This window comes from uncultured Pseudoxanthomonas sp. (genome assembly GCF_947498795.1).
In the GTDB taxonomy this organism is placed as follows: Bacteria; Pseudomonadota; Gammaproteobacteria; order Xanthomonadales; family Xanthomonadaceae; genus Pseudoxanthomonas_A.
In genome coordinates this window covers 1-57,671 of the sequence record NZ_CANMLQ010000004.1, presented here as the reverse complement: position 1 = coordinate 57,671, position 57,671 = coordinate 1, and the positions used below count along the sequence as shown (strand labels likewise).

Here is a 57,671-nt window from a genome sequence, read left to right as displayed (position 1 = left end):
CGCCTTCGATACGTGCCTCGGGCCGGCGTTCGCGCGCGCGCTGCAGGATGCCGGCGGCGGCTTCGCGCACCGCGTGTGCGTTCGGCAGGTTGAGGCGCACGCCATCCACGTCCGACTTGTGCGGGATATCGGGCGAGAGGATCTTCACCGCCACCGTCCTGCCCTCGGCGAGCAGCGGGGCAGCGATGCGCGCGGCATCCTCGGCGTCGGTCGCGCGCCACAGCGGCGCCATCGGAATGCCGTAGGCGGCGAGCAGTTGCGTGGTGGCCAGCGGATCCAGCCAGGTCTGGCCGGCGTCCAGCGCGCTGTCCACCAGCGCGCGCGCCATCGCCACGTCGGGACTGAAGTCTTCCGGCAGGCTGGGCGGCGTCTCCATCAACGCGGCCTGCACCTCGCGGTGGCGCACCAGGTGCATGAAGCCGGCGACCGCATCGGACTCGTTCGGATAGCGCGGTATCTGGGCGGCGTCGAGGACGGCTTCGGCCTGGGGATCGTTACCCAGCCAGACGGTGAACACCGGCTTGCGCAGGCCGTGCGGAGGACGTTGCGACAGCACGCGCGTGACGGCATGCGCCGCTTCCGATGACGACGACAGCACGGTCGGCACGTTGACCGCCAACAACGCGTCGTTGTCGGGATCGGCGAGCAGCGCTTCGATGGTCGCGGCATAGCGGTCCGCGTCGATGTCGGTCAGCAGGTCGACCGGATTGGTACGCGACCAGCCCACCGGCAAGAGACGGTCCAGTGCATCGCGGGTGGCATCCGACAGTGTCGCCAGCGTGCCGCCCTGTTCGTACAGGTGGTCCACCGACAGCGCGCCGACCCCGCCGCCGTTGGTCAGGATCGCCAGTCGGCGGCCGTGGAACGGGCGGACCTGGCCCAGCGTGCGCGCAGCGGCGAACAGTTCGTGCAGCGAGCGCACGCGCAGCAGGCCGGCACGACGGAACGCTGCACCGTACACGGCGTTGGGACGCGCGAGATTCTGCGTATGCGTGCTGCCGGAAGGCGTCACCTGGGCGCGGCCGCCGTGGCCGGACTTCACCACGACCACGGGCTTGGTGCGCGCGGCCGCACGCGCGGCGGACATGAACTTGCGCGCGTCGCGGATCGCTTCGACGTACAGCAGGATCGCGCGCGTGCGGTGGTCGGTGGCGAAGTAGTCCAGCAGGTCGGCGAAGTCGACATCCAGCGCATCGCCCAGCGACACGACAGCGGAGAAGCCGACTGGTTGGCTCATGCTCCATTCCACCAGGCCGCCGGAAATCGCACCGGACTGCGAAATCAGCGCGAGGTCGCCGGCCTTCGGGAAACGACTCGCCAGGCTGGCATTGAGGCGCGCATGTGGCGCGATCACGCCCAGGCAATTCGGGCCCAGCACGCGCAAGCCCTTCTCGCGCGTCAGCGCTTCCAGTTGCGCCGCCGGCGAACCGGGGCCGCTGCCCATCGCCGCCGTGAGCACCACAACCGCGGCGGCGCCTTTCTCCGCAGCCTCGGCGGCCAGCTGCGGCACTGTCGCTGCGGGCGTGGCGATCACGACCAGGTCGGGCGTCCATGGCAGATCGCGCAGGTGGCGCACCGTCGCCACGCCGTCCATCGGCGACGGATGCTTGTTGACCAGGCCGATGGGACCGGCGAAGCCGGCGTTGAGCAGGTTCTCCACCACCGCGCGGCCTACCGAGCGCGGACGCGACTGGCTGCCGACCACGGCGACGGCGCGTGGGCGGAAGATCGAGTCGAGTCGGTAGGTGCTCATGGTGGGAAGGCGGTCTCCACGTGGCGGCTAGGGTAACGCGCCGCCTGTTGCAGGGGCATGCGCGCCGTCACGCGAGCTTGAGCGTGTCCGGGTAAGGCGGAGTATCCGGATAGTCGCCCGCCGCGAGGTGCGACTGAAGGTCGCGCCACCAGCCGGGCTGGAACAGCGCGCCGTGCGCGGCCTTCAGTGCCTTTGCCTGCGGCTCGGGCAGGCCGAGGAACTGCGGGAACCGCTCCGGGAACACATCGCCGGCGTCCACATGGAACCACGGCGCATCGGCCATCTGTTCTTCGTAGCTCTCCGCCTGCGGCCAGTCGCGGAATTGGCAGTCGGTGACCAGGCGAAGTTCGTCGTAGTCGTAGAAGACGACGCGTCCGTGCCGGGACACGCCGAAGTTCTTCAGCAGCATGTCGCCGGGGAAGATGTTGTTGCGCGCCATGTCCTTGATGGCCTGCCCGTAGTCGAGCGCGGCGGCGCGCGCGGCCTCGGGCTTCTGCTCGCGCAGGTACAGGTTCAGCGGACGCAGGCGGCGTTGCACGTAGCACAGGTGGACAACGAGATCATCGCCATCCTCGCTGATGCTCTGGCCGCAGCTCTCGCGCAATTCCTGCAGCAAGGCCGGCACGAACCGAGCACGCGGAAAGCGCAGGAAGCGGAATGCCTGCGTGTCCAGCAGCCGGCCGACGCGGTCCAGGTGGAAGACCAGGTCGTACTTGTCTTCCACGTCCTGCCGGCTCATCGCCTTCGGATAGGCGAACCGGTCGCGGATCACCTTGAACACCAGCGGGTAGCTGGGCAGAGTGAACACCGCCATCACCATGCCGGGCGTGCCTTCGGCATGCACCAGCCGTTCGTCCGGATGCGCGGCGAAATGGTGGAAGAACGTGCGGTAGCGTTCGGTCTTGCCCTGCTTGGCGCGGCCGAGCACGGTGTAGATCTCGTCGATCGGCTTGCCCGGCAACAACGAGCGCAGGAACACGACCGCGTCGCCGACCGTCGACAGGTCGGCGTGGAAATAACTACGCGAGGTGCCGAACAGGTGCGCCACGTCGGCGCGATGGGTCAGCACGGCTTCCGCCCTCAGCTGGCCGCCGTCGTTCACCAGCGCGATCACGCAGGGCGAGAACCGGTGTTCGCCGAACACGCGGCCGACCAGATAGGCGCGCCGCTCGCGGTAGAACACCGTGTCCAGCAGTTCGATGCCGCGCACCGGCTGCGCCCCCCAGTGCGCCAGGTCGTCCTGCAGCCGCACCGCGATCGCCGCCGCGCAGCGGGTGCGGTGCGCATACGGCACGTCGAAGCCGTAGTCCGCCAGCACGCGCGCGAAGGTGTCGGTCGGACGCTGCTCGGAGACCGCGTAACTGTGGCGGGCGACGGGGTGGGTGATCGCGTCGGTGGGTTCCACATCGAGCGCGACGAACTCCAGCGCCGGGTCCACGCCGCGGATGCGCAGGAAGCGGCGGCTCAGCGTGTTGTAGAAGGTCTTGTAGAGCTCGCGGTCGATCTGCCCGCTGACCAACTTCTCGAACGCCGTACGTGCGGCGATCCACAGCGTCCGGTCATGGGCCTGTCCCAGCAGTACCGCCTGCAACCGCAGTGCGCACTCGGCGATGCACTGGTCGTACAGTTCGATGCGTTCGACCGCATCGGCGCGGGCGCCCGCCCAGTCCATCGTCTCGAACCGCCCCTTCGCACGCTGCGTGATCTCCGCGAAGCGCGCGTGGTAATCCGCGAAGGCATCGTGGATCAGGCGGGCGATGGCATCGGCGGGGACCATGCGCGCGATGTTAGCCGGCACGCGCTGGAGTCATCGCTCCACTGCGATGCCGGCCTGCTCCAGCAGCCAGCTGCGCACCTTGCGGAAACCGGGATGAGCCAGGCTGCGTTCCGGATACACCAGGTAGTGGGCGAAGTCGGCCTGCAGCCGTTTCTTCGTCAGCGTCACCAGCCGCCCGGCTTTCACCAGCGGCTCGGCCAGCGTCCAGCGCGCCAGTGCCACGCCCACGCCTTGCGCCGCCGCCTGGTGCAGTGTCTCGGTGTCGTCGAACTGCGCGACATAGCGCGCCGGCGGCTGCCCGCCGAAATGCTCGAACCAGTCTTTCCATCGATTGGCCGGATCGCCCAGCAAAGGCAACTTCGCCATCTGGTCCGGTGCCGGCCGGCCGTGCTGTTTGAGCAAGGCGGGGCTGGCGACCGGGGTGATCCATTCGTGGAAGAGGAACTCCGCGTGCACGTTCGGCCAGCGTCCACCGCCGAGTCGCAGCGCCAGGTCCACCGGCTCGCGCTCGAAATCCACCACGTGCGTGCTCGATTGCAGATTGAGGCCGAGCTCCGGATGCTGGGCCAGGAACGCTGGCAGGCGCGGCACCAGCCAGGCCGTGGCCATCGAAGGGATCAGGCTCAGCGTCACCGTGTGGTCGTTGCGCAACGTGGCGCGCCGCAGCGCATGCTCGATGGTGTCCAGCGGCCCGGAGATGGCATCGAAGAGGCGTTGGCCTTCCGGCGTCATCTCCACGCCGCGAGGCCCGCGCGCCAGCAGCTTGTGGCCCAGCCGCTGCTCCAGCAGCCGCATGCGGTGGCTCAACGCGCTGACGGTGAGGTGCATGGCCTCGGCGGCGCGGGTGAGGTTGCGCAGGCGCGCGGCCGTGACGAAGGCGTCCACCTGGTCCAGCGGCAGTCGGCTCATCTTGAATCCACCTCAAGGCTGGCTTGCGGAGCTTTCGCTTTTTCGGGGCCGATCATGCGCCTACCTTGTGAGTCCTTCAAGCCGGATACCGGCGCCACGGAGCAGTCCCATGCAAACCGACACCAGGAAGCAGTGGTGGCAGCAGTTGGGTGGAATGAGCCAGGGCATGCTGTTCCTGCAGGGTCATATCGCCCACACCGACAGCCCGCCGCCCGAACCCGCCCACCGGCACCATGTCCATGATGAAGCGGGCCAGGTGCGCCATCGCCAAGCGGTGCAGCGGCTCAGCGCGCGCCGCCTGCGTGCGATGACCTCGTTGTCGTTGTTCCGCTGAGCGCCCGCCAGCGTGGGAGCGACGTCAGTCGCGATGGGCCACCGCGGCGGTTCATCGCGACTGACGTCGCTCCCACGAATTATGGCGGACCGGGTGGGAGCCCTTCACGTAGATCGAAGCTTCGCGCGCGGACGTCTGGCGAGCCTGCGTCCGCATGAAACACAACGCCCGGCACAGGGCCGGGCGTTGGATACGGCGGAGAAAGCGATAGACCTCAGGCCGACAGCGTCGCCAGCGCGTCGTTGAAGGGCTTGCTGGGACGCATCGCGGCGGCGGTCTTGGCGATGTCGGGGTGGTAGTAGCCCCCGATATCGAGCGCCTTGCCCTGCGCGCCGTTCAACTCGCCGAGAATCGTGGCTTCGTTGTCGGCCAGGGCCTTCGCCAGCGGCGCGAACTTCGCCTTCAGTTCGGCATTCTCGTCCTGCGTGGCCAGCGCCTGCGCCCAGTACAGGGCCAGGTAGAAGTGGCTGCCGCGGTTGTCGAGCTCACCGACCTTGCGCGCGGGCGAGCGGTTCTCGTCGAGGATGCGGCCATTGGCGACGTCCAGCGCGTTGGCCAGCACCTTGGCGGGCGTGTTGAGGTAACGCTGGCCCAGGTGCTCCAGCGACGCCGCCAGCGCGAGGAATTCGCCCAGCGAATCCCAGCGGAGGTAGTCCTCTTCCAGGAACTGCTGAACGTGCTTCGGCGCGGAACCGCCGGCGCCGGTCTCGAACAGGCCGCCACCGGCCATCAGCGGGACGATCGACAGCATCTTCGCGCTGGTGCCCAGCTCCATGATCGGGAACAGGTCGGTCAGGTAGTCGCGCAGCACGTTGCCGGTCACCGAGATGGTGTCCTCGCCCTTGCGGATGCGTTCCAGCGACACCTTCATCGCCTCGACCGGCGGCAGGATGCGGATGTCGAGCGCGTCGGTGGTGTAGTCCTTGAGGTACTGCTCGACCTTGGCGATCACCTGCGCATCGTGCGCGCGGTCCTTGTCCAGCCAGAAGATCGCCGGCGTCTTGCTCAGGCGCGCGCGGCCGACGGCCAGCTTCACCCAGTCCTGGATCGGCGCGTCCTTGGTCTGGCACATGCGCCAGATGTCGCCGGCCTCGACCTTCATCTCGAACACGACCCGGTCGGCGTCGTCGGTGACGCGCACGCTGCCGTCGGCGGGAATCTGGAAGGTCTTGTCGTGGCTGCCGTATTCCTCGGCCTTCTGCGCCATCAGGCCGACGTTGGGCACGCTGCCCATCGTGGCGGGATCGAAGGCGCCATGCTTGCGGCAGTCGTCGAGCACCGCCTGGTAGATGCCCGCATAGCAGCGGTCCGGGATGACGGCCTTGGTGTCCTGCAGCTTGCCTTCGGCGTTCCACATCTTGCCCGAGTCGCGGATCATTGCCGGCATCGACGCGTCGACGATCACGTCGCTCGGCACGTGCAGGTTGGTGATGCCCTTGTCGGAATTCACCATCGCCAGCGCGGCGCCATCGGCGTAGACGGCCTGCAGGTCGGCCTTGATCGCGTCCTGCTGGTCGGCCGGCAGTGCGCCGAGGCGCGCGTACAGGTCGCCGATGCCGTTGTTGGCATCGAAGCCGATCTGCTCCAGCACCGCGGCATGCTTGGTCAGCGCCGCTTTGTAGTACTCGTTGACCACCACGCCGAACATGATCGGGTCGGAGACCTTCATCATCGTGGCCTTCAGGTGCAGCGAGAACAGCACGCCCTGGGCCTTGGCGTCGGCGATCTCGGCAGCGACGAACGCGGCCAGCGCCTTGCGGCTCATCGAGGCGGCGTCGACGATCTCGCCGGCCTTCACCTTCACCTTGTCCTTGAGCACGGTGACCGTGCCGTCGGCGGCGACCAGTTCGATCTTCAGCGCGCCGTCGTTGGCCAACGTGGCCGACTGCTCGCTACCGAAGAAATCGCCGGCCGCCATGTGGGCGACGTGCGATCTGGAATCCGCGCTCCACGCGCCCATGCGGTGCGGGTGCTTGCGGGCGAAGTTCTTCACCGACAGCGGCGCGCGGCGGTCCGAGTTGCCTTCGCGCAGCACCGGGTTCACCGCGCTGCCCTTGACCTTGTCGTAGCGCGCCTTGGCGTCCTTTTCCTTCTCGTCCTTCGGCTCGTCCGGGTAGTCCGGCAGCGGGTAGCCCTGGGCCTGCAACTCCTTGATGGCGGCCTTCAGCTGCGGCACCGAGGCGCTGATGTTGGGCAGCTTGATGATGTTGGCTTCCGGCTGCGTCGCCAGCTGGCCCAGCTCGGCCAGGTCGTCGCTGATCTTCTGCGCGTCGGCCAGGTACTCGGGGAACTGCGACAGGATGCGGCCGGCCAGCGAGATGTCGCGGGTTTCCACGGCGATGCCGGCGGGGGCGGTGAACGCCTCGACGATCGGCAGCAGCGACTGGGTGGCGAGGAACGGGGCTTCGTCGGTGAGGGTGTAGATGATGCGGGGCGTATCCGACATGGGGATCAGGACTCTCGACAAGGGGCGATGGGGAACTCAGCGCGCCATTGTCGCGTGTCGCCGCACGCAGGGCAAAACGAGGGGGTATGGAGGGGGCCGCGATCTATGCCAGCACTGTCCGGGGGACAGGGGTCGGGGAGCCGGTTTGGAGGACACGATTCGCAGCAGAGCTTGGCGGCGTTGGCTGGAACGCGAACGGAGGAGCGGGCCGTCGAGCCCGCTCCTCGCAGCACACAGTTGAATCGGCGCTCAGCGGATCGTGCAAGCGAACGAGTAGTAGGGCATACCCCAAGCCGACGAGGTGCCGGGCTTGCAGGTCGATACGATCTGCTCTGTCGAGGTAACGGTTGCGGTCACATCTGAGAAGTCCGCGGTACTGCCGGAAACCATCTGCACTTCGGCAACATCGAGTTCTTTCATATCGTTCCATTCCTTGGGTCTGAGTCCCACGTCGGGACGACTTGAAGATGCCCCAGAAGATCGCGCCGAGCAATTAACATTTAAAAAAAAAGCGGGCGTGGATTACTAACGCCCGCCCAAAGTGTTAAGTGCCAGCATGTCTAGCGGAACATACCTGGCGCCAACATTGACACTTTCTCGAGAAATGTTTTCTCCTCGACAACTTGAATATTTCCCGAAGTAGAGAAGCCACTTACAACATTTGAGAAGTCAGCTGCACCACCGGAGATCATCTGCACTTCGCAAGCATCGAGTTCTTTCATATCGTTCCATTCCTTGGGTCTGAGTCCCACATCGGGACGACTTGAAGATGCCGCAGAAGATCGCGCCGAGCAATTAACATTTCAAGCAAAAAAAGCGGGCGTGGATTACTCCACGCCCGAGCTTGCCCCACACACGTGGGAGAGAGACTTGCCTTGCGGGTTACTTGACTTCGATTTCCTGCGTCATGCCGACCGGCTGACCATTGAGGGTCACGTCGACCTTGTACTTTCCGGCGGGCCAGGCATTGGTATTGGTGAACTCGATATTGGTGGTGCCCGCGTCTTCGGCTTTGACGGCTTGGGTCTTCTGGCCGGCCACCTGACCATCCTGGAAGGTCAACTTCGCGTCGATGGTGGCATCGGCAGGAGTAGTGGCATCCGTCTTCACCGACACGATGATCTTGTCCTTGACGCCGAACATGCCGACAGCGGCAACCGACTTGTCTGCAGCCGCAGTGTTGCCGACAGTGACCACCGTGGCGCTGACCGGCGCAGGTGCCGGCATGGGTTCCGCGGGCGCGGGTGCGGGCTCCACGGCGGCGGGCGGGGTGACGACAGGTTCTTCCTTCTTCTTGCAGCCGACCAGGGCGACGGTACCGACCAGCGCGGCGGCCAAAGCGTAAGAGATGCGGTTCTGCTTCATGGGTTCGATCCTTGTGGATGAAGTGGGGTGGCGATCAGGCGTCGGCGGGCTTCGGTGGAAGCTTGATGACCTGCCCGGGGAAGATGCGGTCGGGATCGTCGATCGTGTCGCGGTTAGCTTCGAAGATCTGCTTCCACGCGTTGGCGCTACCGAGATGCTCTTTCGCGATCTTGGAGAGCGTGTCGCCCTTCTCGACGGTGTAGGTCTGTTCGCCGATGAGCTCCTCAGTGCTGTCGACACGCGCAGTCACGCCGGAAAAATCCGCTTTCTCTACAAGCTGTTCAGTCGAATCAACCTTGGCGGTAACACCGGAGAAGTCGGCCTTCTTTTCTGTGCTCATTGCAACCACCCTTCCTGGCGGGCTGTGGGATGCGCAGAGCGTTGCACGCGCCTTGTTAAGAATCCATAGCGCGTGCGTGAAATCGCTTCTATTGTTAGCTGAGTGACGCTACTGCCGCTGATCGCGCTTCATGAGCGGGACATTCATGTCGGCGGTGGCGCGCCACGGATTGATGTCCAGGCCGCCGCGCCTGGTATAGCGCGCTTCCACCGACAACGACGTCGGCCGGCAATGGGACAGCACATCGTGAAAAATCCGTTCGACGCACTGCTCATGGAACTCCGCGTGGTCGCGGAAGCTCACCAGGTAGCGCAGCAGCTCGATCCGGTCGATACGCGGGCCGGCATAGCGGATGACGACCGTCGCCCAGTCGGGCTGGCCGGTGACGGGACAATTCGACTTCAGCAGTTCCGACGAAAGGAGTTCTTTGACCTCGGCTTCCGGATCGGCGGCAAGGAATTCGGCGCGCGGTGGTCCGTAATGGTCGATCTCCACGTCCAGCCCGTCGAGCGATTCGCCCTCGGGCATCTCGGCCATCGGCGGCAGGCCGAACACGACCTGCACGTCCGCGCCCGCGCGTGCAGACAGGTCGGTTGCAATGCGCTCGAGCACCGCAGCATCGCTGTTGAAGCGCGTGCTGTTGAGCGAGTTGAGATAGAGCTTGAGCGATTTGGATTCGATCAGGCACGGCGACGTGCACGGTACGGTCAGCGTGGCGGTCGCCACGCGCGGTTTGCCCCGGGCATCCAGCCAGCTCAACTCGTACGCATGCCAGCGATCGTGGCCGACGAACGGCAAGGTATCGGCGGCGATGCCGATCTCGTCGCGCGCGCCCTGGCGCGGGATCGGGAAGAGGAGGGTAGGGTCGTACTGCGCGGGATACGCGACCTCGCGACCCAGCGAGGAATTCTGGGGGGTGTTGTTCATGCTGGCCATTCTACGGACGGGCCCTAAAGCGGGGGTGTATAACGGCGGCCTCTCCCCGAGGAAGTTCCCCATGCGATCACTGCTGCTGCCCGGCCTGTGCGTGATGCTTGCCGCCTGCGCCAGCGGGACTGCCAGCGATGGCGGGCCACGTCCCACCCCGCCTGCGGACGATGGCCTGGTCCGTCCGCAAGGCGAGGACGCCGTCGTGATGCAGGTAGGCCAGGTGCTGGAGATTGCGCTGATGTCCAACGCGAGCACGGGGTACGCGTGGGAATTCACGTCCGACGGCGCGCCGGTGCTGTCGCGCACCACCGGTCCGGCCACGCCGCCGCCGATGGACACGCAGCCGCCCATGCCGGGTGCGTCCTCGATCGCGCGCTGGTGGTTCCGGGCAGAGAAGCCGGGCGAGGCGACGGTACGGATGGTCTATCGGCGATCGTGGGAAACGGTGCCGCCGGTGGAGGTGGTGGAATACCGCGTCGTCGTGGAGCAGTAGACCCATGCGTCGGATTTCTTCGTTGGACGAGCTGTCTGCGTTCGACAGCGCGGAAGCCTATCCACATGAGCATTGGGCGAAGGGCGTGTACGAAGCTCGCATGCACCAGATCCTGAGGATAGCGTCCCGCTTGCGTCGCACCGAGCCTCTTCCATGGACGGTGCTGGGTCCTTCTGAGAATCAGGACGGCTCGCTGTTCATGGAAATCTGGGAGCGTGATCCCCGGGCTTCCCATCCGGTACCTGCGTGGCTCGCTTTTTCAAGCTACGGAGAGTTGTTCTGCGTGATGCCGGGAGACAGTGCCCTCGACGAGGCCCGATGGGAAGAACTGATTGAGATGGTAAGCACCGACTACGGTGCGATCTACGTACCATGGGGGCTGCTTGAATCGGAATACACGGGCACGCTCAGCCCCTACCGGTGCCGGACGTGGGGCGAACGCTTCTTCTCTGCTTTCTATGCGGGCAAGAAGAAGAGGGAAAGTCGGCGCTGAGTACGCGTCGCGCTTGGCTTCGATGTCAACGCAAGGCAAAGTTACCCCTCCCCCGAAGGCCAGGGAGGCCGTCATGACCTCGCATGCATCCATTCTCTGGCTGGCGCTGATGGCAGCAGGCCCTGCCCTCGCGCAGACATCGGTCGCGCAGGCGCCATCGGTTGCACCTTCGCCTTCTACCTCTGCGACACCGGTCGCCGATCCTGTCTTCACAGCCTGCATAACCAGCCTGCGCGGCGCCGCCGAGAAGCAGGGCATCGCGACGGCCACGTTCGACACGTACGCGAAGGATCTGGCCGCCGACATGAGCGTGCTGGACCTGCTGGATGCACAGCCGGAGTTCACCACGCCACTGTGGGATTACCTGGCGGCGCTGGTCGACGACCAGCGCGTGGCGGACGGGCGGGCAATGCTGGTGACGCATGCGGACCTGCTGGGTCGTGTCTCGCAGGCGTATGGCGTGGATCCCGCCACCGTGGTCGCGGTATGGGGCGTGGAGAGCGACTATGGGCGCGTGTTCGGGAAGCGACCGCTGCTGGTGTCGTTGTCCACGCTCTCGTGCTTCGGTCGCAGGCAGGCGTTCTTCCGGGGCGAATTCCTGACCACGTTGAAGCTGCTGCAGTCCGGCGACGTGCGGGTGGAAGGATTGACTGGCTCGTGGGCCGGCGCGTTCGGGCACACGCAGTTCATGCCGAGCACTTACGAACGAATCGCCGTCGATTTCGATGGCGACGGTCGCCGCAACCTGATCGACAGCATTCCCGACGCGCTGGCATCGACCGCGAACTACCTGGTGAAGTCGGGTTGGCGCATCGGTGAGTCGTGGGGCCATGAGGTGACGCTGCCTGCCGGCTTCGACCTCGCGCAGGCAGGGCGCACGAACCGCAAGCCCCTGGCCGCGTGGGTCACGCAGGGCATCTCGCGCGTCGACGGACAGCCGTTGCCCGCCGATGATCGCAACGTGGCCATTCTGGTACCCACGGGCATCAACGGTCCCGCCTTCGTCGTGTTCAAGAACTACGACGCCATCTATTCCTACAACGCGGCCGAAAGCTATGCACTGGCCATCGCGCTGCTGGCCGATCGCCTGCGTGGCGGCACGGGGCTGGTGACGGCCTGGCCGACGGACGATCCCGGCCTGGGTCGGCCGCAGCGTCGCGAACTGCAGACGCTGCTGCTCGCGCGAGGCCACGCGATCGGCACGGCAGACGGCATGATCGGCACGCAGACGCGGCGCGCGATCGTCGTCGAACAGCAGCGCCTGGGCCTGCAACCCGCGGACGGTCGGGCCGGTGCGAAAATACTCGCTGCGCTGAAGGCGGAAGGGCCGCCCGTCGCGCCACCGGAGCCGCGAAAGCCGTGAGTGCATTACCCGAAGGCGTGACCCAGGAACGCTGGCAGGACATCGACGTGCTGCGGGTGGAAACCCCGATGTCCCTTGCTCGCGTCAGTCTGCACGGCGGGCAGGTGCTGTCGTTCGCACCGACGGGATTCGACGACCTGCTCTGGGTGTCGCCGACCACGGCGATGCCGCCGAAGGCGATCCGCGGCGGCGTGCCGGTGTGCTGGCCCTACTTCGGCCGGCAGGGACAAGCCGACGATGCACCCCAGCACGGTCATGCACGCGTATCGCGCTGGCCGCTGACGGACGTGCGGCGCGAGGCCGATGGCAGCGTCGTGCTCAAGCTCGCGTTGCCGCTGCGGGATGGCGTGCCGCTCGAGCTGATCCAGACCGTGCATGTCGGTCGCGACCTCCGGCAGAGCCTGGACACGCTCCATCGCGGCGAGGCGCCGGTCGTGCTGACCCAGGCGCTCCACACGTATTTCCGTGTGGCCGACGCGGCACAGGTGCGTGTCACGGGCCTCGATGGCCTGCGCTATGCGGACAAATACGACGGCGGCACGCACGTGCAAGCCGGTGACTGGACGCTGTACGACCCGCGCGATCCGGGCCGCAGCGACCGGATCTATACCGACATCGGCCATCGATTCGACCTCATCGATCCCGCCGGCCGCCGCCGCATCCGACTGGACACCTTCGGCAGTCGTTCGCTAGTGGTCTGGAACCCGGGCGACGCCGGTGCGGCCACCATCGCGGACATGCCCGGCGACGGCTGGCGGACCTTCGTCTGCCTGGAAGCCGCGAATGCCGCCGAAGACGCGATCGAACTGGAACCCGGCCAGCGCCATCGGCTGAGCCACGTGATCTCCGCAGCACCGTTGTAGGAGCGACGTCAGTCGCGACCCCACGTCCTACGCCGTCACGTCCTTCTTGGTCAGCGCGGTTTCTCGGACTCGACGGTTTTTTTGCGACGTGCGGGCTTTGCCGTCGCGACTGACGTCGCTCCCACAGGGGGACCACAAGGCGCGACATGCCCTACACTTGCGCACCTTTTCGCCGGTCCGCTCCGTGAACGCCGAAGCTCCCGCACACGCCGGCCGCCGCGCCGCCCTGATCTTCATCTTCGTCACGGTGCTGATCGACATCCTGTCGTTCGGCGTGATCATCCCGGTGTTGCCGGATCTGGTGAAGCAGTTCACCGGTGGGGATGCGGCGCGCGCCGCGATCTGGGTGGGTATCTTCGGCACGGTGTTCTATGCCATCCAGTTCATCAGTTCGCCGGTGCAGGGCGCGCTGTCCGACCGATTCGGACGCCGGCCGGTGATCCTGCTTTCGTGCCTGGGCCTGGGTGCCGACTTCGTATTGATGGCGGTCGCCGGCACCTTGCCGCTGCTCCTGCTGGCGCGAGTCTTCTCGGGTGTCTTCTCGGCGAGCTTCACGACGGCGAATGCTTACATCGCCGACGTCACCCCGCCGGAGCGGCGCGCACAGGCCTTCGGCATGATCGGCGCGGCGTTCGGCGTAGGGTTCGTCATTGGTCCCCTGATCGGTGGTGCGCTGGGGGACATCGATCTGCGTCTTCCGTTCTGGTTCTCCGCAGGGTTGGCGATGTTGAACTTCCTCTACGGTTGGTTCGTGCTTCCCGAATCGCTTGCGCCGGAAAAGCGGACCAGCCGCATCGATTGGAAGCACGCGAACCCCTTCGGTTCGTTGGTATTGCTCAAGCGCTACCCGCAGGTGCTCGGCCTGGTCGCCGTCGTCTTCATCGCGAACCTCGCGCACTTCGTCTATCCCAGCGTATTCGTGTTGTTCGCCGGCTACCGCTTCCAATGGGGTCCGAAGGAGGTCGGCTGGGTGTTGGCAGCGGTGGGCGTCCTGAGCGTCATCGTGAACGCCCTGCTGATCGGTCGCGTGGTGAAAAGACTTGGCGAGCGCAGGACACTATTGCTTGGCCTGGCATGTGGTGCGCTCGGTTTCGTCGTTTACGGGTGGGCACCAGTCGGTACCGCCTTCCTGCTCGGATTGCCCATCAGTGCGCTATGGGCGCTGGCCACGCCCGCGACACAGTCGTTGATCACGCGTGAAGTGGATGAGCGCGAGCAGGGGCGCATGCAGGGCGCGCTGATGAGTCTCGCAAGCCTGGCGGGCGTCATCGGCCCGATGATGTTCGCGGGGACGTTCGCGCTGTTCATCGGAAAATCCGCGCCCGCCCATGTCCCTGGCGCCCCGTGGTTTCTTGCTGCGATCCTGCTGTTCTGCGGCATGCTGGTGGGATGGCGATTTGCGCGTCCCAGGCCGCAGGCGCCGATGGCATGAAAGAAGGCCGCCCTGGGGCGGCCTTCTCCGTTGCGGGACAAGCGCGCTGGATCAATCGTTTTCGACGTGGATGATCTCGCCGGTGTTGGCGGCCAGGTGGATCTCGACGTCGTTGCCATCGGCACGCTCGGCCTCGGCCTTCCAGACGCCGTCGTCGAAGTCGACGTCATGGATCTTGGAATAGCCGGCAGCGGTCAGCTTCGCCTTGACGTCGTTCTCGCTGAGGTTGGACACCAGCTTCTCGGCCACGATGTCGCCGCTGGCCGGATTGATGCGCACGTCGACGCGGTCGCCGTTGGCGCTGGTCGCATCGGTTTCCCACTGGCCGTCCTCGAAATCGAGATCGTCGATGTTCGTGTAGCCCTTCTCGGTGAGCAGCGCACGCACCTGCGGCTCCTTCAGCGCGTCCTTGCCTGCGGTCGGCGCTGGCGCCTGCGCGAACGTGGCGCCGGACAGCGCGGCAAGCGCGGCGAGCGTCAACAGGCGATGGCGGTAACGGATGGTCTGCATGGAAATCTCCTATGGGATGGCGTGGACCGAATCCTGCCCACGCCCGCATCACCCCCAGGTGAATCCGTGCGGTTGAAAATGAACACTCCACGCCGCTTTCACCCGCATGAGCGGAATGCGAACGAGGCTCAGGTGCGGCGCAATACCAGCAGCGTCACCACGCCCGCGAGCAGGCCCCAGAACGCGGAACCGACGCCCGCGAGCGACAAGCCCGATGCCGTCACGAGGAAGGTCACCAGCGCGGGCTCGCGCTCCGCTTCCTCGCGCAATGCGGCGGCCAGGCTGTTGCCGATGGTGCCCAGCAATGCGATGCCGGCGATGGCGAGGATCAGTTCCTTCGGAAAGGCGGCGAAGAGCGCCGCCACCGTCGCGCCGAACAGACCGACGAGCACGTAGAACACGCCGGCCGCCATGGCGGCGACGTAACGACGCGCGGCATCTTCGTGCGCTTCGCGGCCCATGCAGATCGCCGCCGTGATCGCCGCCAGGTTGAGTGCGAACGCACCGAACGGGGCCAGCACCAGGTTGACCACGCCGGTCCAACCGACGACAGGCGAAATCGGAATCGGATATCCGGATGCGCGGATCACCGCCACGCCGGGGACGTTCTGCGAGGCCATCGTCACGATGAACAAGGGCAAGGCGATACCGAAGACCGCCGCGAACGAGAACGTCGGCGTGGTGAAGATCGGCTTCGCCAGTTGCAGCGACAGGCCGTCGATGCGCAGCAAGCCGAGCACGCCGGCGATCGCGATGCCGACCAGCAACGTCAGGATCACCGCGTAGCGGGGCAGCAGACGGCGGGCGAGCAGGTAGACCGCGAACATCGTCAGCACCATGCCCAGCTGCGTCTTCATCGACGCGAACGCATCGATGCCGAAGCGCAGCAGCACGCCGGCCAGCATGCCGGACGCCAGCGATACCGGGATGCGGCTGATCATCCGTTCGAAGAAGCCCGAGAATCCGCACACGGCGATCAGCAACGCCGACAGCAGGAACGCGCCGATCGCATCCGACAGCGGCAGCCCGGCGACGCTGCTGATCAGCATGGCCGCGCCGGGCGTGGACCACGCCGTCACCACCGGCATCCGGTAACGCAACGACAGGCCGATGCATGTCAGGCCCATGCCCAGGCCGAGCGCCCACATCCATGAGGAGATCTCTTCCGGCGAGGCGCCCAGCGACTGCGCCGCCTGGAACACGATCACGGCCGAACTGGCGAAACCGACCAGCACGGTGACGAAGCCGGCCGCGATGGCGGACAGCGAGAGATCCTTCAGCAGGTGGCGGGGTGGAGATTCCATGGAGCCGTTATTCATGTGGGAGCGACGTGAGTCGCGAACGCTTTCTCAGCCAACTCCGATGGGCATTTCACGACGTAAGAAGGATGGCGACGATCCGCCGCGCTTTCGCGACTTACGTCGCTCCCACAACAGCCGACTGGCGCTTTCCGACGGCCTCGCACCATCGCTTCGCCACGGCCAGCGACGTGGTGCACACCGCCTCGTCGGTCACCGTGGTCACGGCGCGCTCCAGCAACTGGATGTCGGCCTCGTGCTGGCGCGCCACGTGCGGATCCTCGAAGAAGATCACGCGTTGGCAGCGATGCTCCAGCACGCGGTCGGCGATCTGCGCGTCGCCACCGAGCGGACCGCTCTGGAAACGCTCCACCCAGGGCACGCCCTGCGGCCAGCCGCGGCTCCACGCCAGTTCGTTGAGGCGCAGGCCGGTGGTCCCGGTCGCCATGCGGTGCGCGAAACGGGACAGCACGTCGAAGTGTGCGTCGGCGAAGGCCAGCATCTGCGGCTTCATCGCATCGTGCGCGATCAGTGCCAGCGTCTGCGATTCCAGCGCATGGAATCGGTCCGCGCCGCGGTCGGGTGCGAAGCCGGCATGGATGCGTTCCATCTCGATCCAGTCGCGCGCCGAGGCCACGGTCGACAGGAACGGCTTGCCGTGGATCACGCACTGGCGCTTCAGCGCGGTGGCTTCGGGGAAGATCGAGGACGGATCGACCGGGTCGATGAAGTAGATCGCACCATCGAGGCTGCGTTCGGCGCCTTCCAGCCCGACGACTTCCGCCACCAGCTTCATCAGTCCGCCATCGCGGCCGTACGGATACCGCTTGAGCCCGTCGTAGCCGCGCAGCATGCCGGCGGCGGCGATCGCATCATGCGTGCGTCCCACCGCATGCAGCGCGAGTTGCAGGTCGCGGATGCCCGGTTCGCAGGCCCGCAGCCAGCGGAACAGCGCCGCGTCGTCGGTATGGTGGTGCAGGCGGTTGGCAGCGAGGCCCAGGCGCATCGTCGAGGTCACGAGGAGAGAGCCGCGAGTCTAGCGTAGGGCGGGCCCTGGCCCGCCACCTCTGTCGTCGTGCGTCAGCGCGTGTCCACGACACGCGGCAGCGTGCACCGTGCGCACCCTACGCCAGCAGCAGCGTCGCGATGCTGCCCGCCGCATCGCGTCCCTCGGCAACCGCGGTGACCACCAGGTCGGCGCCACGCACGGCGTCGCCGCCGGCGAACAGCTTCGGATGCGTGGTCTGGAACGGCAGGCGATCGCCGCCGCCGGCGACGATGCGTCCGTTCGGCGTGCCTTCCACGCCGACGTCGGCCAACCACGCCGGCACGGTCGGCGAGAAACCGAACGCGATGATCACCACGTCCGCTTCCAGCACCGATTCGCTGCCTTCGACCGGTACCGCGTTCTGGCGGCCGCGTTCGTCCGGCTCGCCGAGCTTCGTTTCGACCACCTGCACGCCGGCCACCGTGCCGTCGTCGCCGGCCACGATGCCGAGCGGCTGGCGATTGAACAGGAAGCGCACGCCTTCCTCGCGGGCGTTGGCGACTTCACGGGCGGAGCCCGGCATGTTGGCCTCGTCGCGGCGGTAGGCGCAGGTCACCTTCGCCGCGCCCAGGCGGATCGCACTGCGCACGCAGTCCATGCCGGTATCGCCGCCGCCGAGCACGACCACGCGCTTGCCCTGCAGGTCCGGCAGCTGCAGCTTGTCTTCCCAACCGGCGATCGCGCGGCCCCAGGGATCGTTGCCGCTCACGATGCGGCCGTTCTGCACCAGGAAGGGCAGGGCCGGCAGCACGCCGTCCAGGTCCTGGCCGGGCAGGCCGCCGTCGGTATAGCGGTAGGCGCCGGTGCCGAGGAAGACCGCGTCGTACTCATCCAGCAGCTGCGCGAGCGTCAGGTCGCGGCCGATTTCCACGCCCAGGCGGAATTCCACGCCCATGCCTTCCAGCACCTCGCGGCGCTGCGCGATGACGCTCTTGTCGAGCTTGAAGCTGGGGATGCCGAACTGCAGCAGGCCGCCGATCTGTTCGTAGCGGTCGTAGACCACGGCCTGGATGCCGGCGCGCGCCAGGCGGTCGGCGCAGCCCAGGCCCGCCGGTCCCGCGCCGATGACCGCGACGCGCTTGCCGGTCGGCTGCACGTCGCTCAGGTCCGGCCGCCAGCCATTGGCCAGCGCGGTGTCGACGATGTACTTCTCCACCGCGCCGATGGTGACCGCGCCGAATTCCTCCAGCGTGCAGCTGCCTTCGCAGAGGCGGTCCTGCGGGCAAACGCGGCCGCAGACTTCCGGCAGCGGGTTGGTGGAGTGGCACAGCGCGGCGGCTTCCTCGATGCGGTTCTCCTGCACCAGCTGCAACCACTGCGGAATCGCGTTGTGCACGGGGCACTTCCAGCTGCAGTAGGGATTGCCGCAGTCGAGGCAACGGCCTGCCTGGTACTGCGCTTCCTCCTTGCCGAACTTGCCGTACAGCTCGCCCCAGTCGCCGGACGTGCGCAGCTCCAGCGGGATGCGTTGCGGCATCGTCCGCGGCAGGTCGAGAAACTGGAATACCTGCTTCTTGCTCATGAGGACAGTACCTGCTTCCCCTCTCCCTTGATGGGAGAGGGTGGCCGAAGGCCGGGAGAGGGTGAGCCGGAGACCGTTGCGGCGAAGCGCCACGTCAGCGCATCGAGTGCACGGACGCAACGACACGCGTCGCTGCGCTCGCGCCCCCTCTCCTGCCCTGCGGGCATCCTCCCCCGCGAGGGGGGAGGAGAAAGGCGGAGCGCGCTCATGCTGCGCGCCTCAGGGTCTCGTTCAACGAATCGATGCTCGCGGCCTTCGGCTTCACCAGCCAGAACTTGCCCACGTAGTCGCGGAACTCGTCGAGGATCTGCTGCGCCCAGATGCTGCCGGTCAGTTCGCGATGGCGGCTGATCAGCGTGTGCAGGTGCTGGCGATGGCTCTCGAAGCCTTCCGGGCTGATGCGGTGGATATCGATCAGTTCGTGGTTGTAGCGGTCGACGAAATCGCGGTCCAGGTCGAGCACGTAGGCCAGGCCACCGGTGAAGCCGGCGCCGAAGTTCAGGCCCACCTTGCCCAGCACCAGCACGATGCCGTCGGTCATGTACTCGCAGCAGTGGTCGCCGGCGCCTTCGATCACCGCCAGCGCGCCGGAATTGCGTACGCCGAAGCGTTCGCCTGCGCGGCCGGCGGCGAACAGTTCGCCGCCCGTCGCGCCGTACAGGCAGGTGTTGCCGATGATGGGCGTGTTGCGCGCTTCGAAGCGCGCGCCGCGCGGCGGGCGCACCACCAGCCGGCCGCCGGCCATGCCCTTGCCCACGTAGTCGTTGGCTTCGCCCTCCAGCTCCATCTGCAGGCCGCCGGCGTTGAACGCGCCGAAGCTCTGCCCCGCGGTGCCGCGGAAGCGCAGGTTCAGCGGCGCATCGGCCATGCCCTGGTTGCCGTGCTGGCGCGCGATGGCGCCCGACAGGCGGGTGCCGATGCTGCGGTCGGTGTTGTGGATCAGGAAGCGATGGTCGCCGCCGCTCTTCTTGCGGATCGGCTCGGCGAGCAGACCATCGAGCTGCGTGGCCAGGCTGTCCGGCGATTCGTACAGGCGTTGCGCCGCGCAGCTGCTGCTGTCGAACTGCGCGCCCTTCAGCAGTCGCGACAGATCGACGTTCACGCCTTCGCGGGGCGATACGTCGAGTTGCTGCAGCAGGTCGGTGCGGCCGACGATCTCGTCGAGCGAACGCGCGCCGAGGTACGACAGCCACTGCCGCACTTCCTCGGACAGCAGGCGGAAGAAGTTCTCCACGCGCTCGGGCAGGCCGGTGAAGTACTGCGTGCGCAGGCGCTCGTCCTGCGTGGCCACGCCGGTGGCGCAGTTGTTGAGGTGGCAGATGCGCAGGTACTTGCAGCCGAGCACAATCATCGGGCCGGTGCCGAAGCCGAAGCTGTCGGCGCCGAGCAGCGCGGCCTTGACCACGTCCAGGCCGGTCTTCAGGCCGCCGTCGGTCTGCAGCACGGTGCGGTCGCGCAGCTGGTTCACCACCAGCGCGTGGTGCGCTTCGGCCACGCCGAGTTCCCAAGGCACGCCGGCATACCGGATCGAGCTCACCGGGCTGGCGCCGGTGCCGCCGTCGTGGCCGGAGATGGTGATCAGGTCCGCGCCGGCCTTCACCACGCCGGCGGCGATCGTGCCCACGCCCGCATGGCTGACCAGCTTCACCGAGACCAGGGCGGTCGGGTTGATCTGCTTGAGGTCGTAGATCAGCTGCGCGAGGTCTTCGATCGAGTAGATGTCGTGGTGCGGCGGCGGCGAGATCAGGCCGATGCCAGGCTTGGCGTAGCGCAGGCGCGCGATCAGCTCGTTGACCTTGTGGCCCGGCAGCTGGCCGCCTTCGCCGGGCTTGGCGCCCTGCGCGACCTTGATCTGCAGCACTTCGGCATTGACCAGGTACTCCGGCGTCACGCCGAAGCGGCCGGACGCGACCTGCTTGATCTTGCTGCGCTTCTCGGTGCCATAGCGCGCGGGGTCTTCGCCGCCTTCACCGGAGTTGCTGCGGCCGCCGAGCCGGTTCATCGCGATGGCGAGCGCTTCGTGCGCTTCCGGCGACAACGCGCCGAGCGAGATCGCCGCGGTGTCGAAGCGTCGCAGCAGATCGGTGGCATCGGCCACTTCGTTGATCGGCGTCGGCACCTCGGCTTTCTTCAGCTGCAGCAGATCGCGCAGTGCCGACGGCGGGCGCGAGTTCACGGCGTCCGCGTAGGCCTGCCAGTCGCGGGCGTCGCCGGTGCGCGTCGCGCGCTGCAGCGTCATCACCACGTCCGGGTTGTACATGTGGTACTCGCCGCCGTGCACGTACTTCAGCAAGCCGCCGACGTCCGGTGATTCACGGTCGTTCCACGCACGCGTATCGAGCTGGCGCGCCTCCAGGTCGAGGCGTTCGAACCCCACGCCGCCGATCCGCGATGGCGTCTCGGCGAAGCACAGGTCGACGACGTCCGGATCCAGGCCGACGATTTCGAACAGCTGCGCGCCGCGGTAGCTGCTGATGGTGCAGATGCCCATCTTCGAAATGATCTTCGACAGGCCCTTGTAGATGCCCTTGCGATAGCTGCGGCCGATCTGCGCCTGCTCGCCGCCCTTCTTGATCTGCAGGATGCCGCGCCGGCCCAGGTCGAACAGCGTCTGGTAGGCCAGGTACGGATACACCGCGGTGGCACCCACGCCGATCAGGCAGGCCATGTGGTGCGGATCGCGCGCGGTGCCGGTCTCGACGATCAGGTTGGCGTCGCAGCGCAGGCCCACGCGGCAGAGGTGGTGGTGCACGGCGCCGGTGGCGAGCAGCGCATGCGCCATCGGCCGGCCCGGCTGAGGGTAGCGGTCGGACAGCAGCAGCATGACGTCGCCGTCGCGCGCCGCCTGTTCGGCCTCGCGGCAGATCCGCTCCAGGCCCACCTTCAGGCCTTCCTCGTGCGAATAGGACAGGTCGATCAGGCGGTTCTTCTCGACGTACTGCGGCATCTTCAGCAACTGCCGCAGCTTGCGCTGGCTCAGCACCGGCGAATTGAGGATGACGTGGTTCACCGTCTCCGGGCCGGCGTGGAAGATGTTGGTCTCCCGGCCCAGCTGGGTGGTCAGCGACATCACGCAGTCTTCGCGCAACGGATCGATCGGCGGGTTGGTGACCTGCGCGAACGCCTGGCGGAAGTAGTCGTACAGCGGCCGCGTCTGCCGGCTGAGCACCGCCATCGGGGTGTCGTCGCCCATCGAGCCGGTGGCTTCCTGCTCGGTCTCGGCGAGCGGGCGCAGCACCTGCTCCACTTCCTCGGTCGAGAGCTGGAACAGCTTGTGGTAGCCGCGCAGCGTGCGTTCGTCGAAGGGTTCCTCGACCAGCGACGGATCGATCAGTTCGGTCTGCAGGTAGGTCACGCCCTGGTGCAGCCACTGCTTGTACGGCGCGCGGCCGCGGTTGATGCGGTCCACCGCTTCGCTGTCGAGCAGGTCGCCGCGGCGCAGGTCGATGGCCATCATCTCGCCCGGGCCGAGCTTGCCCTTGCGGGTGACGCGTTCGGCCGGCACTTCCCACACGCCGGCTTCGCTGGCGACGATGAAGTGGCGGTCGCTGGTCAGCATCCAGCGCGCGGGGCGCAGGCCGTTGCGGTCCAGCGTGCACGCGGCGTAGCGCGCGTCCATGGAGACGATGCCCGCCGGGCCGTCCCACGGTTCGGTATTGAGGCCGTAGAACTCGTAGAACGCGGCCAGATCGGCGTCCTTGAACTCCAGCGACTGCGTCGCCGGCGGCACCAGGATGCGCAGCGCCTGGATCAGCTCCATGCCCCCGGCGACCAGCAGCTCCAGCATGTTGTCCAGGCTCTGCGAATCGGAGCCGTGCATCGAGATGACCGGGTCGAATTCGCCGATGTCGAAGCGCGGCGTCTTCCACACCTTGCTGCGCGCCTGCGCCCAGCGGCGGTTGCCCTCGATGGTGTTGATCTCGCCGTTGTGCGCCAGCAGCCGGAACGGATGCGCCAGCGGCCAGCGCGGCAGCGTGTTGGTGGAGAAGCGCTGGTGGAACACCACCGCGCTGCTGGCCAGGTCGCTGCGCTGCAGGTCCGGGAAGAAGGTCGACAACTTGTCCGGCAGCACCATGCCCTTGTAGCCGATCGCATGCGGCGACAGCGTGACCACGTAGAAGTCGGGCACGGACGCGCGCAGCTGCTGTTCGGCCCGGCGGCGCGCGAGGAACAGCGCCAGCGCGAAGGCTTCGTCCTTCTGTCCTTCGTCGGCCTCGACGTAGAGCTGTTCGATGCGCGGCAGGGTGTCCTTGGCCAATTGGCCGCAGACGGCGTCGTTGGTGGGCGGCACGCGCCAGCCCTTCACCGCCACGCCGGTGCGGAACAGTTCGGCTTCGAGCGCGGCGCGGCATTGCGCGGCCTGCACCTCGTCGTGCGGCAGGAACACCAGGCCCGCGGCGAAGCGCGCGCCCAGTGCGATGCCGGATTCGGCGGCGAGCGCGCGGAGGAATGCCTCCGGCTTGCGGATCAGCAGGCCGCAGCCGTCGCCGGTGAGACCGTCGGCGGCCACGCCACCACGGTGGGTCATGCGCGAGAGCGCCGCGATCGCAGTGTCGACCAGCGCGCGCGAGGGCTGGTCGTCGAGCTGCGCGATCATGCCGAAGCCGCAGGCGTCGCGTTCGTCGTTCGGGTCGTAGAGACCCTGTTCAAAGCCGCCTTGGCGATTGCGAGGGGCCATGTCTTGCCTCAAACCGGAGTGACGGCGACACCGTGCCCTGCCCACGCAGCGGCACTTCGAAATGTCACCGGAAATCCGACTAGACCATAGATGTTGCGACGCCGCAACAACACCTATGGCGCACCACCTGTTGGTTGCAAAGGCAACTTTTCACTGTGCAAAACCGTGTCCGGCGGACAACAAAAAACCGCCCGCGTCGCCGCGGGCGGTTCGTCGTCCGAGGGACGTGGCGCGAAGCGTCAGCCGCAGTTGACCGAGGTCGCCGCGCCCTTCTCGTCGAGGATGATGTTCAGGCGGTTCGGATTGAAGTCCATCGTCGCGGCGTCGCCCGGCTTCAGCGCGCGCACGGCCTCGGACTTGCTGTCGGCCTTGGCCTGTTCGATGTCGGCCTCGCTCGCAGTCTTGCCGATGATCCACTGCGCCTGGGTGTCGTCGCAGCTGCCGGCGAGTTCGGCCGGCGCGGGCTCGGCGGCGGGCGGCGTGGCCGCTTCGCTGGCCGCGGCCTGGGACTGTTCGGCGGCGGCGGTCTGTTCGTCGGCCTCGGGCGAAGAGCAGGCGGCCAGCGAGAGGGTCAACAGCAAGGCGGGAATCGCCGTTCGGATCATGCGTAACTCCGGAGGGTGAGATGGAAGGAAGGATTACGCACCGGACATTCGAGAGTCGTTAACCGGCCGGCGCGCGCCTGCGTTCGAGCCACCATAGCAGCGCGCTGGCGGAAAGCCAGGCGAGGAACCACGGCCAGGCGGGCCCGCGAACGCCTTCCATGGCCGATGACGATGCCACCACCGTGCTCGCGGCGCCTGTGCGCGAGCGTGTCTGCGCCTGGAGCTCGGCGCGATGCAGCGACGGTGCATCGTCTTCGGCGCGGACGAAGAATGGCGTCGCGGCGTCGCCCACTCTCAGCTGATGCCAGCCCGCGCTTCGCGGCCAGAAGCCTGCGCAGCGCGCGCTGCCGGAGGCGGGATCACGCACTCCCTGCGTCGTGATGCCGTCGGGTGCGACGATCCGTGCGTCGTCTGCGATGCCGCACAGCGCCACGCGCTCGCCCACGCGCGCGCCGTCGGGCGCCGCAGCAATGGACTGCGCGCCCGCGCGTGCCAGCGTGGCGAACGCCTGCGACCACAGCGCGGCGTGCACGTCGGCGTGGCCCGCCAGCACCAGCGTGTAGGTATCGGCCGGCGTCCACACGCCGACCCGGCCGCGCCCCATTGCGTGCCACCACGCGGCCGGTGCGCCGGCCGCGTCCCGCAGCAGTGCGACATCGTCACCCGCAGGCATCCGCACCGACCGCCGCGTGAGGACGGGCAGGCCGCCCGGCACGGCGTCGGCATCCACCGGCAGGTCTGCCGTGCCTGCGCCGCGTCGTGCGCGCCAGGCGTCGTCGTCCGGCGCGGGACGAGACAGGCGGAACTCGGATTCGTCGTTGCCGACGGCCGGCACGCCCAGCAGGCGTTGCACGGGCGGGGAGATCGGTCCGTCGGCACGCACCAGCACGCCCAGTCCGTCGCGCACGGCCGCGCCGAGCGCCGCACGTTGCGCTTCGCCGAGTCCCGCGGCACTGCGCGCATCCAGCACCAGCAGGTCGAAACGGCGCAGCGTCTCGGCGTTCATCGGCAACGGAGCGTCGCCGAGCTGCATGCCGCCGCCGAGGCTGACCTGCATGTGGAGCGGGATGCTCACGTCGGTCGCCCAGCGACGCAGGTATTTGCCCTCGGCATTGGGCGCACCGGCGAGCACCCACACGCGGGGCGGCGTCGTGGGCTGCGTCCAGACCGGCAGCGACGCGGCATCGGCCACGCTACCGCGCGCTTCCCGCACCTCTACCCGGAACAGCGCCGGCCCGGGCAGGCGGGCGACACCGGTGAGGCGGAAGCGACCCTGCTCGTCCACCGGCGCGGCATCGACGCGCTGGCCTGCGGGGTCGAACAGCACCACCGTCGCCTTCGGCACGTCGTTCACGCGACCGCTGGCGATGAAGGTGTCGCCCGGCGCCACGACACCCACCGGCGCGAGTTCGACGACACCGCGCGGCAAGGCGGTAGGCGAATACATGACGCGCCGGTCGCCGAGCGCATCGCGGTCGCGGGCTTCCAGTCCATCACCGACGACGTGCAGCGTCCCCACGTCCGGATGCCGGCGCAGCGCAGTGCCCAGGTCCGGCACGCGCTCGCTGCCGTCGGAGGCCGCGGCCTCCGGCAGGGCGACGCGGGGCTGGCCCTGCAGCGCCACGGGCAGGGCAACTTCCCCGGCGTTCGCGGTCATCACCACCAGTGTGCCGGGGGTCGATGCCTGCCGAGGCGGCAGCAGGGTGAAGTAGAGCAGCAGCGCGCAGACGGGTTGCAGCACGCACAGCAGCAGGAAGCGGGTGCGGGAGCCGCGCACGTCCGTGGAAGCACCGCGACGCCGCGCGATCAGGCGCGCCCACGCGACCAGCACACCGAGCGCGAGCAGGCCGGCCAGCAGCCAGGGCAGGAGCGCGGGCAAGGTCATCGCGCGGGCTCCTGCTGGAGGGCATCGAGATAGCGACGGCCAGCATCGTCCGGCGCGGCCCGACGGCGGACCTGTGCGGGCGGTTGCGGCGACGCCGACCACAGCAGCGCACGCAGGCGCGCACGGCAGGGCGTGCAGGCCGGATCGCCGCGCACCTCATCGATGGCCGCGAACAGGTCCAGCGCATCCGGCACGCGTGCTTCGTTCGTGCGCAGCCAGGTGTGCAGCGCGTCCAGGTCCGCGCCATCCGCCGGCGCGCGATCGTTGGCCAGGGCGCGCCATGCGCGAGCGGGGGCCGCGTCGACGTCGTCGGGCATCGGGGCGAGCGGGCCGAGCGCGCGTGAGCCGATGCCCTTGCGATCGCCGCCCATCCGGCGCGTCTCGTCGATCGGCGGCAGCTCCGGTCCCACGCGGGCCAGGTAGATGCGCGTCGCCTGTTGCACCTGCTTGATGTACTCCAGCGCCTTGTACGCGAACGGCAGTGCGCGGTCCGGCTGTCCCTGGCGCAGGTGAAGTTCCGATTGCCACATCTGGTCCAACGCTTTCTTCAGCGTGGCGCGCGTGTCGGGGTCGAGCAGCGTCGCGGCTTCCGCGTGGTCGTGCGTGTGGCCGTAGGCTTCCAGCACGTCGGCTTCGCGACCGAAGCTGGCGCCGCTCGCCGACGTCGCATGGTCGTGATCGTCCTGCGCGGCGGTCGGGGTTCCGGCGTGATCGTGTCCGTCGTCGTCCGCGTGGTCGTCGTCGGTGTCGCTGGTCGGCGGCGGTTGCGGCTCGCCTTCGGCTTCCTCGCCGAGGAACTGGCCGTAGCGCAGGCGCAGGATGCGCTGGTCCACGCCGATCGCATCCGAGCGCGTGACGAACGTGTCCGCCGCCAGGCCGCGTTTCTGCTTCTGCAGCGCTTCTGCGTCGATGATGATCTGGCGCTGGCTGCGGAAGTAGGCCGGCATCACCTTCTTCACCAGTCCTTCCAGGCCCGTGCTTTCCTCGCCCAGGTCCGCCGGCCAGCGCAGGATCAGCCCGGGACTCTGCGCGGTCTGCGGCGTCGGCGCGCGCGTGTCGCGCACGGTGAGCTGTGCGATCAGGTCATCGCCCACGGCCATGCCGAGCGCCTTCAGGTCCAGCGAGGCGGCGAACCGGCGCGCGGTCGCGGGGCCGGTGCCGTGCAGCGTCATCGCCTGTTCCTTGAACGCGATGTTCTCGCCGCTGCCTTGCGCGAGCGTCAGCTTCAAGGTGGCGCTCGCGGCCACGCCGTAGTCGTCGCGGGCTTCGAAGGCGAGCGCCCAGCGCGTCTGTCCGACCGCCACCAGGCTGAGGCCGCGGTCGGGCGCCAGCACCTTCACCTGCGGCGCGCGATCGGGAATGGCATCCAGTCGACGGAGTTTCGACGGCGGTTGCGCCTCGGTGCCGGCGGCCACCACGCGGTACAGCGTGGATTTCGCGAGGCGATGCGTCGCTCGCCAGGTGTCGCCGTCGCGCTGCATCGCGATGCGCTGGCCGTCGTGGAAGACCAGATCGGCGCGGGTCGGTTGCGGTTCGAAGCGCAGCGTCCAGGCGAGTCGCGAGCCGACGGGGGCTTTCGCATCGAGCGTGGCTTCGTCGCGCGCCGGCTGGCCCGTGTAGGACGGCGGCGCGACGTGCAAGCGTTGGCCGACCAAGCGCGGGACGCCGGGAACGACCGATGTTTCTTCGTCCGCAGGCGCGAGCGTGCTGGCCATCGGTGCGCGCGCCGGCCACAACGCCGACACGGCGATCACCAGGCCGGCCACCAGCCACATCGCCACGACGCGCGGCCAAGGCCACGGCGTGCGCAGGTCCGGTGCCGGCTGGCTGCGCAGCCGTTCGCGGACGCGCGCTTGCTGCAGCTGTTGCAGCGGTGTCAGCGAAGCGGGTGGTGCCAGCAGCAGATCGCTGCTGTCGTCGAGGTCCTTGCGGCGCGCATCCAACTGGCGCACCAGCCAGGCGGTGTCGAACGCGCGTGCGCGTCGCCAGGCCAGCGCGGCGAGTACCGCGATCCCGCCCAGCGCGACGGCCACGGCGAGCATGGGCGATACGAAGCGCCACAACACACCGGCGAGCGCGACGGGAATCGGTGCTCCCAACGCCAGTTGGCCGAGCGTCGCATGGCGACGGACTTGGGCGAGACGATCCAAGGCCGACAACGTCATGGCGCCACGCTCCGCGTCCGTCGCGTGGCCATCCAGCGTTCCACCAGCACCAACACCGCGATCAGCAGGGCGAGCCAGGGTTGCAGGTCGCGTGGTGCGACCGGATAGGTCGCGCCACCGCGAGTCGGCGCGTAGTCCGTCGCGAACACGCGCGTGGGTGCGGCAGCGGGACCGTCGAACAGGGCGCGCAGGCGGTGCGGGAAATCGTCGTCGAGCAGCGCCGGCATCGCGTCGGGCCGCAGCGCACGGGTGAAGCGCATCACCCGGCCCTGGCCGAGCACGGCGCTTTCGACCAGTGGCGCACCTTCGGCGTCGCGCCAGGCCGTCGACGACATCGCAATGCCGTCCACTGTCGTTTCATGGGCGAGCAAGGCGACGCCGCCGGCCGAGATCCATTGCACGACCGGCGCGGGCACCGGTCCGCGCGCCAGCCACACCAGCGGCTGCGACGGCGGAGGCAACGGCGCGTCGGTGGTCCCGATCTGCACGGCCGTCGCGCTGTTCGGCTGCCACGCCCGTGCGGCGGCGCGCAGGTAGCGCAGCGCATGTTCGTCGCCTATTGGGTGGCGGATCGCCCATGCAGGCGATGGCGAGGCCTTCGCCGACGCTGTCGGCATCGCACCGTCGACGACCTTCCAGGCCACCGCACGCGACAGCGCGGGCCTCTCGGCATCCGCACCCTGCAAGGTTGCAGGCACGATCACGGTCAACGCGACGCCAGGCGGCAGTTCGGCATCGAGTTGCCGCAGCAGGCTGCCGATGGCCGGCGTACCGGCAGGCATCGGCGCATCCAGCGACGGGAAGCCCGGCGCCAGCCAGTGCAGCCGCATGCGCGCATCGGAGGTCGTACGTGCGAAGCCTGCCTCCACGCCGGGCACGGCGACCGTCCACGGCCGCGTGTCGTCCAGGCCCGACAGCACCGGCCGGGCCAGCCACAGCGCGAGCAATGCGAGCAGCAGCAGGCGCAGCAACAGCAACGGCCATTCGTCGAAACGGATGCGGTGGCGCGGCTTCGGCTTCTGCCGCAGCCATCGCAGCGCGGCGAAATCGGTCGGCGTCTGCTCGTGCCGGCGCGCGAGATGCAGCAGCAGCGGCAGCAGCAACGCCGCGAACGCGGCCAGGCCGGCCGGCAGCAGGAACGCCAGGCTCATGCGTACTCCGCCGCGTCACGCGCGCCGAACAGCCGGCGCAGCGGCAGGTCCAGCTGCTGGTCGGTGTAGTGGCGGGCGTGGCGGATGCCGGCCGCGTCCAGGCGCGCATCAAGCACGCCCTGCGCATCCGCGAAGCGGCGCAGGTAGTCCGCGCGCAGGGCCGCCGCATCGCCCAGCAGCTCCTCGCCGGTTTCCGGATCGCGGAAGCGATGGCCACCGGTATAGGAGAAATCGCGTTCTTCCGCGGTCAGCAGCTGGATGGCCAGCACCTCGCGCCGCGCGGCAGCGAGCCGCTCCACCAGCGCGGGCATCGCGTCGTCGAACCAGTCGCTCAGCACCAGCACCAGGTCGCCGGCGGCGATGCGTTCGAACACCGCGCCCAGCCGTTCCTGCGCAGGAAACGCGCCGTCCGCACGCAGGCCATGCAGCGCGAGCAGCAGCTGGTCGCGCTGGCGCGCGCCGTTCCCGGGCGCGACCAGGCGCACGCCCTCGCCGTGCAGCACGAGCAGGCCGAAGCGGTCGCCCTGGCGCAGCGCGAGTTCGGCGACGCAGGCGGCGAGGCTGCGCGCAGTGTCGAAACGCGTACCGCACGCGCCGTCGCGTTGGGCCATCGAGGCGGTCGCGTCGAGCACGATCCACACCGTCAGCGGACTCTCGCGCTCGGCTTCGCGCACGAAGAAGCGGTCCGAGCGCGCGTACAGTTTCCAGTCGATCTGGCGCAGCTCGTCGCCGGGCTCGTAGGCGCGGTACTGCGCGAACTCCAGGCCGGCACCGCGGCTGCGGCTGTGGTGCACGCCGATCCCCTGCGCACCGATCGCACGGCGCGCGGTCAGCCGCAGGTCCTTCAACCGGCTGCGGACGTCGGCGGGGATCAGGTCGTGCGCCATGGGCGGTCGATCAGGCGGCGAGCGGCACGCCGCGCAGCAGCGCGGCGATCACGTCGTCCGCGCTGACCTGTTCGGCCTCGGCAGCGAACGACAGCAGCAGGCGGTGGCGCATCACCGGCTTCGCCAGCACGACGATATCCTCACGCGTCGCCGCCAGGCGGCCGTGCAGCAAGGCGCGGGCCTTCGCGGCCAGCACCAGCGACTGGCCGGCGCGCGGACCGGCGCCCCAGCGCACGTACTTGCGGATCTCCTCCGGCACGCCATCACCGGGACGGCTGGCGCGCACGAGCTTGGTGATCCAGCGCAACAGGTCCTCGCTGACATGCACGTCGCGCACATGCTTCTGCAGCGCGAGGACGGCCTCGCCTTCCATCACACGCGGTACCGCGCCGCCGGCACGGCCGGTGGTCTGCGCGAGGATGTCGTGTTCCTCCTGCTCGGTGGGATAGTCCACGCGGATGTGCAGCAGGAACCGGTCGAGCTGCGCTTCCGGCAACGGGTAGGTGCCAGCCTGTTCGAGCGGGTTCTGCGTGGCCAGCACGAAGAACGGCGACGGCAACGCATGCGTGGTGCCGGCGTAGCTGACGGTGCGTTCCTGCATCGCCTCCAGCAGCGCGGCCTGGGTCTTCGGCGGCGTTCGGTTGAGTTCGTCGGCGAGCAGCAGGTTGGTGAAGATCGGGCCGGGCTGGAAACGGAAATGGCGATGGCCCGTGCCGTGGTCTTCCTCCAGCAGCTCGGTGCCGAGGATGTCGCTGGGCATCAGGTCCGGGGTGAACTGCACACGACGGAACTGCAGGTGCAGGGCCTCGCCCAGCGAGCGCACCAGCAACGTCTTGCCCAGCCCGGGCACGCCTTCGAGCAGGCAGTGACCGCCGGCGAGCAGGCCGATCAGCAACTGCTCCACCACGTCCTGCTGGCCGACGATGGCCTGGCCGATGGCGGCGCGGAGTTCGCCCAGCGTGGCGAGTTGCTGCTGGAGGTCGGATTCGGTGATGGATGCCATGGGGATTCCGTCGTTTCAGAATGTCCGGAGCCTGCTCAATGCAGGTCGGTACGGTTGATGAGCAGGGCGTAGACGTAGGCGAGTGGCCAGAGCAAGAGGCATGCGAACAACCAGAATCGGCTGCCGTTCCAGTACGCGCGCCGCATGGCGATGAACATCGAGGCGAACGTGGCCAACGGGACGGCCAGCGTCATCGCCATCTCGATCAGGGACATCTCGTCGCCCGACAGTCCGCCGTCCGCCATGCGTGGCTGGCCGGATATCGTCCACACGTAGGCGAGCGAGGCGCCCCAGAGCGCCAGCGAGGCGAGTGGTATGGCGTTGTCTTTCCTCATGTCGTCAGCGCGTAGATCACGAGGTTGACCGCGAACTTGGTGTTGTCCTCGGCCAGGAAGCGTTTGTTGCGCCAGTCGTAGTCCCACTCGCAGCCGTAGTCCTTGTTGCTGTAGAGCACGCCGAGGCGGCCGTTGATCTCGATGCCCTGCAGGTACTCGTGCACCAGGTCGTCGCCCCAGCCGTTGAGCTCGAAGCTGGTGGCCGGCGGGCCATCGAACTTGAAGAACGAAGAATAGATCGCGTGCGTGTTCGGCAGCTTCTTCATCGCCTTCGCGCCGAAGATCGACGCCATCTGCGCCTCGAACGACCTGGCGAACAGCCCGTCGATATCGTGGTTGCAGTCATCGACGAACACGAAGCCGCCGTTGCGCACGTAGCGCTCGAAGTGGCGGCGCTCCACCGGGTTGAACTCCACCAGCTTGTGCCCGGCCAGGTAGCAGAACGGGGCGGCGAGCATGCGCGGATCGGACAGCGCCAGCACGTGTTCCTTCGGGTCCACGCGCATCGTGGTGTAGTCGATCAGCGAGGTGATCAGGTTGGACGGCATGCGCGCGTCCACGTCCCAGTCGCCGGAGTCGTACTTCAGCCGGGTGAAATGGAAATCGTAGTGGCCCGCTGCGCGTGCCTGCCTGGGCAATGCGGCCGTCACCATGCCGCCGAGCATCAGGTGGAGGAACTGCGCACGCGTTAGCCGGGTGTGGAGCAAAGCCGAGGTCTCTGAAAGCCCCTCTCCCGACGGCGACCGCAGGAAGTCCCGGTGGGAGAGAGGGGTTGGGGTGAGGGGCGATGGAGTCCCGATGGTTCGAGCATCATGGACTTCGTTCGCCCCTCATCCGCCCTTCGGGCACCTTCTCCCGAGGGGAGAAGGAGAAAAGCGTTACACCGCGTCCGACAGCGAGGTGAAGGTGAAGTCGCGCAGCTTCATCGGCGGGATCATCATCACGAAGCTGGACTCGTCGCCGGCCACGCGCACCGGCTTGCCCAGTTCCTCGATGTTGTTGAGCATGATCACCGGCGACTCGTTGAAGCGGAAATTCTTCACCGGATGCTTGATCTGCCCGTTCTCGATGTAGAACGTGCCGTCGCGGGTCAGGCCGGTCAGCAGCACGGTCTGCGGATCGACCATGCGGATGTACCAGGTACGCGTGACCAGGATGCCCTTCTGCGTACCGGCGACCAGTTCGGCCGTGGACTTGGTGCCGCCGGCCACCAGCAGGTTGCCGGGCGAGCCGATCGCGCGCTTGCCCTGCTTCTGCGCCCAGAAGCGCGAGTACTCCAGGTTGGCGATCTTGCCGTTCTCGACGATGGCCATCTTCTCGCGCGGCAGGCCTTCGCCATCCCATGGCATCACTTCCGCGCCGGGGTGCCACGGGTCGGCGCTGATGTTCACGCGCGGGTCGTAGACCTGCTCGCCCAGCTTGTTGCCGCCGCCCTTCTTGGACAGGAAGCTGCGGCCTTCGTCGGCCTGGCGCGCGTCGAAGAAGTTCATCATGAACGAGATCAGGCCCGCGGCCGCGGCCGGTTCCAGGATCACCGTGTACTTGCCCGGCTCCAGCGCCTTGGCTTCGGCCGATTCGCTGGCCTTGCGCATCGCGGTGCGGATGTCGCTGTCGGCCTTAAATGCGTTCGCGTCCTTCAGGTTGCGGCCGACCCAGCCGGAACCGCGGCCGTCCTCGGTGCGCACCGTGCAGGTGTAGTTGAACGCGGTCGCGCGCTGGTAACCGAAGTTGCCCTTGCTGTTGGCGAACGCGACGAAGCTCTGGCCGTCTTCGAGGAAGCCCGCGGCGATCAGCTTCTCCGCCTTGCAGGGGCCGATCGAGTCGGCGGCGACCTGGGCGCGGAACTCGGGCGTGATGGCGGCGGTGGATTCGCTGAAGGTGGCGCTGGGCTTGTAGGTCTGCTTCTCGACGGCCGGCATGAACTCGGGGTTCTCCGGCGCCAGGCGGGCGAGGTCTTCGGCGCGGCGGACCACGCGCTCCAGCGCGGCGTCGTCGAACTCGTTGATCGTCGCGATGCCCACGCGCTTGCCGAACGCCACCTGCACGCCCAGGTCGGTATTGCTGACGATGCCGCTGGTGGAGACGTTGTTCAGCGCGAAACGGATGTTGCCGTCGACGGAGCCGGTGAGGGACGCGGTGCATTCGTCGGCGGTGGACAGCGCGATGACCTTGTCCAGGATGGCCTTGGCCTGCGCTTCGGTGAGGATGCTCATGTTCTGGGATCTCCTTGCGCCGGTCAGCCGAGCGAGCGGGCGGTGTTGATGACGTTGATGCCGTTGAAGCGCGCGGTGGACGACCCGTGCGACACCGCGGACACCTGGCCGGGCTGGCCCTTGCCGTCGAAGAACGAACCACCCAGGCGGTAGTCGCTCTCGTCGCAGACGGCGGTGCAGGCGTTCCAGAATTCCGGCGTGCGGATCTGGTAGGCCACGTCCTCGATCTGCTGGGTGATCTTGCCGTTCTTGATCTCGTAGAAGAGCTGGCCGCCGAACTGAGCGTTGTAGCGCTGCTGGTCGATCGAGAACGAGCCGTCGCCGATGATGTAGATGCCGTTCTCGACGTTCTTCACCATGTCGGCCACGGACAGCTTGGTCTTGCCGGCGGCCAGCGACACGTTGGCCATGCGCTGGAACTGCACGCTGCTCCACGAGTCGGCGTAGCAGCAGCCGTCGGATTCGGTCTTGCCCAGGATGTGGGCCTGGTCGCGGATGGTCTGGTAGTCGACCAGCTTGCCGGCGCTCACCAGGTCCCAGCGCTTGGTCTTCACGCCTTCGTCGTCGTAGCCGACCGCGCCCAGGCTGCCGGGCTGGGTCTTGTCGGCGAACAGGTTGACCAGCTCGCTGCCGTACTGGAAGCGCTGCTCGCGCTTGTCCAGCGTGGCGAAGCTGGTGCCGGCGTAGTTGGCCTCGTAGCCGAGCACGCGGTCCAGCTCGAGCGGATGGCCGACCGATTCGTGGATGGTCAGCCAGGTGTGCGAGGGATCCAGGACCAAGTCGTACTTGCCCGGCTTCACCGACGGCGCGGTCAGCTTCGCGCGCGCCTGCTTGGCGGCCGCGATGGCGTCTTCCTTCATGTCGTACGACAGGCCGTAGTTGACCACGCCGTTGGGCGAGGTGAACTTCTGGCCGGCGTCGCCATCGAGGTATTCGTAGCCCAGGCCCATCGGCGCGGACAGGCCATCGCGGGTGCGGAACTTGCCGCTGGCCTTGTCAATGGCGGTGACCGTCATCGGCACCCAGATACGGTGCACGTCCTGGTCGATGAAGGAGCCGTCGGTGCTGGCGAAATACTTCTGCTCGTTGACCAGGAACATCATCGAGTTGACGAAGTCCGCGCCGGCGTTGATCGCCGCGGCGTTGACGCCCAGCAGCAGGTCGACCTTGTCCTTGATCGGCACGTCCATCGCGTTCTTCTTGATCGGCGTCTTCCACGACACCTCGCCGAAGCCCGGCGCCTTGGCCAGCTGCACCGGCGCGGTCTGGGTCTTGCTGTTGGCCTTGGCGATGGCGGCGGCCTGGCGCGCGGCGGCGGCCACGCCCTCGGCGGTCAGCGTGTTGGTGGCGGCGAAGCCCCACGCGCCGTTGGCGATCACGCGGATGCCGGCGCCGGTGGACTCGGTGTTCACCACGTTCTGCACCTTGTCCTCGCGGGTTATGACGAACTGGCGCAGGTAGCGCCCGATGCGCACGTCGCAGTAGGTGGCGCCGGCCTGCTTGGCCGCCGCGAGCGCGGCGTCGGCGAGGCGCTTCTTGAAGGCGACATCGAGGGTGGACTGGAGCTGCTCGGCGGCAATCGCCTTGCCGAAGAAGGACGGCACCATCAGGCCGCCCAGGCTGAGGCCGGTCATGGCCAGGAAGTCACGACGTTGCAAGGCAATTCTCCACCGGTTGGGCCTGCCGGGCGGCAGGCGGGGCACTGCGACGGGAGCATTCCGGCCTGCGCCTTCACCACCGCACAGGTCGTCCCGGATTCTTGCGCCCGCGTGCAGACAGCGTCAAATGACTTTCGGCATACACACGGTGTCGCGATGCCCGGATCGACGCCTTCGCATCACCCCAAGCTGCGCGCCGTGTTGATGATGTTGATGCCGTTGAAGCGCGTGGTGGCCGAGCCGTGCGACACGGCCGATACCTGGCTGGGCTGGCCCTTGCCGTCGAAGAACGAACCGCCAAGGCGGAAATCGCGCGCGTCGCAGATCGCGGTGCAGGCGTTCCAGAACTCCGGCGTACGGATCTGGTAGGCCGCATCCTCGACCTGGCGCGTGACCTGGCCATCCTTGATCTCGAAGTAGAGCTGCCCGCCGAACTGCGCGTTGTAGCGCTGCTGGTCGATCGAGTACGAGCCGCGGCCGTGGATGTACAGCCCGTTCTCCACGTCCTTCACCATCCCGGCCACCGTCAGCGGCGTCTTGCCCGGCGCCAGCGACACGTTGGCCATGCGCTGGAACTGCACGCTGCTCCAGGAATCGGCGTAACTGCAGCCGTGCGACGCGTCCTCGCCGAGGATATGCACCTCGTCGCGCGTGGCCTGGTAGTTGACCAGCACGCCGTCCTTCACCAGGTCCCAGCGGCGGGTCTTCACGCCTTCGTCGTCGTAGCCCACCGCACCGAGGCTGCGCGGTTCGGTCTTGTCGGCGGTGAAATTGACGATCGGACTGCCCCACTGAAAGCGCTGCTCGCGCTTGTCCAGCGTGGCGAAACTGGTACCGGCGTAGTTGGCTTCGTAGCCGAGCACGCGATCGAGCTCCAGCGGATGGCCGACGTTCTCATGGATGGTCAGGAACAGGTTGGACGGGTCCAGCACCAGGTCGTACTTGCCGGGCTTTACCGACGGCGCGGTCAGCTTGGCCCGCGCCTGCTTCGCCGCGGCCACGATGTCTTCGCGCAGGTCGTACGACGCGCCATAGGCCACCACGCCGCCCGGCAGCGCGAATCTGTCGGCCGGGTTCGCATCCAGGTACTCGTAGCCCATGCCCATCGGGGCAGAGAGTCCATCACGCGTCTTGAACTTGCCGGTCGCCTTGTCCACCACCGTCACCGTGAAGGGCACCCAGATGCGGTGCACGTCCTGGTCGATCCAGGAACCGTCAGTGCTGGCGAAATACTTCTGCTCGTTGATGACGAACATCCGCGACGCCGCGAAGCTGGCGCCGGCAGCGAGCGCGGTGGCATTCGCGTCCAGCAGCAGCTCTACCTTGTCCTTCACCGGCACCGCCATCGCGTTCTTCACGATCGGCGTGCGCCAGCTCACCTCGCCGGCGCCTTCCAACGGCGCCAGCTGCACGGGCTTGCCTTGGATGCGCGCGTTCGCGCGGGCGATCGCCACGGCCTGGCGCGCGGCGGCGGCCACGCCGTCGGGTGTCTGGTCGTTCGTCGCCGCGAAGCCCCACGCGCCCTGCGCGATCACGCGCACGCCGATGCCGGAGGATTCGGTGTTCACCACGTTCTGCACCTTGTCCTCACGGGTGATCAGCGACTGCCGCAGGTAGCGGCCGACGCGCACGTCGCAGTAGCTCGCACCCGCCGCGGTCGCGGCCGACAGCGCGGCTTCGGCGAGGCGCTTCTTCTTCGCCACGTCGCCGGGTTCCAGCAGCGCTTCGGCCGCGATGACGCGCGCACCGGGCAGGGCCAGTCCGGCAAGGGTCAGTCCGCCCAGGGCGAGGAAGTCGCGTCGTTGCATCGATCGGGTCCGGAAACGGCAGCCTCCGGACTGTCGTCGGCACGCATCGCAGCGTCAAGTGACGGCGGTCATGACGCCGTGACGTGGTGCACAATGGGCCTCATCCCGTACAGGAATCGACCCGCATGAAATCCCGCCCGGTCGCCCGGCTCGAGAACGACGACGAACAGCCCCGCCTCGCGGTGCTGATCGATGCCGACAACGCCCAGCCGGCCGTCATCGAGGGCCTGCTCGCGGAGACGGCCAAGTACGGCGTGGCCAGCGTGAAGCGCATCTACGGCGATTTCACCAGCACGCGCATGACCCAATGGAAGCAGGCGCTGCTGAAGCACTCGATCAATCCGGTGCAGCAGTTCGCCTACACCAGTGGCAAGAACGCCACCGACAGCTCGCTGATCATCGATGCGATGGACCTGATGTACACCCGGCGCTTCGACGGCGTGTGCCTGGTCTCAAGCGACAGCGACTTCACCCGCCTGGCCCAGCGCCTGCGCGAGGAAGGCCTGACGGTATACGGCTTCGGCGAGCGCAAGACGCCGGATGCATTCGTGCAGGCCTGCGACAAGTTCATCTACGTCGAGGTGCTGCGCAGCGAAGCGCCCGCGCCGCCACCACCACCGCCACAGAAGCAGGCGAAGAAGACCGCCAGGCCGGCGACCAGGAAGCCGGCGACGCAGGCCGAACCTGCGGCCGCACCCGTCGTCGAGCAGCGCAAGCACGAGTCGCTGCCGCTGCAGTTGATCCGCCAGGCGATCGAAGACGCGAGCGATGACCAGGGATGGGCCTTCCTGGGCAGCGTGGGCAGCTATCTCAACAAGGTGCGCCCCGATTTCGACACGCGGCTTTACGGCCACAAGAAGCTCAGCGACCTGATGAAGGCGCATCCGCGCCACTTCACCGTCGAGGAGCGGGCGGGCGAGGGCGGTGCGAAGCGCTTCTATGTGCGGGCCGCGTAGCGTGCGACATACGCATGACGTCAGGACGCTTCCGGCAACGGCGGCTCGTGCGCGTGGCGCACGCTACGTGGCATGACCAAACCTTTCGCGCCGTCCTGCGAACGCAACCGGGACCCGATCCTGTCGGTGTTGCAGCGCCACCTTGCAGACACCCGTCGCGTGCTCGAGATCGGCAGCGGTACCGGCCAGCACGCGGTGCATTTCGCCGCCGGGATGCCCTGGCTGGCATGGCAGGGCAGTGATCGCGCGGAAAACCTGGCCGGCATCGGGGCATGGTTGGACGACGCGGCGTTGCCGAACACGCCGCCTGCCTTCGAACTCGACGTCGACGGGCCGTGGCCCGACGCCGGCTTCGATGCGGTCTTCACCGCCAACAGCCTGCACATCATGGGCTGGCCGCAGGTCGAGGCCTTCTTCGCCGGCGTCGGCAAGGTGCTGGAGGCGAACGGCTTGCTGATCGTCTACGGGCCTTTCAACTATGGCGGCGAGTTCACCAGCGACAGCAACCGCGCGTTCGAGCAATGGTTGAAGGACCGCGATCCCGCCTCGGGCATCCGCGACTTCGAGGCCATCGACGCGCTCGCGCGTCGCATCGGCCTGTCGCTGGTCGAGGACAACCCCATGCCGGCCAACAACCGCTGCCTGGTCTGGCGACGACGGAGATTCTTGTAGGAGCGACGTGAGTCGCGACCGTGGATCGAAAGCATTTGTTCGACACGGATCAGGGCGAGAACAGCGGATCAGAAACGAATGTCTGATGTGCTTTATCCGCACTTATCCGCCGTGATCCGTGCCGAAAGGTTTCTACACGGCAGCGTTCGCGACTCACGTCGCTCCCACAGCGATTGAGCGAATTCATGGCGCACGCTAAAAAAAACCCCGCCGAAGCGGGGTTTCTTGCTACGCGGCCTGCACGATATGCAGCGACCTGGGATTGCGCCACAGGCCCAACAGTTCCGCCTCGCGCGCCTTGGCCGCGTGCAAGTGCTTCTCCTTGACGTGACCGTAGCCGCGGATGTGCTCCGGGATGCTGGCGATCTCCACGGCCAGCCCCAGGCGGTCGGCATCCAGCGCGCCAAGCAGTTCGTCCACCGTCCTCGCGTAGTCGGCGATCAGCTGCCGCTCGCCCTTGCGCTCTTCGGTATAGCCGAACACGTCGAAGGTGCCGCCGCGCAGGAAGCGCAGCTTCGCCAGCAGGCCGAATGCCTTGAACATCCAGGGGCCGTACTCCTTCTTCATCAGGCGGCCGTGCGCATCCTTCTTGGCGAACAGCGGCGGTGCCAGGTGGAAGTGCACCTCGTAGTCGCCATCGAACTGTTGCTGCAGGCGTCGCTGGAAGTCGCCGCTGGTGTACAGGCGCGCGACTTCGTATTCGTCCTTGTAGGCCATCAGCTTGAAGAAATAGCGGGCCACCGCCTCGGTCAATGCGGTCGAACCCGGCGCCTTGATGTTCTCGGCGGAGCGGACCTTCGCTACCAGGTCGGCGTAGCGGTTCGCGTAGGCGGCATCCTGGTACTCGGTGAGGAACGCCGAACGCCGGGCGATCAGCTCGTCCAGCGAGCGCGACAGGCGCAGGTCGTCGAGCGGCAGGAATGCGACGTTGTCGCCGCTGCCGGTAGCGCCTTCCGGCAGACCGCGCAGTTCGCTTTCGTTGCCCGGATTGCGGGGTGCGCTGTTGGCGCCCCATTCGCTGCTTTCCCATTCGCCCGGGGGAAGGATCTGCAGCGCCCCCGGCGTGCGCTCGCTTTCGGTCTGCGTGTTGCGGATCAGGCCGGCGGCTTCCTGCACGGCCTGCGGATTCACCACGGCCAGGCGGCCCCACGCGAAGGCGGTCTTGTTCATCTCGATCGCGGCGCCGTTGAGCTCCACCGCGCGCATGATGGCCTCGAACGAGATCGGCACGAGGCCCTGCTGCCAAGCGTAGCCCAGCATGAAGAGGTTGCTGCCGATCGCGTCGCCGATCAGCGCGGTGGCGATCTGGGTGGCATCCACCAGCATCGGCTCGCGGCCGCCGAGGGCGACCTTCACGCCCGCGATGATGTCGGCGGCCGGGAACTGCATGTCCGGATGCGTGGTGAACGTGCCCGGCATCGCTTCGTAGGTGTTCAGCACCACCTGCGAGCGCTCGCCGCGCACCTTCGACAGCACCCAATAGTCGTTGACCACCACCATGTCGCAGCCCAGCACCAGGTCGGCCTCGCCCGCGGCGATGCGCACGGCGTGGATGTCCTCCGGGGTGCGCGCGATGCGGATGTGCGTGGTCACCGCGCCGCCCTTCTGCGCCAGGCCGGTCTGGTCCAGGACGCTGGCGCCCTTGCCTTCCAGGTGGCCGGCCATGCCGAGCAGCGCGCCGATGGTCACCACGCCGGTGCCGCCGACGCCGGTGATCAGGATGTTCCAGGGCTGGTCGAGGTCGGACTTGAACGCCGGCGCCGGCAGCGCGGCCAGCAGGTCGGCGGCATTCGCTTTCTTGCCCTTGCGCGGCGTGCCACCGTGCACGGTGACGAAGCTGGGGCAGAAGCCGTCGACGCAGCGGAAGTCCTTGTTGCAATTCGACTGGTCGATCTCGCGCTTGCGGCCGAACTCGGTTTCCTTCGGCAGCACCGACACGCAGAAGCTCTTCACGCCGCAGTCGCCGCAGCCTTCGCAGACCAGCGTGTTGACCATCGTGCGCTTGGCAGGGTCCGGCAGCTTGCCGCGCTTGCGGCGGCGGCGCTTCTCGGTGGCACAGACCTGGTCGTAGATCAGGATGGAGACACCCTTCACCTCGCGCAGGCGGCGCTGCACGTCGTCCAGTTCCTTGCGGTCGAAGAACTCGACGCCGGACGGGAAGATCTCGCGCTTGCTCCACTTGCCGACTTCATCGCTGACCACGACGATCGTATCGACGCCCTCGGACCGCATCATGTGCGCGATCTGCGGCACCGACAGCGTGCCGTCCACCGGCTGGCCGCCGGTCATCGCCACCGCGTCGTTGTAGAGGATCTTGTAGGTGATGTTCACCCCGGTGGCGACCGACTGGCGCACCGCCAGCGAACCGGAGTGGAAGAACGTGCCGTCGCCGAGGTTCTGGAACACGTGCTCGGTCTCGGTGAACGGTGCCTGCCCGGACCACGTCACGCCTTCGCCGCCCATGTGGGTGAAGGTGTCGGTGTCGCGGTCCATCCATGTGACCATGTAGTGGCAGCCAATGCCGCCGAGCGCGCGCGAGCCTTCCGGCACCACGGTCGAGGTGTTGTGCGGGCAGCCCGAGCAGTAGTGCGGCACGCGCGGGAAGTTGGCGCGCGGTAGCGCCATCTCGGCTTCCTTCTCTTCCATCCAGCGCAGGCGCTGCTCGATGGACTCCGTCGTGAAGAAGCGCTGGATGCGCTTGCCGATCACGCCGGCGATGGTGGCCGGGGTCAGCTCGCCGGTGGACGGCAGGATCCATTCGCCGCCTTCGTCGTACTTGCCGACGATGGACGGACGTGTACCGGCGCTGGCCGGCCAGTTGTAGAAGTATTCCTTCATCTGCCGCTCGATGAAGGCGCGCTTCTCCTCCACCACGACGATGTCTTCCAGCCCCTTCGCGAATTCGGTGATGCCCACCGGCTCCAGCGGCCAGGTCATGCCCACCTTGTAGACGCGGATGCCGATGTCGGCGCAGGCCTGTTCGTCCAGACCCAGGTACTCCAGCGCCTGCAGCACATCCAGGTAGCTCTTGCCGGTGGTGACGATGCCGAGGCGCGCGCGCGGCGAGTCCAGCACGATGCGGTCCACCTTGTTGGCCCGTGCGAAGGCCTGCGCCGCGGCGACCGCGTACTTGTGCAGGCGCATCTCCTGGTCCAGCGGCGGATTCGGCCAGCGGATGTTGAGCCCGCCGGCGGGCATGGCGAAGTCTTCCGGCAGCAGGATCTCGCGCGCGAACGGGTCCACCTGCACCGAGGCCGACGATTCCACCGTCTCGGCGATCGTCTTGAAGCCGATCCAGCGGCCCGTGTAGCGGCTCATCGCCCAGCCCACCAGGCCCAGGTCCAGGATGTCCTGCACGCCGGCCGGGTTCAGCACCGGCATCATCGCGCTGACGAACTCGTCTTCCGAGCCGTGCGGCAGCGTCGAGCTGCGGCAGTTGTGGTCATCCGCGGCCAGCGCCAGCACGCCGCCGAACTTCGAGGTGCCCGCGGCATTGCCGTGCTTGAACACGTCGCCGCAGCGGTCCACGCCGGGGCCCTTGCCGTACCACATGGCATACACGCCATCGACCTTGGCGCCCGGGAACAGGTTGGTCTGCTGCGTGCCCCACACCATCGTGGCGCCGAGGTCCTCGTTCAGGCCAGGGGTGAATTTCACGCCCGCGGATTCGAGGTGCTTGCGCGCGCGCCACAGCTCCAGGTCGAAGCCGCCCAGCGGCGAGCCGCGGTAGCCGCTGATGAAGCCGGCGGTGTTGAGGCCCGCGGCCTGGTCGCGCAGCCGCTGCATCAGCGGCAGCCGGACCAGTGCCTGCACGCCGCTCAGGTAGATGCGCCCGTCGGTGCGCGTGTACTTGTGTTCCAGCGTGTAGTCGCTGTCGATCGCTCCGAGCTGCGGCAGGTTGGCGGACGAGGGCGAAGTCAGTTCGGCGGTGCTGGTCATGGCGGGCCCGTGAAAGCGGCTGGCGGGGCCCGAAATCCCCTCGGGCGTGAAGGCGCGCATTGTAACAGCGGCCTTTTCTGTGACGCGGGTCACTTCGTCGTTGTGCGTTGCAACGGTTACGATGGGGTTCGGGGAAACATCAAGTGTCAGGGGAACGTACGTGAAATCCGGTAAATACTTGCTGCTGGCCGCCGTGCTGGCTTCCATGGCCTTGTCCGCGCACGCGCAGAACGTGCCGAAGCCCAAGGAGTTCTATTTCGACGAAGACAAGTCGACGGCCAGGCAGATCGTCGTGGTCCCCGGCGAAGGCGAGGCGCAGGTGCAGGCGCTGGTCCGCGAGCGCGAACGCGGGCGGCGCCATATCGAGGCGACGGCGCAGCTCGCGCACATCGCCGCCAGTGAAGGGCGGACAGAGCTGGCGGGACAGCTCTATCAGCAGACCGTTGCCGCGACCGAGGCCAAGGGCACGGTAGGCCGGGCCGTCCGCTGGAACTATGCGTGGGACCTGTACCGGGCGGGCCAGTTCGAACCGGCGTTGGTGCAGTGGTCCGAGATCGTCACGGCCTACGGATCGCCTTCCTGGGCGCCCCCGACGCTGGCGCTGGTCCTGTGGCGGCTCGACCGCAAGCAGGAGGCCGTCGCATGGTTCGGCGCCGCCGTGCGCACCGAGCCCAGCGTGTGGGTCGATGCGCGCAACTTCGCGACGCAGTTGCCCGACTGGCGACAGGAGGACCGCGACACTCTGGCGGAAGTGCTCGGCGCCTGGCAGGCGAATCCGCCGGTCTGGCCGTAGTCCAGCGCGTAAGATCGGCGGGTGAAGGTGCGCACCGCGCACCATCCTCCTCCCCTGATGCGCATCCTTGCTTCGTTCTGCATTGCGACGGCGTTGAGTGCCGCCGCCGGTGTTCCCGCCGCATCCGCCGCCGACCGCATCGCCGGGCGCGCGTTCGCCACCCGTTCCGATGTGATCGCGCCGCACGCGATGGCGGCCACCTCGCATCCGCTGGCCACGCAGATCGCGCTCGACGTGATGAAGCAGGGCGGCACCGCGATGGATGCGGCCATCGCCGCCAACGCGGCGCTGGGCCTGATGGAGCCCACCGGCAACGGCATCGGCGGCGACCTGTTCGCCATCGTCTGGGACCCGAAGACGAAGAAGCTGCACGGCTACAACGGCTCGGGCCGTTCGCCGAAATCGCTGACGCTCGATTACTTCAGGCAGCAGGGCATCACCGACATCCCCGCGCACGGGCCGCTGCCGGTCAGCGTGCCGGGTGCGGTCGATGGCTGGTTCGCGCTGCACGACCGCTTCGGCAAGCTGCCGATGCGCGACGTGCTGGCGCCGACCATCCGCTATGCGCGCGACGGCCACCCGGTCCACCAGACGATCGCCTACTACTGGGAGCGCTCGGTGCCGCGGTTGTCGAAGTTCCCCGGCTTCAGCGAGCAGTTCACGATCGGCGGCCGCGCGCCGCGCACCGGCGAGCTGTGGAAGAACCCGCACCTGGCCGACACGCTGCAGAAGATCGCCGTCGGCGGCCGCGACGCTTTCTACAAGGGCGACATCGCGCGCACCATCGACACGTACTTCAAGGCCAACGGCGGCTTCCTGTCGTACGAGGACATGGCCGCCCACCACGGCGAATGGGTCGAGCCGGTCAGCACCAACTACCGCGGCTACGACGTGTGGGAGCTGCCGCCGAACGGGCAGGGCATCGCCGCGCTGCAGATGCTCAACGTGCTGGAGGGTTACGAATTCAGCAGGATCCCCTTCGGCAGTCCCGAGCACGTGCACCTGTTCGTCGAAGCGAAGAAGCTGGCCTTCGCCGATCGCGCGCGCTGGTACGCCGATCCCGCCTTCCAGCCGGCGCCGGTCGCGCGCCTGATCTCCAAGCCGTACGCGCGCGAACGCGCCAAACTCATTTCGCCCGACAAGGTGCTGCGCGAAGTGCAGCCCGGCACGCCGAAGGAACTGGAAGAAGGCGACACCATCTACCTGACCGTCGCCGACAAGGACGGGATGATGGTCTCGCTGATCCAGTCCAACTACCGCGGCATGGGCAGCGGCATGGCGCCGACCGGCCTGGGCTTCATCCTGCAGGACCGCGGCGAGATGTTCGTGTTGCGCGATTGCGACGGCGCCACGCCGCATCCCAACTGCTACGCACCGGGCAAGCGCCCGTTCCAGACGATCATTCCGGCTTTCATCACGAAGGACGGGCAGCCCTGGGTCAGCTTCGGCGTGATGGGCGGCGCCATGCAGCCGCAGGGCCACGCGCAGATCGTGATGAACCTGGTCGACTTCGGCATGACCTTGCAGGAAGCCGGCGACGCCCCGCGCATCCAGCACGACGGTTCCACGGAGCCGGTCGGCAGCGCCACCGCGATGACCGACGGCGGCGTGGTGCAGCTGGAATCCGGCTACCCCTACGAAACCATCCGCGCGCTGATGGACAAGGGCCACCACGTCGAATGGGCCCTCGGCCCCTACGGCGGCTACCAGGCCATCAAGCGCGACCCGGAGACCGGCATGTACTACGGCGCCAGCGAAAGCCGCAAGGATGGGCAGGCGGCGGGGTATTGAGGAATTGCGGGCGTGTTTTCATAGGTAGGGGTGAACGGAGTGAACCCCAAGATCGCAGCGACCAAACATCCATCTGTTGGGTTTCGCTAGCTCAGCCCAACCTATCGCACTGTCTACGGGTAGAGACCAGGGCAGCACTTCCAACACGTGAATTCGTACAGGTGAGCAAGAATGCTGTATGCCGTGGCCGACGTCGTAGATCGTTCTCTGGCACGAAAAAACGCGTTGGAGCTGGCAACGTTGCTCGGCGCGCGTTCATCCTCGCAACAACGCAACGTTGTCGGCGAGCCGACTTGCCCTTACAAGGTTCGACTTAATACAGACGCTTTCTGGTTTGGTGTTGGCGTATCGGATGCGTCGTATGTCGTCGCCGGAAACTGGAGAGGGACGTTTGGGAACGAAGGTTGCTTCGGAGCCTCGTTGAAAACGCTTAGACCGGGAATGAGTCTCCGACTGGAAGGAGCTTCAAGAGAGCTCGGCGTACCGGTGTACGTAGCCAATCATGCCCAGGCCCCCAAGATCGCAGCCGCCCTTTGTTCGCCTACATGCCGGCCAATCATTCAGCAGATCCAATGGTCGGCGCTGAAGACCATGTTTCTGAGTCCAGTACAGATCCATGCGATAGGAGACTTCCGAACATCGGAGCAATGCGCCATCCAAGTGACCGTGCTCCGCGACCTGTTGCTTGCGTTTAGCAGTTCCCGCAACGCGTAGGATGGGTGGAGCGAAGCAGTTTTCAGTGGCGGAGCCGGTCTACCCATCATCTGCTCCTACTCAACCCATCCGCCGAACCCATCAAGTTCAAGGAGCACCATGGAGGCCGATCCTGTCCTTCGCCAATTCGTGGAAACCATGGCCCGGGAACATGGGCTTACGATCTCCTACGACACGCATTACGACGCAGGCAACTGGCGGCTCTCGTGGTGGGAGGGTGGTGTGCGGCACGCGATCGATGTCCAGGGATATCCGGATGGCTGGATCGAAGTGTCGCGTCTTAGCACGCGCTACCCCGCGCTACCAAAGCTGCTGGCATGGGCGCGTCGTACGTTACCCATGTTCCCGCGTTGGGAGCGCACGGAGCACAAGGCATTGGCGAGACTGCCTTGGCCAGGATCGGTTGAGGATGTGCGGAGCGCGATCGAGTCGGAACTTCTTGGACGTTCGCGTGCTGTGCAAGCCACCGAGACACAGCCGTAGCTCGTAGGGGGCCTCGACCCACCCTACGTAGTCTTTGTGGATCCAACGTCTCCCGGCGCGTGTGTTGCCTGATCGTGGAGAATGTCCGCCACGGTGGGCCAAGGCCCACCCTACCCATTCACGAGGCACACGCATGGCCACGCTCCCCGCCCTCCCCGAACTCACCCCCGGGCTCTATCGCCACTACAAAGGCAACGACTACGACGTGGTCGCCGTGGCGCGGCACAGCGAGACGCTGGAGCCGGTGGTGGTGTATCGCGCGCTGTACGGCGAAGGTGGCCTGTGGGTGCGGCCGTATGCGATGTTCTGCGAGAACGTTATCGTGGACGGACAGCCGGTGCGTCGCTTTGCGCCGGTCGGGTCCGCGCAGGAGTGAAGTGCGCATGGGACGGTGGTCGAAACTCCGGGCCTGGATGAATCGCGACGATGGGCGGTTCTACCGGGTGGGCAATACCTCACTCGGTCCATTGAGCATCATCGGTGGACTTGCTGTCATCGCCTCGTTGATCTTGTCGCAGCTGCTCCGTCATGCCGATCTGCATGTGGCTTGGCCGATTGCGGTGGGAATCGTTGGCGTCGTGTTGTGGTTGCTTGGCGGCTCCCGCGACGAACCCCACGATGACACCTGACCGCTTCGGCATCGTCAAACATCAATGACGCAAGCTCTGACATGACCACCTACATCGCCCTACTCCGCGGCATCAACGTCGGCAAGGCCAAACGCATCGCGATGGCGGACCTGCGCGCGCTGCTGGAAGGGCTGGGCCACGCGGATGTCGCCACGCTGCTCAACAGCGGCAACGTGGTGTTCCGCTCCGGCAAGAAGACGCCGGCGAAGATCGCGGCGGAAATCTCCGCCGCCATCGCCGCGCAGCTCGGGATCGACGTGCCCGTCATCGTGAAGTCGGCGAAGGACCTGGCCACGATCATCGACGACAACGCGCTGGCCGATGCGGCCGCCGACCCGTCGCGCCTGCTGGTCGCCTTCGTGCAGGAGGCCGATGCACTGCCGGTGCTGTCCGCCATCGCACCGCACGTGGTGCCGCCGGAACAGTTCCTGCTCGGCAGCGAAGCCGCCTATCTGCATTGCGCGCGCGGCATCCTCGAGAGCAAGGCCGGCGAGGCGCTGGTGGGCAAGGCCGGCAAGGCCGCCACCACGCGCAACTGGGCCACCGTGCTGAAACTGCAGGCGCTGGTGGACAAGATCGGTGCCTGACCTCCTTCCCTTACCCGGCCGACGCCATCACCCATGACGATCACCCGCTTCCGTGTGTACCTGATCGTCTCCGTAATCCTCTCCCTCGCGACCATCGCCACGGTCTTCCTGCCCGACGGCTACTCGTCGACACTGGCGGAGGCGTATGCCAACGAACCGCCGCCGTGGTTGTTCCGGCACGAAAACGTGGCGAGCGGAGTAGGGGTCGTGGCGCTGGCGCTCGTGATCGCGGGGTACGTGGGCCTCTTCATGCTGAAGCGTTGGGGTCGCGCGCTGTCGCTGGGCATCACCGTGCTCGGCTTTCCCCTCTATCTGCTGGCGGGCCCCACGCTGTTGTCGCCCGTCGAAGCGATGCTGACCGATGCGTCGACGCTTATCTGGGGCGTGTGCCTGGCGTTGGCGTACCACTCGCCGGTCGCGACGTGCATCAAGACAGGAGTCGCTTCAAGCGCGTCATCCTGACAGGCGTGCATTCACTGGAAGCAGTCTGAGGAAGCCTGTCGGATGCGAAGAAAATCGTGGATCTCCGGCTTGGCGCTAGGCATGGGTGTGCTGATCTACCTCGCCGTGCCGTTCGCCTACGCTCCTTACCTCTTCAAGCGCCTTCCACATGCAAGAGTCACCCGCGTGGATGTGATCTACATGCACGCCTATGGCTGGCTGCTCGGGGCATGCCAGGACAATGCTTACAGCCGCATCGTCCGGGGGTATCTGGCGAATCAGTGCCAGCGACGACCCGGGCGCTTTGTGCCGCCGCCAGAACGTGTGGCATGCGGTAGTTGATCTCCTGCAGGCAGGTTCGCGTCGCCCGGAGAAGCGCAGCACGCGGAGGGTGCGCCTCGGCCACCTTTGTCTGCGGCCGTGTGGGAGCGATGCAAGTCGCGATGAGTCACCGCAGAGGCGTCATCGCGACTTACGTCGCTCCCACAGCGGAGTTCACTGACCTCCGCTTTGCTACAGATCGAAGCCCAGCAGCAGCGGGTCGTGGTCGGAGCTGCGGAACGGCACGGTGGGGTCGCCGTCGGCGTAGCCTTGCGCGTCCTGCTCGTCGGCGTTGATGTGCCACTCGGCGGCACCGCGCAGCTGCTTCGCCAGTGATGGGCTGAGCAGGGCGTGGTCGAGGCGGCCGCTGAGGTCGTTGTAGACGTAGCTGTAGGGCTGTTCGATGCCGGCCTGCTTGAACGCATCCACCCAGCCGGCGTCGTCGCGTAGCCAGCGCACGGGCGCTTCCATCGCGTAGGCATTGAAGTCGCCGAGCATGACCACGCGGTCGCTGCGGGTGCGGGTGGGATCGGTCTTCAGCCACGCGTCGAGACGCTGTGCCGAATCCAGGCGCAGCGCATTCCAGCACCCCGCGCCGTCCTTCTGGTCGGCGTCAAGGCCGGTGGCTTCGGAGCAGCCCTTGGACTTCAGGTGGTTGGCGACCACGACGAAGGGTTTGCCGGTGCCGCGCACGAAGGCCTGCGCCAGCGGGCTGCGGCTGCGTTCGCCGAACGGGCCGGCCTGCAGCGTGGCGGGCTTGCCGGTGGGCGTCACCTTGTCGCTGCGGTAGATGATGCCCACGCGGATCGTGTCCGGGCCGGGGCCCTGCTTCGCATCGATGAAGCGCCACGTGCCGCCGTCGGCGTTCAACGCGGCGACGAGCTGGGCGAGGCTGGAGTCGGCGCCGTAGCCGTCGTTCTCCAGTTCCATCAGCGCGGCGATGTCGGGATCGAGCCCGCGGATGGTGCCGACCAGCTTCTGCACCTGCGCCTGGTACTGCGCCGCGGTCTTGGCGCCGCGTTCGGTGGGGAAGCCGCCCCCTTTGCCGTCGCCGTTGAACAGGTTTTCCAGGTTGAACGCGGCGATGCGCACGGTGCCGGCGATCTGCGGCGCGGCCGGGCGTTCCGGTGCGGCGATTGTCGGTGCCACGGTGAGCTGCAGGCGCCACCCGCCGTGGCGCGCATCGACGATGCCCTGCGCGCCGGTCAGCACGGTGCCGGTGCGCAGTGGCTGGTTTTTCTTCACGTACCAGACGGTGGCGGGGTCGCGTTGGGTGCTGCCGTCGTCCAGCACCAGGGTGCGGCGCGCGTTGTCGGCGGCCAGGCGCTTGGCGTCGGCGCTGCCGGGCACGGCGACTTCGCTGGGTTGCCACAGGCGGCCGCCGAAGCTGGTGGTGAGTTCGCCGAAACGGCCCAGCGCGTCGGTACCGCTCAACGTGAGCGGGGCGTCGATGCGGACGAGCATGCCTTCGTAGCGTTCCCAGTCGGCGGGCTGGGCGGTCAGCACGGTGGGTGCGATGCGGCCGGTGCCGCGCGACTGGATCACCGGCGCATGCAGTGCCGTCAGCGTGTCGTCGCCGCCGGCCTTGCGCTCGCCGACGATGCCGCGCACGCGGATGCGGTCGCCCGCGGTGAGAAGCGGGGCGGGCGTACCGTCTTCGAAGGCGACGAACAGCGCGTCGGACGTCGTCGCCTTGCCGTCGCCGGCGTCCTGCACGAACACGCCGCCCAGGTTGGCGAAGGCCGTGGTGACGACGCCTTCGACGGTGACGGTCTGCCCGTCCAGCGGGCTGCGCGCGCCTTCGCCCTGCACGTCGCCGATCGGCACGATGCGCTCCTTCGGCGTGGCGGCGCAGGCGGGCAGCGACAGCGAGGCGAGCAGGGCGAGCGTGAGCAGCGAGCGGGGAGACGTCATCGTGATCGGACCGGGCGAGCGAGGCGGCAAGGGTAAACGGAATGGGTGACGGGCAGGTTTTCCGCGCGAGGCTGGACGGCGTGCTTCCCCTCGCCCCGTGACAACGGGGAGAGGGTGCCCGGAGGGCGGGTGAGGGGCGCCGGCGCCGCGGCGTTGGAAGTTCGCCGTGATGCGTCGAGCGCGGGGGGCAGGCCTGGACCGTCGGAATCGGTCTCCGTTCGCCCCTCATCCGCCTTCGGCACCTTCTCCCCGCAGGCAGGGAGAAGGAAAGCGGTTGAGATTCCCCACGACACAAACAAAAACGCCGCCCGCAGGCGGCGTTTCATGGAAGGCGCGAGGCCTTACTTGCTGTTGGCCAGCATCCAGTCGACGGTGGCGTGGATCTGCTCGTCGGAGATGGCCGGGTTGCCGCCCTTCGGGGGCATGACGCCGCCGTCCGGACCGGTGAAGCCTTCGATCGCGTGCTTGTACAGGGTGTCGACGCCCTTGCTGGCGCGTGCGCCCATGCCGGCAGCGGTCAGCATCGGTGCCTTGCCGACGCCGTTGGTGTGGCAGGCGCCGCACAGGTTCTTGTAGATCTCGCCACCGTCCAGCGTGCCGCCGTAAGCGACCTGGGAGGAGGCAGCCGCCGCGGCGGCCGCGGCGGCTGCCGCTTGGGCCGCAGCACCGGTTTCACCGGCATAGACCGCGCCGGCCGGGGCAATGCGGGCCTCGGTGATCTGCACGGCCTTCGGATTCACTTCCGGCGGCAGGCTGTCGTGCAGGAAATACGCACCGACGATCAGGCCGGCGGTGACCAGCATCAGGAAGCCGATCACCATCGAGAAATGCTTGAGGAATTCGAGGTCGTAGTTACGCACTTTCCACCTTTGGCAGCACGGCCTCAGGGCCGCGCATGGCTACGAAAACGGGGGCCGACGGACAACGCGCTGCGCGATCCAGGCGGGGCCGGGCGCCGGAACGCCGCGGGCAAGGCCGCATTATAAGCAGTGAGGCCGTCTTTGCCTCAACAAGGGCGGTAGGGTGCTCACTGCGCCAGGTAGACCTGCAGCGGCGCGCGCAGGGCCTGCAACACCCCGCGGATGGGGTAGCCGGCTCCGGCGCCTTGGCCCGACAGCGCCTGCTGCAATACCTGTCGCTTCTCGCCGCCTTCGATATGGAGATACAGGTGGCCGGCGTCGCGCAGCATCGGCAGGGTGAGGGTGATGCGGGGCTCGCCCGCCCCTGGCGCATGCATCGGCAGTACGGTCGCCGGGGTGGCCGGATCCATGGCGTCGACCAGGCGGTCGCCGCCGGGGAAGAACGAGGCGGTATGCCCGTCGCCGCCCATGCCCAGCACGACCACGTCCAGCCTTGCCGGCAGGGCCGCCGCGATATCCGCCAGGGCCTCGTCCGGAGTGGGGGTGGCACGGTGGAGCGGAACGAAGTGCGCATCGGCAGCGGCGTGCTGCAGCAGGTGTGCCTTCACCAGGCGGGCATTGGAACGGTCATGATCGTCGGGTACCCAGCGCTCGTCGACCAGCGTGACGGTGACGTTGGCCCAGTCCAGCGGCTCCTTCGACAGCGCCTGCAGGAAGCGCCGGGGAGTGCTGCCACCCGACAGCGCGATGCTGGCATGGCCACGCGCCACGAGCGCGGTCCGCAGGTCGTCGGCCACGGCGCGTGCAAGTGCAGTGGCGACGCTGTCGCCATCGGGGAAGGGGTGCAGCTGGATCTGCAGCGAGAGATCGGTGGGGGGCATGGAGCGACTCGGGAGTGGGGGCTTCCCGGGGGAAGGCAGGTCGGCGTGTGGGCGCCAGGAAAGCCCCGCCTGGGCGGGGCCGGCGACGTCAGACGGTGTCTTCGTGCCAGGTGCGGCCGTCGCGCTCGACCAGGGCCACGGCGGCGCTGGGACCCCACGAACCGGCGGTGTAGGGCTTGGGCGTCTCGCGCCCGGCCTCCCAGGCGGAGAGGATCGGGTCGATCCAGGCCCATGCGGCCTCGACTTCGTCTCGGCGCATGAACAGGGTCTGGTTGCCGCGGACCACGTCCATCAGCAGGCGCTCGTAGGCTTCCGGCTGATGCACGCCGAAGGCCTCGGCGAAGCTCATGTCCAGCGGCACGTGCTGCAGGCGCAGGCCGCCCGGGCCCGGGTCCTTGATCATGATCCACAGCTTCACGCCTTCGTCCGGCTGCAGGCGCAGCACCAGCTTGTTGCCCATCACCGGGCCGGCGCTGTCGTCGAAGATGGAATGCGGGATCTGCTTGAACGCGATGACGATCTCCGAGACGCGCTCGGCCAGGCGCTTGCCGGTGCGCAGGTAGAACGGCACGCCGGCCCAGCGCCAGTTGTCGACTTCGGCCTTCAGCGCCACGAAGGTCTCGGTGCGCGAATCGGGCTTGCCGAGTTCGTCCAGGTAGCCCGGCACCGCGGCGCCGCTGCTGGCGCCGGCGCGGTACTGGCCACGCACGGACAGGTGGCCGACGTCTTCGCCGCGGATCGGCTTGAGCGAGCGCAGGACCTTCAGCTTCTCGTCGCGCACGGCGTCGGCCTGCAGGGCGGCCGGGGGTTCCATCGCCACCATGCACAACAGTTGCAGCAGGTGGTTCTGGACCATGTCGCGCAGCGCGCCGGAGGTGTCGTAGTAGCCGGCGCGCTTCTCCAGGCCGACGGTTTCGGCCACGGTGATCTGCACGTGGTCGATGCGGCTGGCGTTCCACAGCGGCTCGAACAGGATGTTGGCGAAGCGCAGCGCCAGCAGGTTCTGGACAGTCTCCTTGCCCAGATAGTGGTCGATGCGGAAGATCTGGCTTTCGGCGAAGGCACTGCCGACGGCATCGTTGATGACCGCGGCGCTGGTCGAGTCGTGGCCGATCGGCTTCTCGATCACCACGCGCGCGTTGCCGGTATTCAGGCCATGGGCGCGCAGGCGGTCGCAGATGTTCACGAACAGCGTGGGGCTGGTGGAAAGATAGAAGACGCGGATGCGATCGCCGGTGGTCTGCAGGCGGGCGGCGAACTCGTCCCAGCCCTCGTCCTTGGTGGCATCCAGGGCCATGTAGCCCAGCTTGTCGAGGAAGGCAGGCAGCTTGGCCTTGAGCGCTTCGTCGCCGCTGGCGATGCGGGCCAGCGCCTCGCCGACCTTCGCCCGGTATTCGGCATCGCCCTGCTTGTCGCGCGCCACGCCGAGGATGCGGCTCTCTTCCGGAATCTGGCCGTCGGCATAGCGTCGCAGCAGGCCCGGCAGCAGCTTGCGCAACGCCAGATCGCCGGTGCCGCCAAAGATGACGAGATCGAAGGTATCGACAGGCAAGGTCTTCGCAGTCACGGGAGCGTCTCGGTGCAACAGGAATGAGCGATCACAATACCACCGGAGTACCACGGGATGCCAACAGGTCCGCTAAGTGAAAGGATTGTTGCGGTATTGGTACGGCACTGGTATTTTTATTGTCATGCAAACGAACCTGCTCGAGGAATACCAGCGGCTGCAGACCGGTGAGTCCACCCGGGCAGTGGCCTACCTGCGCCTGCGTCGCGCGCTGCAGAACCTGATGGATGCTGGGGTGCTGCGGCCTGGACAGGCGCTCCCCAGCGAACGCGACCTGGCCCAACTGCTGGACCTCTCGCGGGTGACCATTCGCAAGGCGTTGGCCGGCCTGATCGAAAATGGTCTGCTGGTGCAGCGACAGGGGGCCGGCACGTTCGTGGCCGAGCGGATCCTCCGCCAGTTCTCACGCCTGACCAGCTTCACCGACGACCTGCGCGAGCGTGGTCTGAATCCGCAGGTGAAGTTTCTCGAGCGCACCGTGGGGGAAGTGACCCCCGAAGAATCGATGGCGTTGAACCTGTCGCCGGGCAGCGGCGTGGTGCGCATGTACCGTTTGCGGCACGTCGACGGATCTCCGATCGCCATCGAACGCACCCTGGTGCCGTACGCGCTGTTGCCGGATCCAGACAGCGTGACCACCTCTTTATATGAAGCGCTGGACGCCTATGGCCATCGGCCCAAGCGGGCCCTGCAGCGACTGCGGGCCGTGGCGCTGGATGAAGAGGCTGCGCGCCACCTCGAGCTGCCGGTGGGTGCGCCAGGCCTGCTGGTCGAGCGGCGCGCCTTCCTGGAAGACGGTCGGGTCGTCGAATCCACCCGGTCCTACTACCGGGGCGATGCCTACGACTTCGTCGCCGAGCTGCAGAGCGACTGATTCCCTGCCGGCCAGGCCGGCCATTCCCCGGGTTTGCTGTCCCTGCCTGTCCTGAACGGATGAGCGGGGTGGGCCTGCGTGCGTGGGCTTTTTCTGCCGCTTGTCTGTCGCAGCGGGCCACTGATCGGCCGCGGCGGCATTCTGGCGCCGGCATGCGCTGCTTCTGTGATGAAGTTCACGCGCTTACCTATTGACGTCAATGAGTTGACGTTAAATTAAAGTAAAGATGTAATAGAGATCTCACTTTAGTGTGAAAGATGTCCGCTTCGGGGTGTGAAGCGCGATTTGTGACGTGCGCACCAATTCGACCGGCCGAGTGGCCGTCGGGGAGCGCACCGACTTTCAAGACAGCCTTGGGGGAGGCAGTCCCGGCTGGCTTATCTCCCGATCCAGCGCAAGGGACCACCGTGCACGTTTCAACTCGATTCCGCCGTCTTGCCCGGAAGGGCCGCTCACTCCTTGTAGTGGGGACGCTGGCCGTCTGGGGCACATTCACGGCACCGGTCCTTGCGCAAACCCAGGTCACGAACACTGCCAACGTCGCGTTGCCGGCGGGCATCGTCGATACCAACACGGCCAACAACACGTCCAGCGTGACGGTGGGGGTTCTGGCGCTGCCCCGCCTGACCCTGGTCAAGCAGGTTTTCAATGACAACGGCGGTACCGCGCTGGCGACCGCCTGGACACTCACTGCCACGGGGCCGTCCACCACCATCTCGGGAGCGACCGGCACGGCGGCCGTCACCTCGGTCGCCGTACCTGCCGGCTCGTATGCGTTGACGGAGACCGGCGGTCCCGCCGGCTACACGGCAGCGACATGGAGTTGCGTCAAGAATGGTGGCGCGGCGGTGGCGGCCAACACGGTCAGCCTGGTCGGCGGCGATGTCGCCACCTGCACCATCACCAACAACGACCAGGCTGCGACGCTGACGCTGGTCAAGACGGTCATCAACGACAATGGCGGCACGGCCACGGTCGGCAACTTCCCGCTGACGGCGACCGGTCCCACGACCATCACGGGTGTCTCCGGCACGGCCGCAGTCACCAATGCCTCGGTCAATGCCGGCGTGTACACGCTGTCGGAAGTGACGGCCGCGGGCTACGTGGCGGGCGCGTGGAGCTGCACCGCCGGCACGCTGTCTGGCAACCAGCTGACCTTGGCGAATGGCCAGAGTGCGAGCTGCTCGATCACCAATAACGACCAAGCTGCAACGCTGACGCTGGTCAAGACGGTGGTGAATACGGGCGGTGGCGCGGCGACCATCAGCGACTTCCCGCTGACCGCGGCCGGTCCGACGACCATCAGCGGTGTGAGTGGCACGGCGGCAGTGACCAATGCCTCGGTCAATGCGGGCGCGTATACGTTGTCGGAACCGACGGTCGCCAATTACGCGGCTGGCAGCTGGAGTTGCACGGCCGGCACGCTGTCCGGCAACCAGCTCACGCTGGCCAATGGTCAGAGCGCAAGCTGCTCGATTACGAATACCTTCCAGCCCGCTCCGTCGCTTGCGCTGGACAAGACAGCGTCGCCGACGACCGTGTCGGCCGCGGGCCAGACGGTCACCTACTCGTTCCTGGTGACCAACACGGGCAACGTGGCGATCACGAGCCTGCAGATCAACGAGACTGCGTTCAGCGGTACCGGAGCGGCGCCGATCATCAACTGTCCGGTCACCACGCTGGCGGCGGGTGCGACGACGACCTGTAGCGGCACGTACGTCGTCACGCAGCAGGACGTCGACGCCGGCACGATCACCAATACGGCAACGGCGTCGGGGACCAACCCCGCCGGCGGCACGACGACTTCGCCGCCGGATACTGCCACGGTCGCCTCGACCGCCGCACCGTCGCAGAGCCTGCTCAAGGCGCTGACGGGCAATGCGGACGGTGATGCCAGCGGCACGGTGAGCGTCGGCGACGTACTGACCTACACCGTCACCATGACGAACACCGGCAACACGACCCTGACCGGCGTGGTGGTGAGCGACAGCAAGATCACGCCGAACACGATCGCCTGCGCCAGCGTGGCGCCGGGCGGTACCTGCGTGCTGACGGGCAGCTACACGGTCACGTCGACCGACGTGACGGCGGGGAATGTCAGCAATACGGCGGTCGTGACCAGTCCTGTCTGCCCGGTAGGCAACACGACGGCTGCGTGCACCACCACGATCGTGACGCCGGTCGTGGCGCCCAGGGTGGAATACTTCAAGTCGGCTGACACGTTGGGTCCGGTGGCTGTCGGCGAGACGATCACGTATTCCCTGACGGCAGTCGTGGCCAACTCGCGCTTGGTCAATGCGCTGGTGCTCACCGATACCCTGGGCACAGGCCTGACATTCGGCGCCGTCACCAGTCAGACGCCGCCGGGCGCTTATACGGTCGACGCTGGTGGAGCGCCCGCCATTGCGTTCACCCTGCCAGCAGGCACCCTGCCGGGCACGTACACGGTGGTGTACACCACGACGGTGAACGACCAGGCCGTCGTGGCAGTGACCAACCTGGTGACGGGCAACCAGGGTGGTTGTCAGATCGACAACGTTTGCGATACCTACACGCCGGTGACGGCGCCTGCGGTGAGCTACAGCAAGTCGGCCAGCACGACCGGTCCGGTGGCGGTGGGTGAGACGATCACCTACACGCTGACGACGGTGGTGGCGAACTCGCAGACCACGTCGGTGACGACGCTGACCGACACGCTGGGCACGGGCCTGACGTTCGGTGCGGTGACCAATGCCGGTGCGTACACCTGCAACAGCACCAACCCGCTGGTGTGCACGCTGCCGGTGGGCACGCTGCCGGGCACCTACACGGTGACCTACACGGCGACGGTGAATGACCAGGCCGTGGGCACGGTGGACAACGCCGTGGTCGGCACCAACGCGACCTGCACGACGAACTGCGGCACCAGCACGCCGGTGACGGCGCCTGCGGTGAGCTACAGCAAGTCGGCCAGCACGACCGGTCCGGTGGCGGTGGGTGAGACGA

General features: G+C 67.4%; 47 protein-coding genes and 1 pseudogene (1 of these 48 running past the window's edge). 18 read left to right on the top strand and 30 right to left on the bottom strand.

Going from position 1 to position 57,671, the window contains the following annotated elements; translation table 11 throughout:
• From Q0907_RS11245 to Q0907_RS11235, 3 genes are all read right to left on the bottom strand, one after another.
• A protein-coding gene (locus Q0907_RS11245; protein WP_299344647.1) for a bifunctional acetate--CoA ligase family protein/GNAT family N-acetyltransferase crosses the window boundary here: on the bottom strand, positions 1-1,753 show its 5' portion. It extends 953 nt beyond the left edge of the window; only the first 1,753 of its 2,706 coding nucleotides appear in the window; its start codon is at positions 1,751-1,753; its stop codon lies off the left edge, out of view.
• Positions 1,754-1,820: 67 nt separating this feature from the next.
• Complete coding sequence (gene aceK / locus Q0907_RS11240; RefSeq protein ID WP_299344644.1) at positions 1,821-3,530, bottom strand: bifunctional isocitrate dehydrogenase kinase/phosphatase; 1,710 nt, start codon at positions 3,528-3,530, stop codon at positions 1,821-1,823.
• 30 nt (positions 3,531-3,560) lie between these two features.
• On the bottom strand, positions 3,561-4,439 hold the full coding sequence (locus tag Q0907_RS11235; protein ID WP_093489116.1) for a LysR substrate-binding domain-containing protein: 879 nt from the start codon (positions 4,437-4,439) through the stop codon (positions 3,561-3,563).
• A gap of 109 nt (positions 4,440-4,548) precedes the next feature.
• Between Q0907_RS11235 and Q0907_RS11230 the strand changes: the two genes are divergently transcribed.
• Positions 4,549-4,773, top strand: coding sequence for a hypothetical protein (locus tag Q0907_RS11230; protein WP_299344640.1), 225 nt, complete (start codon positions 4,549-4,551; stop codon positions 4,771-4,773).
• Positions 4,774-4,987: 214 nt separating this feature from the next.
• Here Q0907_RS11230 and Q0907_RS11225 read toward each other — a convergent pair whose 3' ends face one another.
• The 6 genes from Q0907_RS11225 to queF all read right to left on the bottom strand — a co-directional run bounded on the left by Q0907_RS11225 (position 4,988) and on the right by queF (position 9,860).
• Positions 4,988-7,219: an NADP-dependent isocitrate dehydrogenase gene (locus tag Q0907_RS11225; protein ID WP_299344638.1), complete on the bottom strand. Its 2,232-nt coding sequence runs from the start codon at positions 7,217-7,219 to the stop codon at positions 4,988-4,990.
• A 249-nt stretch (positions 7,220-7,468) separates the two neighbouring features.
• Entirely contained in the window at positions 7,469-7,639 is a 171-nt protein-coding gene (locus tag Q0907_RS11220; protein ID WP_299344635.1) for a hypothetical protein, read from the bottom strand.
• Positions 7,640-7,779: 140 nt separating this feature from the next.
• On the bottom strand, positions 7,780-7,941 hold the full coding sequence (locus Q0907_RS11215) for a hypothetical protein (RefSeq protein ID WP_299344633.1): 162 nt from the start codon (positions 7,939-7,941) through the stop codon (positions 7,780-7,782).
• Positions 7,942-8,101: 160 nt separating this feature from the next.
• On the bottom strand, positions 8,102-8,584 hold the full coding sequence (locus tag Q0907_RS11210; RefSeq protein WP_299344630.1) for a hypothetical protein: 483 nt from the start codon (positions 8,582-8,584) through the stop codon (positions 8,102-8,104).
• Between the two features lie 34 nt (positions 8,585-8,618).
• Positions 8,619-8,924 (bottom strand): LysM peptidoglycan-binding domain-containing protein, encoded by a 306-nt coding sequence (locus Q0907_RS11205; protein ID WP_213602293.1) that lies wholly within the window; start codon positions 8,922-8,924, stop codon positions 8,619-8,621.
• Positions 8,925-9,032: 108 nt separating this feature from the next.
• Entirely contained in the window at positions 9,033-9,860 is an 828-nt protein-coding gene (queF, locus tag Q0907_RS11200) for an NADPH-dependent 7-cyano-7-deazaguanine reductase QueF (protein WP_299344624.1), read from the bottom strand.
• A gap of 61 nt (positions 9,861-9,921) precedes the next feature.
• Between queF and Q0907_RS11195 the strand changes: the two genes are divergently transcribed.
• From Q0907_RS11195 to Q0907_RS11175, 5 genes are all read left to right on the top strand, one after another.
• The gene (locus Q0907_RS11195; RefSeq protein WP_299344621.1) at positions 9,922-10,347 is read left to right on the top strand and encodes a protease inhibitor I42 family protein; all 426 of its coding nucleotides are present in this window, start codon (positions 9,922-9,924) and stop codon (positions 10,345-10,347) included.
• A 22-nt stretch (positions 10,348-10,369) separates the two neighbouring features.
• Positions 10,370-10,840 carry a hypothetical protein gene (locus tag Q0907_RS11190; protein ID WP_299344619.1) on the top strand — a complete coding sequence of 157 codons (471 nt, stop codon included), beginning with the start codon at positions 10,370-10,372 and terminating at the stop codon, positions 10,838-10,840.
• Between the two features lie 109 nt (positions 10,841-10,949).
• Positions 10,950-12,203 carry a lytic murein transglycosylase gene (locus tag Q0907_RS11185; RefSeq protein WP_299345224.1) on the top strand — a complete coding sequence of 418 codons (1,254 nt, stop codon included), beginning with the start codon at positions 10,950-10,952 and terminating at the stop codon, positions 12,201-12,203.
• Positions 12,200-13,066, top strand: a complete 867-nt coding sequence (locus Q0907_RS11180; RefSeq protein WP_299344617.1) for a D-hexose-6-phosphate mutarotase — start codon at positions 12,200-12,202, stop codon at positions 13,064-13,066. Before Q0907_RS11185 ends, Q0907_RS11180 begins: the two co-directional genes overlap by 4 nt.
• 157 nt (positions 13,067-13,223) lie before the next feature.
• Positions 13,224-14,498: a TCR/Tet family MFS transporter gene (locus tag Q0907_RS11175; RefSeq protein ID WP_296278747.1), complete on the top strand. Its 1,275-nt coding sequence runs from the start codon at positions 13,224-13,226 to the stop codon at positions 14,496-14,498.
• A 51-nt stretch (positions 14,499-14,549) separates the two neighbouring features.
• Here Q0907_RS11175 and Q0907_RS11170 read toward each other — a convergent pair whose 3' ends face one another.
• The 16 genes from Q0907_RS11170 to Q0907_RS11095 all read right to left on the bottom strand — a co-directional run bounded on the left by Q0907_RS11170 (position 14,550) and on the right by Q0907_RS11095 (position 37,264).
• Positions 14,550-15,008, bottom strand: coding sequence for a PepSY domain-containing protein (locus Q0907_RS11170; protein ID WP_299344614.1), 459 nt, complete (start codon positions 15,006-15,008; stop codon positions 14,550-14,552).
• 128 nt (positions 15,009-15,136) lie between these two features.
• Positions 15,137-16,312, bottom strand: a complete 1,176-nt coding sequence (locus Q0907_RS11165) for a benzoate/H(+) symporter BenE family transporter (RefSeq protein ID WP_299344611.1) — start codon at positions 16,310-16,312, stop codon at positions 15,137-15,139.
• A gap of 112 nt (positions 16,313-16,424) precedes the next feature.
• Positions 16,425-17,312, bottom strand: a complete 888-nt coding sequence (locus Q0907_RS11160) for a methylglyoxal synthase (protein ID WP_299345222.1) — start codon at positions 17,310-17,312, stop codon at positions 16,425-16,427.
• Positions 17,313-17,430: 118 nt separating this feature from the next.
• Positions 17,431-18,876, bottom strand: a complete 1,446-nt coding sequence (locus Q0907_RS11155) for an FAD-dependent oxidoreductase (RefSeq protein ID WP_299344609.1) — start codon at positions 18,874-18,876, stop codon at positions 17,431-17,433.
• 205 nt (positions 18,877-19,081) lie between these two features.
• The gene (gltB, locus tag Q0907_RS11150; RefSeq protein WP_299344606.1) at positions 19,082-23,554 is read right to left on the bottom strand and encodes a glutamate synthase large subunit; all 4,473 of its coding nucleotides are present in this window, start codon (positions 23,552-23,554) and stop codon (positions 19,082-19,084) included.
• 239 nt (positions 23,555-23,793) lie between these two features.
• On the bottom strand, positions 23,794-24,159 hold the full coding sequence (locus tag Q0907_RS11145; protein WP_299344603.1) for an I78 family peptidase inhibitor: 366 nt from the start codon (positions 24,157-24,159) through the stop codon (positions 23,794-23,796).
• A gap of 58 nt (positions 24,160-24,217) precedes the next feature.
• A complete protein-coding gene (locus Q0907_RS11140; protein ID WP_299344601.1) occupies positions 24,218-26,044 on the bottom strand; it encodes a carboxypeptidase-like regulatory domain-containing protein in 1,827 nt (608 codons plus the stop codon).
• On the bottom strand, positions 26,041-28,209 hold the full coding sequence (locus Q0907_RS11135) for a hypothetical protein (RefSeq protein WP_299344599.1): 2,169 nt from the start codon (positions 28,207-28,209) through the stop codon (positions 26,041-26,043). Before Q0907_RS11135 ends, Q0907_RS11140 begins: the two co-directional genes overlap by 4 nt.
• Entirely contained in the window at positions 28,206-29,360 is a 1,155-nt protein-coding gene (locus tag Q0907_RS11130) for a BatA domain-containing protein (RefSeq protein ID WP_299344597.1), read from the bottom strand. Before Q0907_RS11130 ends, Q0907_RS11135 begins: the two co-directional genes overlap by 4 nt.
• Positions 29,357-30,247 carry a DUF58 domain-containing protein gene (locus Q0907_RS11125; RefSeq protein WP_299344594.1) on the bottom strand — a complete coding sequence of 297 codons (891 nt, stop codon included), beginning with the start codon at positions 30,245-30,247 and terminating at the stop codon, positions 29,357-29,359. The genes Q0907_RS11130 and Q0907_RS11125 overlap by 4 nt, the downstream gene beginning before the upstream one ends.
• A gap of 10 nt (positions 30,248-30,257) precedes the next feature.
• Positions 30,258-31,250, bottom strand: a complete 993-nt coding sequence (locus tag Q0907_RS11120) for a MoxR family ATPase (RefSeq protein WP_299344592.1) — start codon at positions 31,248-31,250, stop codon at positions 30,258-30,260.
• Between the two features lie 35 nt (positions 31,251-31,285).
• Complete coding sequence (locus Q0907_RS11115) at positions 31,286-31,585, bottom strand: hypothetical protein (protein ID WP_299344589.1); 300 nt, start codon at positions 31,583-31,585, stop codon at positions 31,286-31,288.
• Entirely contained in the window at positions 31,582-32,250 is a 669-nt protein-coding gene (locus Q0907_RS11110) for a DUF4159 domain-containing protein (protein WP_299345219.1), read from the bottom strand. Before Q0907_RS11110 ends, Q0907_RS11115 begins: the two co-directional genes overlap by 4 nt.
• A gap of 213 nt (positions 32,251-32,463) precedes the next feature.
• Positions 32,464-33,798 carry a TldD/PmbA family protein gene (locus Q0907_RS11105; protein ID WP_299344586.1) on the bottom strand — a complete coding sequence of 445 codons (1,335 nt, stop codon included), beginning with the start codon at positions 33,796-33,798 and terminating at the stop codon, positions 32,464-32,466.
• Positions 33,799-33,821: 23 nt separating this feature from the next.
• Positions 33,822-35,456, bottom strand: coding sequence for a TldD/PmbA family protein (locus tag Q0907_RS11100; protein WP_299344583.1), 1,635 nt, complete (start codon positions 35,454-35,456; stop codon positions 33,822-33,824).
• Between the two features lie 179 nt (positions 35,457-35,635).
• Positions 35,636-37,264 carry a TldD/PmbA family protein gene (locus tag Q0907_RS11095; RefSeq protein WP_299344580.1) on the bottom strand — a complete coding sequence of 543 codons (1,629 nt, stop codon included), beginning with the start codon at positions 37,262-37,264 and terminating at the stop codon, positions 35,636-35,638.
• A 125-nt stretch (positions 37,265-37,389) separates the two neighbouring features.
• Between Q0907_RS11095 and Q0907_RS11090 the strand changes: the two genes are divergently transcribed.
• Both Q0907_RS11090 and Q0907_RS11085 read left to right on the top strand, forming a co-directional pair.
• The gene (locus tag Q0907_RS11090) at positions 37,390-38,220 is read left to right on the top strand and encodes an NYN domain-containing protein (RefSeq protein ID WP_299344577.1); all 831 of its coding nucleotides are present in this window, start codon (positions 37,390-37,392) and stop codon (positions 38,218-38,220) included.
• 72 nt (positions 38,221-38,292) lie between these two features.
• Complete coding sequence (locus tag Q0907_RS11085; protein WP_299344574.1) at positions 38,293-38,892, top strand: DUF938 domain-containing protein; 600 nt, start codon at positions 38,293-38,295, stop codon at positions 38,890-38,892.
• A 228-nt stretch (positions 38,893-39,120) separates the two neighbouring features.
• On the opposite strand, the gene Q0907_RS11080 is transcribed toward Q0907_RS11085, so the two are convergent.
• The gene (locus Q0907_RS11080) at positions 39,121-42,831 is read right to left on the bottom strand and encodes an indolepyruvate ferredoxin oxidoreductase family protein (RefSeq protein ID WP_299344572.1); all 3,711 of its coding nucleotides are present in this window, start codon (positions 42,829-42,831) and stop codon (positions 39,121-39,123) included.
• Positions 42,832-42,991: 160 nt separating this feature from the next.
• Here Q0907_RS11080 and Q0907_RS11075 point away from each other — a divergent pair, with 160 nt between their 5' ends.
• From Q0907_RS11075 to Q0907_RS11040, 8 genes are all read left to right on the top strand, one after another.
• Positions 42,992-43,624, top strand: a complete 633-nt coding sequence (locus Q0907_RS11075; protein WP_343125236.1) for a tetratricopeptide repeat protein — start codon at positions 42,992-42,994, stop codon at positions 43,622-43,624.
• Positions 43,625-43,681: 57 nt separating this feature from the next.
• Entirely contained in the window at positions 43,682-45,415 is a 1,734-nt protein-coding gene (gene ggt / locus Q0907_RS11070) for a gamma-glutamyltransferase (protein ID WP_299344571.1), read from the top strand.
• Positions 45,416-45,586: 171 nt separating this feature from the next.
• Positions 45,587-46,129, top strand: a complete 543-nt coding sequence (locus Q0907_RS11065; protein ID WP_299344569.1) for a hypothetical protein — start codon at positions 45,587-45,589, stop codon at positions 46,127-46,129.
• A 616-nt stretch (positions 46,130-46,745) separates the two neighbouring features.
• Positions 46,746-46,988, top strand: coding sequence for a DUF1653 domain-containing protein (locus Q0907_RS11060; RefSeq protein WP_299344567.1), 243 nt, complete (start codon positions 46,746-46,748; stop codon positions 46,986-46,988).
• A 37-nt stretch (positions 46,989-47,025) separates the two neighbouring features.
• Positions 47,026-47,241, top strand: coding sequence for a hypothetical protein (locus Q0907_RS11055; protein ID WP_299344565.1), 216 nt, complete (start codon positions 47,026-47,028; stop codon positions 47,239-47,241).
• 41 nt (positions 47,242-47,282) lie between these two features.
• Complete coding sequence (locus tag Q0907_RS11050) at positions 47,283-47,828, top strand: DUF1697 domain-containing protein (protein ID WP_299344562.1); 546 nt, start codon at positions 47,283-47,285, stop codon at positions 47,826-47,828.
• 33 nt (positions 47,829-47,861) lie between these two features.
• Positions 47,862-48,290 carry a hypothetical protein gene (locus tag Q0907_RS11045; RefSeq protein WP_299344559.1) on the top strand — a complete coding sequence of 143 codons (429 nt, stop codon included), beginning with the start codon at positions 47,862-47,864 and terminating at the stop codon, positions 48,288-48,290.
• 81 nt (positions 48,291-48,371) lie between these two features.
• Positions 48,372-48,611: a hypothetical protein gene (locus tag Q0907_RS11040; RefSeq protein WP_299344558.1), complete on the top strand. Its 240-nt coding sequence runs from the start codon at positions 48,372-48,374 to the stop codon at positions 48,609-48,611.
• A 171-nt stretch (positions 48,612-48,782) separates the two neighbouring features.
• Here the strand turns inward: Q0907_RS11040 and Q0907_RS11035 are convergent, their stop codons facing one another.
• The 4 genes from Q0907_RS11035 to zwf all read right to left on the bottom strand — a co-directional run bounded on the left by Q0907_RS11035 (position 48,783) and on the right by zwf (position 53,812).
• Positions 48,783-50,504 carry an ExeM/NucH family extracellular endonuclease gene (locus Q0907_RS11035; RefSeq protein ID WP_299344555.1) on the bottom strand — a complete coding sequence of 574 codons (1,722 nt, stop codon included), beginning with the start codon at positions 50,502-50,504 and terminating at the stop codon, positions 48,783-48,785.
• A gap of 341 nt (positions 50,505-50,845) precedes the next feature.
• A complete protein-coding gene (locus tag Q0907_RS11030; RefSeq protein WP_299344552.1) occupies positions 50,846-51,364 on the bottom strand; it encodes a c-type cytochrome in 519 nt (172 codons plus the stop codon).
• 167 nt (positions 51,365-51,531) lie between these two features.
• Positions 51,532-52,245 carry a 6-phosphogluconolactonase gene (gene pgl / locus Q0907_RS11025; protein ID WP_299344549.1) on the bottom strand — a complete coding sequence of 238 codons (714 nt, stop codon included), beginning with the start codon at positions 52,243-52,245 and terminating at the stop codon, positions 51,532-51,534.
• 88 nt (positions 52,246-52,333) lie between these two features.
• Positions 52,334-53,812 carry a glucose-6-phosphate dehydrogenase gene (zwf, locus tag Q0907_RS11020; RefSeq protein ID WP_299344546.1) on the bottom strand — a complete coding sequence of 493 codons (1,479 nt, stop codon included), beginning with the start codon at positions 53,810-53,812 and terminating at the stop codon, positions 52,334-52,336.
• Between the two features lie 124 nt (positions 53,813-53,936).
• On the opposite strand from zwf, the gene Q0907_RS11015 reads away from it, so the two are divergent.
• Positions 53,937-54,686, top strand: a complete 750-nt coding sequence (locus Q0907_RS11015; RefSeq protein WP_296281493.1) for a GntR family transcriptional regulator — start codon at positions 53,937-53,939, stop codon at positions 54,684-54,686.
• 464 nt (positions 54,687-55,150) lie between these two features.
• Positions 55,151-57,671: pseudogene (locus tag Q0907_RS11010) on the top strand (hypothetical protein); the annotation flags it as partial.

Excerpts from the sequence above, each read along its gene's own strand:
- Q0907_RS11205 (WP_213602293.1), bottom strand. The coding sequence starts at position 8,924 with ATGAGCACAGAAAAGAAGGCCGACTTCTCCGGTGTTACCGCCAAGGTT.
- Q0907_RS11065 (WP_299344569.1), top strand. The coding sequence starts at position 45,587 with ATGCTGTATGCCGTGGCCGACGTCGTAGATCGTTCTCTGGCACGAAAA.
- Q0907_RS11085 (WP_299344574.1), top strand. The coding sequence starts at position 38,293 with ATGACCAAACCTTTCGCGCCGTCCTGCGAACGCAACCGGGACCCGATC.
- Q0907_RS11125 (WP_299344594.1), bottom strand. The coding sequence starts at position 30,247 with ATGGCGCACGACCTGATCCCCGCCGACGTCCGCAGCCGGTTGAAGGAC.
- Q0907_RS11145 (WP_299344603.1), bottom strand. The coding sequence starts at position 24,159 with ATGATCCGAACGGCGATTCCCGCCTTGCTGTTGACCCTCTCGCTGGCC.
- ggt (WP_299344571.1), top strand. The coding sequence starts at position 43,682 with ATGCGCATCCTTGCTTCGTTCTGCATTGCGACGGCGTTGAGTGCCGCC.
- Q0907_RS11165 (WP_299344611.1), bottom strand. The coding sequence starts at position 16,312 with ATGGAATCTCCACCCCGCCACCTGCTGAAGGATCTCTCGCTGTCCGCC.
- Q0907_RS11225 (WP_299344638.1), bottom strand. The coding sequence starts at position 7,219 with ATGTCGGATACGCCCCGCATCATCTACACCCTCACCGACGAAGCCCCG.
- Q0907_RS11230 (WP_299344640.1), top strand. The coding sequence starts at position 4,549 with ATGCAAACCGACACCAGGAAGCAGTGGTGGCAGCAGTTGGGTGGAATG.
- Q0907_RS11080 (WP_299344572.1), bottom strand. The coding sequence starts at position 42,831 with ATGACCAGCACCGCCGAACTGACTTCGCCCTCGTCCGCCAACCTGCCG.
- Q0907_RS11235 (WP_093489116.1), bottom strand. The coding sequence starts at position 4,439 with ATGAGCCGACTGCCGCTGGACCAGGTGGACGCCTTCGTCACGGCCGCG.
- Q0907_RS11015 (WP_296281493.1), top strand. The coding sequence starts at position 53,937 with ATGCAAACGAACCTGCTCGAGGAATACCAGCGGCTGCAGACCGGTGAG.
- Q0907_RS11115 (WP_299344589.1), bottom strand. The coding sequence starts at position 31,585 with ATGAGGAAAGACAACGCCATACCACTCGCCTCGCTGGCGCTCTGGGGC.
- Q0907_RS11185 (WP_299345224.1), top strand. The coding sequence starts at position 10,950 with ATGGCAGCAGGCCCTGCCCTCGCGCAGACATCGGTCGCGCAGGCGCCA.
- pgl (WP_299344549.1), bottom strand. The coding sequence starts at position 52,245 with ATGCCCCCCACCGATCTCTCGCTGCAGATCCAGCTGCACCCCTTCCCC.
- Q0907_RS11035 (WP_299344555.1), bottom strand. The coding sequence starts at position 50,504 with ATGACGTCTCCCCGCTCGCTGCTCACGCTCGCCCTGCTCGCCTCGCTG.
- Q0907_RS11090 (WP_299344577.1), top strand. The coding sequence starts at position 37,390 with ATGAAATCCCGCCCGGTCGCCCGGCTCGAGAACGACGACGAACAGCCC.
- Q0907_RS11120 (WP_299344592.1), bottom strand. The coding sequence starts at position 31,250 with ATGGCATCCATCACCGAATCCGACCTCCAGCAGCAACTCGCCACGCTG.
- Q0907_RS11130 (WP_299344597.1), bottom strand. The coding sequence starts at position 29,360 with ATGAGCCTGGCGTTCCTGCTGCCGGCCGGCCTGGCCGCGTTCGCGGCG.
- gltB (WP_299344606.1), bottom strand. The coding sequence starts at position 23,554 with ATGGCCCCTCGCAATCGCCAAGGCGGCTTTGAACAGGGTCTCTACGAC.
- Q0907_RS11050 (WP_299344562.1), top strand. The coding sequence starts at position 47,283 with ATGACCACCTACATCGCCCTACTCCGCGGCATCAACGTCGGCAAGGCC.
- Q0907_RS11095 (WP_299344580.1), bottom strand. The coding sequence starts at position 37,264 with ATGCAACGACGCGACTTCCTCGCCCTGGGCGGACTGACCCTTGCCGGA.
- aceK (WP_299344644.1), bottom strand. The coding sequence starts at position 3,530 with ATGGTCCCCGCCGATGCCATCGCCCGCCTGATCCACGATGCCTTCGCG.
- Q0907_RS11040 (WP_299344558.1), top strand. The coding sequence starts at position 48,372 with ATGGGTGTGCTGATCTACCTCGCCGTGCCGTTCGCCTACGCTCCTTAC.
- Q0907_RS11160 (WP_299345222.1), bottom strand. The coding sequence starts at position 17,312 with ATGCGCCTGGGCCTCGCTGCCAACCGCCTGCACCACCATACCGACGAC.
- Q0907_RS11055 (WP_299344565.1), top strand. The coding sequence starts at position 47,026 with ATGAATCGCGACGATGGGCGGTTCTACCGGGTGGGCAATACCTCACTC.
- Q0907_RS11140 (WP_299344601.1), bottom strand. The coding sequence starts at position 26,044 with ATGACCTTGCCCGCGCTCCTGCCCTGGCTGCTGGCCGGCCTGCTCGCG.
- Q0907_RS11220 (WP_299344635.1), bottom strand. The coding sequence starts at position 7,639 with ATGAAAGAACTCGATGTTGCCGAAGTGCAGATGGTTTCCGGCAGTACC.
- queF (WP_299344624.1), bottom strand. The coding sequence starts at position 9,860 with ATGGCCAGCATGAACAACACCCCCCAGAATTCCTCGCTGGGTCGCGAG.
- Q0907_RS11215 (WP_299344633.1), bottom strand. The coding sequence starts at position 7,941 with ATGAAAGAACTCGATGCTTGCGAAGTGCAGATGATCTCCGGTGGTGCA.
- Q0907_RS11045 (WP_299344559.1), top strand. The coding sequence starts at position 47,862 with ATGACGATCACCCGCTTCCGTGTGTACCTGATCGTCTCCGTAATCCTC.
- Q0907_RS11110 (WP_299345219.1), bottom strand. The coding sequence starts at position 32,250 with ATGCTCGGCGGCATGGTGACGGCCGCATTGCCCAGGCAGGCACGCGCA.
- Q0907_RS11170 (WP_299344614.1), bottom strand. The coding sequence starts at position 15,008 with ATGCAGACCATCCGTTACCGCCATCGCCTGTTGACGCTCGCCGCGCTT.
- Q0907_RS11195 (WP_299344621.1), top strand. The coding sequence starts at position 9,922 with ATGCGATCACTGCTGCTGCCCGGCCTGTGCGTGATGCTTGCCGCCTGC.
- Q0907_RS11210 (WP_299344630.1), bottom strand. The coding sequence starts at position 8,584 with ATGAAGCAGAACCGCATCTCTTACGCTTTGGCCGCCGCGCTGGTCGGT.
- Q0907_RS11105 (WP_299344586.1), bottom strand. The coding sequence starts at position 33,798 with ATGAGCATCCTCACCGAAGCGCAGGCCAAGGCCATCCTGGACAAGGTC.
- Q0907_RS11135 (WP_299344599.1), bottom strand. The coding sequence starts at position 28,209 with ATGACGTTGTCGGCCTTGGATCGTCTCGCCCAAGTCCGTCGCCATGCG.
- Q0907_RS11060 (WP_299344567.1), top strand. The coding sequence starts at position 46,746 with ATGGCCACGCTCCCCGCCCTCCCCGAACTCACCCCCGGGCTCTATCGC.
- Q0907_RS11155 (WP_299344609.1), bottom strand. The coding sequence starts at position 18,876 with ATGAGCAAGAAGCAGGTATTCCAGTTTCTCGACCTGCCGCGGACGATG.